Here is a 57671-nt window from a genome sequence, read left to right as displayed (position 1 = left end):
AAAGATTTCAAGGAATTTACAGGGTTTACCCCCAAAGAATTTTACGGAGATACCCTGCAGATGTCTCTTTTATTCTACAGAGAAGATTCCTGATGTCGCATTTTTACAATTTTAAAGCACCTTTTATTTTGAACTTTGCTGAAATAAAATAATTAGGCAATGAAAACAAAATTAATCCTTGCAATAATCGGTCTATCCATTGCAACCAGCTGGACACAACAACAACAAAGTGAAATTAAAAAAATTGAATGGCTTCTCGGCACCTGGGAAACCAAAACCTCCAAAGGAAGCCTCTACGAAACCTGGACCCGGAAAAGTGACACTGAACTTCAGGCAAAAAGCTATTATCTGAAACAAAAAGACACCATCCTTTTTGAATCTGTACGCTTGGTAGAAAAAGATAAAAAACTGCATTACATAGTATCTGTCAAAGGTCAGCATAATGAACAGCCTGTTGATTTTGTCTCAACTTCTATGTCTAAGCCCAACTCACTTATATTTGAGAATCAAGAAAATGACTTTCCCCAAAGAATTACTTACAAAAAGATCCGCAAAGATTCTTTATTTGCTGAAATCTCCGGGATGATGAACGGAAAAATGGCCAGACAGGCATTCCCTATGAATAAGATACAGTAAATAGTGTCCTTTTTATCTTGCTTATCATAACCAGGGGTTTTCATTTATAAAGCTATACAACGTATTGACAGCAACAGACAATTGAAAATAATTTCATCTAATTTATCTTTTTGTTTATACAAAATTATTTATACATTTGCAGTCATTAAACAACACACTCTTTAGTGTGTTAATAAAAAACCAATACCTACCCCAGTGAAAAAGCAGAAAAGTTTCGCCGTTTTTATGGCTGTAATCCATATATTTTTGGACAGACATTTTTGTAGACAAAACAACAAAAACTCCTCCTTACATCTTAAGAGGCGAATGCAATCTTAAGCAGATAAAAAACAGATACTTGTATAATAAAAATTTAAACCATTAAGAATAGATAAGCAATTAAGAATATCTACAGACATTCTTGAAACATACGCTTAACTCAAGTTTATTTGAGTCTTAACTTCACTTAAAATCTTAAGAATCCTTAATGGTAAAAAATAATTTCACGCGAATCAGGATGATATCGCAGATGATTATATTCTAAAAAACGGTGTAATCCAAAATCTACGAGAGATCAATCTCTGCTCCATCAGGCAAATTTACGTACCCATCCTTAGCTCACTGAAAGAAAGAAAATCATATTTTTAAAAATTTACATTTAAATTAAAAAATAACAATTATTATTGATTAATTAGCTTACATATTATTAAAAGATTATAAACAAATTTGATTTCAAAATTAATATTGTCTCAATGCAATATGGTTTAAAAAAAAATACATTTGTCTTGTAACTTTAATACAATCAATGATATGTCAACAGTTCTTAAAACATTTGTAGCTTATCTTAAAAGACCTGCTCTTTATCCTGAACTGGGCAGAAAAATTATTAAAAATACAATAAACAGAAGAAGCCCGTTCAAAGGAAAAGCAAAAACAAATACCTGGGCTGCCTCCATAGCAGTATCTCAAAAAGAAGCGGTTTCCAGGCTTTTCTCTATGGATACTGATCATTTCAGAGAAGTATATGCTGATACTCTGGAAAAAGCAAACTTAAAAGAAAAAGAATGCCCTATTACAATGGGCGGCCCTGGTGCCCTGGAGCTTATTTATTATGCTTGTGAATTTACCAAAGCACAAAATGTTCTTGAAACAGGAGTGGCTTATGGATGGTCTTCTTTAGCCATACTACTTTCAATTAAAAAAAGAAATGGCACGCTATATAGCTCAGATATGCCTTATCTTGCTCAGGATGGTGATCGCTATGTAGGTTATATTGTTCCTGAAAGCCTCAAAAAGTTTTGGAAGTTATTTCGTTTTGCAGATAGAGAATCTTTGCCTAAAATCTTTAAAAAAGTATCCTTTTTTGATGTTTTCCACTATGATTCTGACAAAAGTTACTATGGAAGAATGTGGGCTTATCATCAAATCTATAAAAGATTGAAATCTGGTGCAGTATTTATCAGTGATGATATTGGCGACAATTCTGCCTATCAGGATTTTTGTAATAAGAAAAAGATTAAGACTTCTGTAGTACAATACAGTGGAAAATATATCGGAATTTTTATAAAATAAATAAAATCTGCGCAAAATTAACCATATTCAAATTCTTAAACCATTAAGAACAGATGAAGTTGTTAAGAATAATTAAGAGAATATCTGAAGATATTCATAAAGCAGAATGCTTCATTCAAATTTATTTGAACCTTAACTTTACTTAAAACCTTAAGAACCCTTAATGGTTTAGAAAAAATCTCTCGCGGATCAGGCAGATACCGCAGATTCTTATGTTTACTCTATCTGCGCAATCTCCTAAATCTGCGAGAGATTATCATCCGCTTCTTAGGCAAGTTCACTTGTCCATCCTTAGCCTATTTAAAAATATAAAAGCCTTTATCTTAAAGCTTTGCGTTTAAAAATTCTAATAAAATATTTGAACCATTAAGAATAGATAAGTTGTTAAGAATAATTAAGAGAAGATCTAAAGATATTCAAGAAGCATAACGCTTAACTCAAATTTATTTGAGTCTTAACTTCACTTAAAACCTTAAGTACCCTTAATGGTTAAAAAAAATCTCTCGCTGATCAAACAGATATCGCAGATATTATACTTAAAAAAATCTGCGCAATCTCCTAAATCTGCGTGCAACAATTAAAAAATTTTATCCTTCATAATCTACTCCCCTTTCCAGAACAATCTGGTTTCTACATTGCATTGAAGATATTATTCATAATAGTGACAATAACCATACTTCACTTAGTTACCTTCTTAAAAAAAAATAAATCTTACAGAAGCCGTTAAAATTTAATTGAAACAAAATTAAATATACAATAATGTTAAAAAGCCTACTCCTTCAAACCATAAACTTATCTTAAAATCCTACTCCACAACTACTTATTATCAATATTTTTCATACATTCACGTGATTTTATAAAAGCATATTGAAAACTCTTGTTTACTACTATTTTTAATGAATACATTGAAAATAGATCAATTAACAGTAACAAAACAAGTATAATTTTCAATTAAAAGCACAATCATATATATGTTGAAAAATTTTAAAACCGTTCGTTTTTTACTTCTTCTTCCGCTTACATTTTGTGTGTTCGGTTTTCGTCCTCCCAGCAATGAAGAAGAAAAGATGCAGATCATCATGGTCAATACAAAGAATATTTTGTCTTATCTGCATTACAGCCCAAAACCTATTAATGATGCGTATTCAAAAGAAGTGTATAAACAGTATTTTGAATCTATAGATCCTACAAAAATATATTTCCTCCAATCTGATATGGATGAGTTTCGTAAATATGAAACCAAATTGGATGATTATCTGAATACCGGAGATTTGACTTTTTATAAACTGACAGTCGATAAATTGTATCAAAGGATTGATGAAATTGATAAAATGACCAAAGATATTTTCAGTAAGCCGATCAATCTGGAAGAAGATGAAATACTGACTTTGGAACCTAAGCTGAAAAATGCATCGGCCAACAAACAGCAGCAGTATAATGAATGGAGGAAATATGTGAAATACAATATTCTGCAGGAAATAGAATCCATGAACAGGAAAAGCGAAGAAAAAAAGAAGGCAGATTCTGATAATAAAGAAAACAGCAGTAAGCCCGAAGTACTGAGCCAGGATGAAAAGGTAAAAAAAGCGACAGAAAATGTTAAAGATCTTCTGGAAGAAAAGTTTATCCGATTCAAGAAAAGAAAAAAAATGGATTGGTTTACGGTATATATGAATGCCTATACTCATATTTTTGATCCGCATACAAACTATTATTCACCGCAGGGCAAAGAAGATTTTGATACTGACTTCAAAGGAAAAATAATCGGAATAGGTGCACTAATCCAGGAAAAGAAAGGAAACCTCTTTATCGGTACATTATCCATTGGAGCTCCGGCATGGAAGACCAAGCAACTGACGGAGGGAGATAAAATTTTAAAAATAAAATCTAACCCCAATACAGATCCTGTAAATGTTGCTGATATGCTTTCCAGCGAAGCCATACGATTAATCAGAGGTGAAAAAGGATCGCCAATTACTTTAACGGTAGAGAAAAAAGACGGTACCGTTCAGGATGTAACCATGCTTCGGGAAGAAATAACTCTTGAAGATACTTTTGCCAAAAGTATAATCGTAAATGCATCCGATAAAAAATACGGATTGATCAATTTACCAAAATTCAATGCTGATTTTGAAGATAAAGATGGCAGAAATGCATCTGACGATATTAAAAAAGAAATCATCAAACTTAAGGAGCAAAATATCCAGGGAATTGTTCTTGATCTTAGAGGCAACTCCGGAGGGTCTTTAACGGAAGTTGGAGATATTATGGGTCTTTTCATGGATGCAGGTCCTTATGTGCAGGTGAAGGATGGAAATGGAAAGATTACCACCTTAAAAAATAAAAATGAAGCCCCCATCTGGAACGGCCCACTTGTGATTCTACAAAATGAATTATCTGCTTCTGCGGCAGAAATTTTATCCGGCGTAATGCAGGATTATGGAAGAGCAGTTATCATGGGATCTCCTGTATCATATGGAAAAGGAACCGTTCAGGTGTTTGTAGATTTGAACAGGTTTCTCAATACTCAGGAAGACTTTGGTTCCATAAAACTAACTATTCAGAAATATTATAGAATCACCGGAGAATCTACACAGAGAAAAGGAGTAAGCTCAGATATCCAGATGAAAGATGTCTTTTCTTACGCAGACATAGGTGAAAAATATGATGACTATGCATTAGCTTGGGATAAAATACCGGGAACAAGCTTCACCAAACGAAACTTTCTCAATATTCAGGCTTTGCAGAAAGTAGGTACAGAGAGAATTGCTAAAAACGATAATTATAAATTATTACTTGAATACGCCCAATGGAGAGAAAATCTGGGTAAAGAAAAAACAGTGCCTCTGAGCATGCAAAAATACAGCGACCTGATGAAGGAGAGAAAAGCTCAGGATGATAAATTCAAAGTTTTGCAAACATTAGAAAGCGGTCTTCAATTCACCCTATATCCCAAGGATATTGAAAGAGAGAAAAATGATGCAGCATTCAAAAATAAATCGGAATTATGGGTTAAAAATCTGAAAAAAGATCTCTATCTGCAGGAAGCCATCCATATAGTTGAAGATCTGGAAGTAAGATCTTAAGCGTACTTCTTATTCAAAAATTCAAAATTACAGAGCTCAAAAGTGTATTCCCTACATTTTTGAGCTTTTTTTATTAAAATCAAAAATTTTATATAAAATATTTGCGTAGCTAAATAACTACACATATATTTGTAGTCAAATAACTACACGATGAATTTAAGAAGAGATGTTTTTCAGGCGATTGCAGATCCTACGAGACGATCTATATTAATTTTGGTGGCGGCACAGTCGATGACAGCGGGAGCCATCGCCTCCAATTTTGATACGGCAAGACCTACCGTTTCAAAGCATCTCCAGATCCTCACCGAGTGTGAACTGCTAAGATCTGAACAAAACGGCCGCGAAATTATCTATCACCTCAATCCCAATAAAATGAAAGAAATAGCCGATTTTATAGAACCATTCCGCAAAATGTGGGACGAAAAGTTCAACAAGCTGGAAAGTGTAATGAAAGCGTATCAAAACTTGAAAAAAGGGTAAAAAGAGATAAAAGATGAGAGACGAATAGATCATAGACTTCAAATAGTATCAATTTTCTCCCACTCTAAAACCCTCAAACCCTCCTACTCTAAAACTCTCCAACTCAAGAAAACTCAAAATATGGAACTCAAAACAAAAATCCACGCTGAAGACGGAAAACAGGAAATTTTCATTACCAGAGAATTTGATCTTCCCGTAGAACTCCTTTTCAAAGCCTATACAGAAGCTGAACTTTTCGAGCAATGGATGGGAACCAAAGTCACCAAATTCGAAAACAAACAGCACGGAAGTTACCGCTTCGAAACATCAAACCCTCAGGGTGATGTGGTTTTCAGTGCCAATGGAACTATTCACGACATTGTTCAGAATGAGAAAATTATAAGAACTTTTCAAATGGAAAACACTCCATTTCCTGTTCAGATAGAGTTTTTAGAATTTGAAAAATTAACAGATACAACAAGCAAAATTACCATTCAAACCGTATATAAATCGGTAGATTTCAGAGACCAGCATCTGAAAATGCCTTTTGCACAGGGTATTAATATTGCACACAATCGTTTACAGGAAATAATAGGTGGCAGGTAGCAGATAGTAGGTTTCAGGTTGTCTATCATAGAGATAATCTCATTCCAAAAACCCAATATTCACAACTCTCCCATCCTAATACCCTAATACCCTAATGCCCTAATACCCTCAAACTCTCCAACTCTAATACTCAAGAAACCCTCAAACCCAAAACACATGAATACAAAAGTTGATTTTTTCTTTAATGATGCCAAGCAATGGCAAAAAGAATTTGAAAAATTAAGAACAATTGCCTTAAGCACCGACCTTGTAGAAGATTTAAAATGGGGATGCCCCTGCTATACCTATGAAGGGAAAAATATTTTCCTGATCCACGGTTTTAAAGAATATTGTGCAATTCTCTTCTTTAAAGGAGCTTTGATGAAAGATCCTGATCAGATTTTGATTCAGCAATCTGAAAATGTACAGGCTGCAAGACAGGTTCGTTTTACCGATGTACAACAAATTAATGATCTGGAGAAAGTTCTTCGATCTTATATGTTTCAAGCTGTTGAAATTGAAGAATCAGGCGCTAAAGTTGAATTGAAGAAAACAAAAGAGTTTGAAATAGCTGAAGAGTTTCAAAGTAAACTGGATCAGAATCCGGCACTGCAGGAAGCTTTCAAAGCATTAACTCCGGGAAGACAAAGAGCCTATCTGCTCCAATTTTCCTCCGCAAAACAGTCCAAAACCCGTGAAGCCCGCATTGAAAAATGCATTCCACAAATAATGGACGGAATAGGATTAAACGACTAACTATAAAAAAAACAGATCATGAACACACCACAACAATCACAAAAAAGAACGAAGATTATTTACTGGATATTTACCGTATGGATGGCCCTGGGAATGGTTTCCACGGCCATGGTCCAACTGATGCAAAATAAAGATGAACTGGCCAATTTTACCAACTTAGGCTATCCTGCTTACCTGATGACCATCATTGGAATATGGAAAATTCTGGGTGTCATTGCCATACTTATTCCTAAGCGACCCCTATTAAAAGAATTGGCCTATGCCGGCTTTTTCTTTGTCATGTCAGGAGCTGTAATCTCACATCTTATTGTTGGCGACCCGGCTGGCAGAACTTTTCCGGCAGTATTATTATTGGCCCTGGTTATTATTTCCTGGTATTTCAGACCTGCCGACAGAAAAGTCACTATTATTGATTAATAATTTTAATATTAAAAATCACAAAACCTAACATCTCTCTAAAACGCTAAACCCCAATATAATAATTTCAGAACAATTTTAAAGATAAAGAGTCAGAAATTTTATCACAAGTAAAATCCTTGTGCCTTAAACAAAACCTCATCAGCGAAACTTGCGCTTTTACGATTTCCAACAACACAACACAACACAACACAACAAACTGTAAAACAAAATTTGATATGAAAAAGAAACTAACCCAGGAACAAATCAACGAACTTTTAAAAACACTAAAAGCCCGTTTTGAGAAAAATATGAACCGTCATAAAGACCTGAAATGGGAGAAAATCCAGCAAAAACTGGAAGCCAGCCCGGAAAAATTATGGTCTTTAAACGAAATGGAAACTACAGAAGGCGAACCCGACGTTGTAGATTACAATAAAAAAACAGACGAATACTCCTTAATTGACTGTTCGCCAGAAAGCCCAAAACGCCGAAGTCTCTGCTATGATTATCAGGCGTGGGATTCCAGAAAAGCCAACAAACCTGAAAGCAATGTCATTGATACCGCTTCTGAAATGGGCATCGAGCTTTTGACGGAAGAACAATACCGCCACCTTCAGGAACTGGGAAAATTTGATCTTAAAACCTCAAGCTGGATCAAGACACCTCAGCAAATTCGGGAACTTGGAGGCGCCCTTTTCTGTGACAGAAGATACAACACCGTATTTACGTATCACAACGGTGCAGATTCTTATTATGCAGCGAGAGGATTTCGGGGAAGTTTGAAAGTGTAGATTAGGGTTTGAGAGTTTGAGAGTATTAGGGTGTAAGTGTGCAAAGAAAATCAAGGATTTTCAAAGCTTAGGTGTACTTTACATCCACAAAGTAGGAAACTTTAAATAACTAAAGTGTTTAAAACTTTTGTGACTTTTGTGGTTAAAATAGAATCTAAACATTATAATTTAAAACACTTTAGTACACTTTAGAAAGTGTAATATCCTCCTGCATAAATAAGTTCACTTTAGTAGAAAATCAAAGATTTTTAAAAACTTAGGTGTACTTCATATACACAAAGTAGGAAACTTAAAATAACTAAAGTGTTAAAAATCTTTTGTGACTTTTGTGGTTAAAATAGAATCTAAACATTGCAATTTTAAAACACTTTAGTACACTTTAGAAAGTATAATATCCTCCTGCATAAATAAGTTCACTTCAGTAGAAAATCAGAGGTTTTCAAAAACTTAGGTGTACTTTACATCCACAAATTAGGAAACTTAAAATAACTAAAGTGTTAAAAATCTTTTGTAACTTTTGTGGTTAAAATAGAAATCTAAACATTGTAATTTTAAAACACTTTAGTACACTTTAGAAAGTGTAATATCCTCCTGTGTAAATAAGTTCACTTTAGTAGAAGAAAATCAAGGATTTTCAAAGCTTAGGTGTACTTCATATACACAAAGTAAGAAACTTAAAATAACTAAAGTGTTAAAATCTTTTGTGACTTTTGTGGTTAACCCCCACCTCATTTCCAGTACAATTAGGAACCTTTCAGCCAGGGAGATTCCACGCTCCAGAATATAATTTTCACACCAAGATAATTTTCCGCATACTCTACAAACTCTTTTTTGGTAAAAGGTTTTTTAGTTTTAGGATTTTTATACGTAAGAGTTGGCTCCTGAACCGCCATAGCAACTAAAGGCAGCTTTCCTTTGTATTGATTAAAAAAAGGATAAGAGTTTTTCATCTGCGCTTTTTTATTCGGAACAATATCAGGCCCTCCCAGCCCTATATTATTTTTATATGCAAAATCAAACAGCCTGGACATATACTGGTGATCATTATCCCATTCACAAGGAAAAAAATTAACATATTGTAAGACGTAAGAATCATGGAAAGCACTTCTCGCAAATTTTAGATTTTCCAATTCAGCCTGAAAATAACGATCACAGCTAAAACCTGTTTTATCTGCTTTCATTTCTATATCTATTGATGTTTCCGGAAGATTAATCCCCTGAATCTTTCCATCAAATTTCTTTGCCAGCTCTCCTATCAACTTCTGAAATCTTTCACGGACAGCGGGATTCCATTGCTGAGTCACCCAGCCGCTTCCAACAGGTTTATTCTCACCCGGATTATCATATTGAGGAACCAATCCTCCCGCATACTCTTTATCATTCAAAACATAATCAGGAATATATCTTGCCTGTGGCTCAAAAAACCGGTCCTGAAGCTGGATAAATAGTTTTCTGTTTACGGAAGTTAAATAATCCAGATCTTTCTCAATAACAGAAAAATCATACACATCTTTTGATGTTTCCAAAGCCCTCCAGTTATAGACAATCTGTACTCCTCCAATATCTTTCCTCGTAATCATCTTTTCAATATCATGAAGGTCTCCCGACGAAGTATAAATATAATTTTGAGGAGCCTGTGCCGTCACAAATTGTAACCCTAAAATAAGTAATCCCAACCCTAGCACTTTGGTAATCTTTTTCATTAAAATCAATTTTAAAAGGTAAATCATTTTTCGTGCCTAAAAGCATTTATCATTTTTAATGAGCATTAAAATAGTACTTATTTATCGCCAATATTTTTAATATATAAATAGTATTGCTATTTTTAGAATTCAAAATTTAATTTTAACAATTTTGGGTATGAAAAAAACATTTATTTTTATATCTACACTTCTATCTACAGCATTCTATACACAAAAATGTAACGATGTTCATCAAAGTATAGATGCTTATGGCCAATTTAATATATCTTTTACAGAAAAACTGTTTGATAGTTTCTCTGAAACGATTACCGAAATAATTAATATAGAAGATAATAATCAGGATAATCTTAAGCTATTTCAAAATAAATTCCCGGAAATATATGATGGCAAGTGTTTAAAAATAACAACAAAAAAATATACAGAGTATTTTTTTTGTGACGAAGATCAAAGAGACCAAATTCCCGAAGACCGATATACTACCTTAGGAAAATTTAAACTTATTTCTATAATAGACGACTTTTATTTTTTTAAATATTCCGGGTTTGAAATCAGTGGTTATCTCATGTATAATGCAAAGGACAGCTTATTTTATTCTTTTGTGAGTAAGCCTATAATTTCACAAGACAAAAAATTCCTTTATTCATATAGCACTGATTTTTACGGCTTTAACTTAAATATCTTAACTTTAGATAATTATAGTGAATTAGTCTATCAATTACGCGGAAATTTTGACATAAAAGATCTGAAGCTTACACAATTTAAAAACACTGACCGCTATTCTATCATAATTAATCTAATACAAAAATTTATAACCAGAGATCAGGATTATAATATTATAGGAACAGAGTACTGTGATAGAAAAATAAGGATCAATTAATATTTCTTCTTAAAATTTCTTTTCTTAAATATTAATTTTCATCATAAAATCATTATCTCTTCGTATGTTACTTTCAATATACAAATACAATTGTTATTTTAGCAGATTAGAAATTTGATTCTAACAATTAAGGATATGAAAAAATTAATCTTATTGGGCGCTGTATCAGCTTTTTTAATCAACTGTAATAAGAAAACTGAAACTCCGGCTCCCAAAGTAGAAGCAGACACCATTGCTGTTGCCGAGCCTGTAATAGATACTCTTGGACCAAAATCGTTCTGTTATATCGGAACTACAGGAAAAGACAGTGTTTTGGTTTCTATTGATGACAACTTAGGAACAATCACCGGAAAATTATCTTATAAAAACAGTGAAAAAGACAGCTCAAAAGGAGATGTAACCGGATTCAAATCTGGAGATACCCTGAAGCTGACTTATGAATTCACTTCTGAAGGCAAAAAAAGCAAAGCAGATATTTACTTCCTTCAGAAAGATAATACGTTAACGGAAGGAATTGGTGATCATAAAGAAGAAGATGGACAGTCTAAATATGCTGACGACAAAAAGGTAAGCTATAAAGACGGTCAAAAGCTGAGTACTGCAGATTGTAAAGCAGTCAACAAAGCTTTAAAATAATCCATTATAAACAAAAACAGCCTTATTTCAAGGCTGTTTTTTTATGCTAATTCTGTTCAATAATTTCAATAAAACGATTTACAGCTTCATCTCCCGTACTCCATGAAGTAATAAGACGAATGGCTGAAGAATCTTCATCTATTTTCTTCCAGACATAAAATTCAAAATTTTCGGATAACACCTCAATAAGATGGTTATTCAGGATAGGAAAAATCTGGTTGGTATACGTATCGGAAAGAAATGCAGCTCCTTTTTTCTGTAAAGCCTTCTTAATTTTCATGGCCTGCTGATTGGCATGTCTTGCCAGATCAAAGTACAGATCATCTTTCATCAATTCCAAAAACTGAATTCCCAACAGTCTTCCTTTTGCCAGTAATGCTCCTTTCTGTTTGATATTAAAAGCAAAATCTTCCTGAAGAACAGGATTATTAATCACGATTGCCTCTCCTATTAAAGCTCCGTTTTTGGTTCCTCCAAGATAGAAAATATCGGTAAGAGCAGCTACTTTTTCTAACGTAAGATCACTGATTTCCGCTGTCAGACCATGCCCCAGCCTTGCTCCATCCATAAACAGATACAGTTTATTCTGCTTACAAAATGCTGAAAGCTCTTCCAGTTCTTTTGCCTGATAGATTGTTCCAAGCTCTGTAGAATTGGAAATATACACCAGTTTAGGCATTACCTGATGCGGTACATTACTATGTCCTTCTAAAACCGGGATAATATCTGATGGTCTTATTTTCCCGTCTGCTGTTTCAATGCTCAGTACTTTATGACCTGTAGCTTCAATAGCTCCGGTCTCATTATTCAGAATATGTCCGGGAGCGGCAGAAATAACACACTGATAAGGTTTTAAGATCGCAGAAATAACAATTAAGTTGGCCTGCGTTCCTCCTGAAACTAAAAAGACTTCCGAATCCGGATTGTTGATTTTTTCTTTAATTAATGTTTTAGCGCTTAATGAATACTCATCTTCTCCATAGCCAGCCTGCTGTTCAAAATTATACTGTAAAAGAGCCTGTAAGATATTCGGGTGGCATCCTTCAGAATAATCGTTTTTGAATGAAAATTTCATAGAGTAAAATTAAAAAATAAAAGAAAATTGGTCCTATGAAAAAGCTAAATATTTTTAAAAATTCAATGTCTGTACATATTGAGTTTATTTGACAACATCATTAGGCTGCCCAACCTGGAACCCTTTTTCGGGATTCATATATATTTTATATTTCTTTTTACATTTTTTTTCCAGCGGCTCAATAAAATAAGATATTCCATTCTCCATATAAGCTCCTGTCAGATTGCCGGAGGCGATAGTCAAAGTAATAAGCTTTGTGCCATCTTCGGATTTCCCTTTAAAACTGTATATTTTCTCTTTTCTCAATGCATCGGATGTTCTATCTGTCGTTATATATTTTGTCTCCTTACCATTGATATCATATAAATTAAAAATAATCTCTTTTCCTCCTCCCTTATTCAGTTTATTTTCCTTTATAAATTTTTTAGGATTAAAATTAAATGTAAAGCTTCGGGATTGCCCCGATACATTACAGAACAATGTAAAAAGCAGAAATAATATAATGTTTTTCATCTGAATGGTATTATATTGATACTTATACAAATTCTATACAAAAAAGGAGCTATAATGATATAGCTCCCTTTAAATATATAGTATCGATTATTTTTTGATAACTTTTGATTGATGAATCAGTGTTTTATTATTCAATAATTTTAACATATAAACACCGGTTTCAAATTTAGTAAAGTTAATTACTAAATTATTCAACGTATTACTCTCCATTAATCTTCCTGAGATATCATAAATTTCATAATGAGTGATCTTCTCGTCACTGTATACCTGAAGAAAATCTTTTACCGGATTCGGAACCAGACCAATAGTCTTTTTGGAAAGCTCTTTGGTACTTAATACAGAAGTAATATTTAAAGTAATATTGTTTCTGCTTAATTGGTAACAAACTTTAGCCTGATTAAGTTCAGCAATCGTTTTATTAACTAAGGCACTTTCTGCTCCGGTAAACGAAATACCCTGTACCGTATATGTTCCTATTGGTAAAGTTGTAAAGTTACCTGTTGAACTTGTAGCAATGATTGTATTGGTTGCTGTATTAATAGCTGCATAAGTGAAACTAACGCCCGCAGGTACACTTACAGTATCATAGAATTGCCCAGGTCCATTAATGCTAAGCACAACACTTGATCCTGCAGGAGTACTGCTCAGGTTTCTTGAAGTCATGAAATACTCTGCACCCTTTTCCAGATTTACAGTGAATGTTCTGTAATAAGTAAAGCTGGTACCAGTTCCGGAATACACCGCATTCGAAGTCAGGAAATTAGCAGTACCCGTCTGAGTTCCTTTATATAGAGTAATAGCTACTCCACTTGGAGAAGGATAGCTTAATGTATAACTTCCGGTTTCCGTTGCTTTGAATTTTAAAGGCAGCATACTTGAGCTTGAATTCAACAGATAAGGAGCTGTTTGTGCCTGATTAAATATATACCAGCTATTTGAAACCATATTCGCAGCATCAAAAGTCAATGTTTTAGAATTATAGGTATCATTAGATGGTGTTTGTGGTACCAGATTAAGATTAGATTGTGAGCTTCCCTGTATTGCTGTGATCACCTTCGGGTTTTCTACCATAATGGTTTGGAAGGCATTACAGTTTGAGCTGATAATAAAATTAGTATCAGAAACATCGAAAAATTCTGCATAATCATTGATCACTGCAGTCACCTTAATTCTTGCTTTACTTGTATAAGGAACAAATGGCAAAGTTACAGCAGCTGTTCCATTATTAGGAACATTGGAAGCAAGTACATAAGGGAAAGTATCTCCTCCGTCCGTAGAAAGAAGGACATTTACAGTATTCTTTAGAACGTTGGTCTGGTTTACATCCCATGTTACATTGATGTTTGTTTCAGCATTCACTGTTACATTGGAATTAGGATATGTTACCGCTAAAGGTCCTTGGTTGGTTACCGTCACTACCACCTGATCAGAATCTGCCCCACCAGAAATCACACTGTTGTCTCTTACCGTAAATCTCATTTTCATTGTTCTTGCTACCAAAGGAAGCGCTTCTGCTTCATTAACAGGAGGATTATTCTGGTTATTCAGAACAAATTTCATTTTTGGAAAATATCGTTCTGTAGTCGTTGTACTCTGCTCAGATCTGAACAATGGTGCTGTAGTGCTATTTACTGCAGAGTATCCGCCACTTCCGTTAATCGTACTTCCAAAAGCCCCTTTATCATTAGCCGTAGCAACGTCTACCTGATCCCAGGTATAGGAAAGGTTTGTATCTTCGGCATCACTAGCTATTCCTTTCAGTTTAAAAGGAGTATTTTTTGGAATGCTTATCGCGGTATTCCCTGGATTGGCAGAAGGTGGTGTATTATTTACCGCTACAGTAGTATAGCAGGTAGAAGATACTGCAAGTGTATTTAAAATCTGATCAATACTTTTAGCATGGAAATAATTCAAACCGTTATTTCCTGTGTTCGTTTGATCATTAGGAGTGGTACAGTTATTTTTATAAGCCATAATAGTAGATCCCGAACCTGGCTCTGTAGCTGCAGCAGAGTTCCATCCGGAAGTACAGAATGTAGGGCTTGAAGGAGTTCCTCCTATCGCATTATAAGTATGTCCGGCTCCAAACTGATGCCCCATTTCATGAACGATCAGGTTAGCAGACAAAGATTTTGGCATAGAGAGCGTCCATTGGCTCCAGGCTCTTGCTTTAAGGGATGCCGTACACGGACGAGGACCTGCCTGTCCTTGGGCACTTCCTCCCGCTCCCGGCATAATGTTAAAGGTATGACCAATATCGTAATCTGCGTATGGCAGCGTTCCGTTCGTATTCATAATGTCAAACCCAGATTGTGAATTAGCTGCTGAAGCAAAAGATGGGTCTACTGTAAAAGGATCCGTGGTTCCATCGGTAAAAATCAGGGTTTTATTGGTTGTTTTATCAATTAATGTAAAAGAAATGGATAATTCTGATTCATATATCTGATTGATCAGATTCATCATAGCGACCAATTCTCCAAGAGCAGCATCCTGATTTCCTAAAGCAGTTGTAAATTCACCTGTCGTTGCCACTGCCATTCTGAAAGTTTTCAATGAGCTTCCATAAGGAAATCCTGTCGCCGACTTCTGAACGTTTAGCCCTTTGGCTACGGCCTCCAGACTTTCTTTAAAGTCATTTTCATCAGTTCCGCATATAAATTTCTCACCAAACATTTCAAAAGAGTTATAAATACGATATTCTCCTTTTTTAGTTTTATAAGGTTCTATAATATAATATCCTGTACCGGATTTTACCATTGCAGAGATCTCATTTCCAACCAGGGTAAGTTTTATCTTTTCTTTTCTGTCTTTTGAATATCCGTCAAAAGTAACAATATGATCAAGTTTCCTGTTTAAAAGATTATTTTCAGAAACAATAAATTCTTTTTTAGTACCATCAATAAGTGTTAAAACAATAGATTGACTGCTAATCTTTTCAGATTTTTTTCTATTGGTATTAACATTTCTTTTAAAATCATCAATATTAAGCTTAAAGGTTGTTCCGGGAAGATCATCACTATTTGACACAATGGGGTTTAATATCTGCGCATTCATAAAAAAAGATGCACAGAGTGAAAGAAAAGTAATTTTTAATTTCATTGCTATAATTTTTTGAGAGTTAAGATAAGTAATTAAGCAATAAATCCTTTAAAAATAAAAAACATACACTTTAATTAAGAATACTATTAAAAAAATATAAATATTTTCAACCATTTAAAATAATATTCATTAAAAACAGAATAAATAAAAATATCAAAAACATATAAACTTAGATGTAACACCCTTATTTATAACCAATTTTAATTTTATTCATGTTAATTTACTCATAATCCTATTTTTTTATTAAAAATTTTTCCTGATCATTTTGATTCATAAGCACAATAGGTTTAATATTATTTTGTTAGTTTTGTACTGAAAATCATCTAACATTTTGAAAACAACCCTAACAGAAGAAAATTACCTGAAAGCTTTGTTTCACTTAGTTGACAATGAAGGAAAGGTTACGATTAATGAGCTCAGCAAATTTTTAAATGTAAAAATGCCGAGTGTCAATAACATGATGAAGAAATTTGCAGAAAAGAAGTGGGTCATTTATGAAACCTACAAGCCTTTAATCGTTACTGAGAACGGAAAACGGGAGGCAGCTCTTGTCGTTCGCAAGCACAGACTTACCGAAATGTTCCTGGTAAAAAAAATGAATTTTGGCTGGGAAAACGTTCATGAGATTGCAGAACAGCTAGAGCACGTACATTCTCAAATTTTCTTTGATAAGATGGATGAAATATTGGATTATCCTAAATTTGATCCTCATGGAGAGCCTATTCCTGATAAAGACGGAAACATAATTTCACAGGATCTTCAAAGACTAAGCAGTTGCGAAGCTGGTGAAAATGTAACTTTTGCTTCAGTTACTCTTTCTGATGATGCTTTCCTGACTTACCTTAATGACAGAAAGCTTCTTCTCAACACCAAAGTAAAGATCATTAAAATTGAAAGTTTTGATAAATCGATGGCTATAGAAATTGATGGTAAAACAGAAATTTTAAGCAAAAAAGCCACTGAAAAAATATTGGTTAAAAAGTAATCGATTGCAATGATATTATACAAAAAGGTGACCGCAAAAACTTCGGTCACCTTTTTTATATTCTATATTTAGAAAGGAACGATAAGCTTTAAAGAGATATTTCTTCCCATGTTATAAATATTTCCCAAATATTTTAGCCGGCTAAGATGTGACTGATAGGCACGATCAAATACATTATTGACCTGAAGCTGCAAGACGGCAGAATGATTTTCAGAATAATGAAATTCAACGGATGTCCCAATATTAAATAAGGTATAATCATTCGTTGCCGTTTCTGTATTATCCAATCCCAAATATCTGTTCTGCATTCCTGAGAACTCCACTTCTGCTGTGGGAGTAATTGATGAAACTAGTTTTGACCTCACTCGTATTTTCTGGGATAGGTTCCCGGACAACTTTAACGGAGAAATCAAAGGAAGATATTCTCCCTGGGTTTCTTTATTTTTAAATTTTTTATCGCGGTTGAACCCGTAAATAAGGGATAAACTGGTTTCAAAATTAAATCCTTTCCATTTTTCGGGGTGTAATGACAGCCATGCTTCCATTCCATAAAGCTGAGCAGAAGCCTGCTGGTATTGATAGGTTTTATTTCCCTGCGTATCTACGAGAGGATTTCCCTGTGCATCTACAAGTAATGACAAATAAATATAATTCTGAATATTATTGTTGAACCAGCTTACATCTGCCGAGAAATCTTTGAACCTTGTACTGATTCCAAGATCTTCCTGCAATGAAAACTCAGGATTAAAATCTCTGTTACCTTTATAAATAATATGAGCTCCGGGATCCAATCCGTTCGAACCAATCTCTGTTATATTGGGTGCTCTGTAGCTTCTTCCTATATTAGCTTTTAAACTGATCTGTTTTGTCAATTGAAAAGCAGATCCTATGCTGGCTGATAAACCTCCGAACGTTTTGTTATAGGATGCAAATCCAAGTCTGGTCGTGGAAGATGCCTGAGCAGCCTGTTCTTCAAACTGGGTTATTGGGTTACTCTGGATGTAGAAGTTATCCCAACTGATGTTTCGGATATCATAACGTGCTCCCCCACTGATGTTGAATTTTTTATATTTCCATTTGATATATGTGTAAAGACCTCCTTCATTCAAATCGTAATCGGGAATAGGAAAATCTGTGGCTGATTTATTTTTATTATTTTGAATCATTCCGTTAGCGCCAGCAGAGATTTCAATGGATGAAAACTTGGGAAAATTATAACGGACCCCATAGTTTAGGGTATTAAGCCGTACATACATCCCTGGCTGTGAGGGTACAGTTGGGTGATTGTATTCCCTACGAATATTTTGTTGTAAGGCAAAATGAACATCCAGATCTCCTTTTCCAATCTGCTGACTGTGCTGCGCATAAAGTCTATAATGCTGAATTCTCTGATGCAAAGGAGAAAGAGTGTATGAATTAAGGTCTTTCTCTGAAACAACAGGTCTTTTTTCTGCATCGTCATCATCACCTTCTCCAGTCTGATAGGTAAATTTTCCGGTGCGCGGATCACGGCTCCCATCCGGGATTCCCTGCAGATTGTCGTATAATGTGAAATTAATTTTTGAAAAGCTACTGGTTGTTTTGTACCCTAAGAGAAAAGAAAAGTTTTTTTCTTCAAAATTGGTATTATATACTCTGCCATCTATAGCATTTCTGTAATTTTTTGCCATTCTGTAAGAAGCATTTAACGAGGCTATAAAAGAGTTCTTTTTATAGCCCAATAACATCCCGTTTCCGATAAGGTTATTATTACCCTGATATTCTCCGATTATTTTTCCATGCACAAGACCATCATTCTGAACAGGCATATAGGGAAAAAGGCTCACGACTCCAGCCAATGCATCAGAGCCAAACATTAAACTGGCAGGTCCTTTTATTACTTCTGCATGATCAATGATATAGGGAGCTACTTCTATACCATGTTCATCTCCCCACTGCTGGCCTTCCTGACGTATACCATCATAAAGAGTCAACACTCTATTATAACCTAACCCTCGGATAAAAGGCTTTGAAATATTCGGGCCAGTTTCTACAACGCTTAATCCCGGAGCAGATTTCACCAATGCACTGATAATATTTGTAGCGACAGCCCTTTCGATCTGTTTGGAAGAAATACTGAGGATTGCAACAGGATTTTCTTTAATTAAAGTTTCTTTTGAAACACCCGTTATTGTAATTTCATCAATTCTGCTGCTGCTTCGAGCGAGAAAGATATCAGGAATCACCGTTGTTTTTTTCTCAACAGAGATTCCTTGTTCAGCGTCTTCATATCCTTTAGCTTTCACCAAAAGTCGATAATTTCCAGGAGTGAGATTTTTGATTTTATAATCACCATTTTTATTGACCATTATTTTTGCCGAAGTTTCTTTGAGTATTATTTCAGCTTCCGGACTGGCTCCATTTTCAAAAAGTATCTTACCCACAACTTCTTTATCCTGAGCATTTATCATCGAAATAAGAAAAATAAGAAATACTGACAGCATTAATTTTAATTTCATATACATTAAGATTTTTATTAAGTTCTTTTACACTTTGAAAAATGGTTATTAATAAAAATCAAAAGTAATGAAAAAAATAATTATTGCAACAAAGTTGCGTTATTAATTTTAAATTGATCTTTCGCTTCTGGCTAATTGTTAAAAAACGGTTAAACTCTCTTTCATAAAATAATTGACAATTTAATTTTATTAGGTTTGCAAAACTTTCTATAGCCATTGTCTTTTCTGACAAATACAAATATTTAATCAGTACTTAAAAAAATTATGAAAAAAAGCATTCCGTTTTTTATTATTTCGATGTTGTTAAGCCCTTTTGCAAATGCTCAGGTAAGAGATTTCGTTATTGAACCCCAGATTAAACCCAACTTCTATATTTACAAAACTTTTGGCGTATTCGGAGGGAAGGAATATTCTACCAATGCAGTGTATCTTGTTACTAAAAAAGGAGTGGTTTTATTTGATGTTCCATGGCAGAAAACTCAATACCAAAGTCTGCTGGACACGATCCAAAAGCGCCATAACCTTCCTGTCATTGCGGTATTTGCCACTCACTCTCACGAAGACAGAGCCGGAGATTTAAGCTTTTATAATAAAAAAGGAATTAAAACCTATGCTACAGCAAAAACCAATGAACTGCTAAAGAAAGATGGAAAAGCTACGTCTACAGAACTTATAAAAACCGGAAAACCTTACCGTATTGGTGGAGAAGAATTTACCGTAGATTTTCTTGGTGAAGGGCATACTGCTGATAATGTAGTGGTATGGTTTCCAAAATATAAAATATTAGATGGCGGATGTCTTGTAAAAAGCAAAGCAGCAGTAGATCTGGGCTATACGGGAGAAGCTAATGTTGCACAATGGCCAAAAACGATGGAGAAACTGAAGTCTAAGTATTCCCAGGCTACCCTGATTATTCCGGGACATGATGAATGGAAAGGCGGCGGGCATGTAGAACATACTCTTGATCTTCTGAACAAAAAATAAAATTGAAAAGCCCCGGCATCTGCCGGGGCTTTTTATAATCATTTAAGACGTTATTTTTAACGATGAATATTTTCCAAAAGCCGCGATACTTTTTCAATTTCTTCCATGGTATTGAAATAATGAGGTGATAAGCGGATCGCCTGATCTACATTTTTTGAGGTAAAATCAATTAATGCATTGCTTTTATTACTGACCGTGAAGAATACATTATTCTCCTTCAGGACTTTATGAATTTGTTCAATCTTATTATCCTGTTGACAAAAAGTAACAATACTGCCTAATCTATTTCCTTTATCCAAAACCCTGAAACCGCTATTCTGCAGGTTTATTCTCAACTTTTCTGCCAGTTCCCTGTTATAATTTTGGATATGCATCATTCCAATTGTGTTGGCGTACTTCAAAGCTTCTTTAAATCCAAGCCATGCAGCATTAGGTCTTTCAAAAAGTTCAAACCTTTTGGCGGTATTGTCTAACTGGTAGTTGTCAAATGCTGTCCAGACGGCTCCATTATTATCCAGAAACAAAGGAGCTAAATCATTTTCTAAGACTCTTTCTGAAACATATAAAAACCCTGTTCCTCTTGGTCCTCTCATAAACTTTCTTCCTGTTGCGGTTAAGAAATCACAGTTGATTTCCGCCACATCCACTACCATCTGACCTACAGACTGGCAGGCATCCACCAGATACAGAATGTTGTATTGCCTGCAAAGTTTTCCTACTCCTTCTACATTTTGAATCAAACCGGAACTGGTAGGAATATGAGTTACTGCAATTAACTTTGGGTTGTGTTTCTTAATCAGTCTTTCCATATCTTCAAGATCCAGCTCATGATCCGGCAGATTGGCAACTCTGACAATGTCAATATGATATCTTTTCTGTAAAGAAATAAAAGCAATCTGATTGGAAACATAATCGTCATTGGTTGTAATGATAGAGTCACCCTTTTTAAAATCGATACTGGACAAAGCTTTTGCATACCCATCCGTAGAACTGCTCATAAAAGCAATATTGGAAGATTGGGCATTGATCAGCTTTGCAGCTTCTTTATAAAACTGATGGATCTGTTCCGAGTTTCTATCGGCTGTGGTATAGCCTCCAACCTGTTGTTCTTCATATAAATAGTTTACAATAGTGTCTACCACAATTTTAGGCATTAATGAAGATCCTGCACTGTTTAAGAATATCTTATCCGAACACCCCGGGGTGTCTTGTCTTATTAAATCTAAATTCATTTTCTATAAATCTATAAAGCAAATGTACTTTAAAAGTTGTTTGTTGCGATTAATAAAAAATCCCGAATTTTCATCCGGGACTTGTATTTATTTCAATGCTATTAATCTAAAACACTCCAACCTCTTTTTGGATTCGTGTTCGTTGAAACTTCCTGCTCGTTAACGATAATGTTTTCTTTTCTCTGACCGATGTAATCAAGTTCGCTCAATTTAGAGAAAATCGTTTCAAGGCTTCTCAACATCTGTTGAATGTAAAGCAATGGTTCACCACAGTTATGATGATCATAATTGGTCTCTGCTACAATAGAAAGCTGGTTCAATAAAGTATGAGGAGCAATTTCGCTCCACTCCAGGCTATAGTTCAGCATTTCTTCCAGCTCAGCCGGAACAAGAAGCTGTGTTGAGTTGTATAAATGAAGAGCTAGTCTCGCAAAAGACTCAATCAAAAATACAGGTGGCTGCCAAGGAGTAACATTCCTGAACTGAAAATACATATCTCCAAAGGTATTTACCATGGTCGTACACAAGAACTTAACGTTTTGTGCCAGCGCTGTATTCTGGTTTTTATGAGATGCTTTCTGAATAATTTTAAAAGCATACTGCTGAAGATTTCCGATAGATTTTGCAAAGTTGCTGTAATACTCTACTAAAGCTGGATGACTCTGAACGGAAGCACAAGGCGGAATAAAGTTGGAATCTACCTGAGCAATATTTCCTTTTAAATCTACTTTACCGATGATAAGATAATTTCCTCCTGAGTAGCTGCTGTTCAAAGAAGTGACAGGTAGAAGTTCAATATGATGATTCGGCTGCGCGCTTGGGTGACGCGGCGGAATTTCTTCAGGATCAATATCCCCAAAAGGTACTTTGTCAAAAGGGTTTACAGAGATTAAAATATAATATTCACCGTCTGCCTGCTCTTCGTTCATGGATTTCGCCAATGATTTTACGCTGATTCTTCTGTCCGTCAACTCAATACGATACCCTGCCATAGTAACAGCGCTACAACGCTTAATGACCAGCTGCACATCGTTGGTTGCTGTATTGTGAACGTCAAAAATGGTACGGTCTGTAAATTCAGTGGAAATAGGCAGAAGCCCGTAGTTATATGTAGTAATTCCAAGGGAATTGGAATCTCTGATGGTATCAATTAAGAAATTATCCTGATCATTAAGGTGTCTCTGGGAAACTTTCATCCCATCCACCCAATTGATTGCAAAATGTTTAATAGGTTGTATCATGTTAATACTTTTTAAATTTTGTGTTTATGATTTTTTTGCGACTCCCTCCTCTTCATGCTGAATAACTCTCTTACAAATCACCACTTCATTTTCAGAAATGCTGTTTGAAGTAATGTCGTGGTCGAAATCTATATATTTTCTGAAACTGAAAAATGATTTTTTAGTGTAAAAGATCCAGTAATAAGGCTCATTTCCTTCGTCAGAAAGATGAATAACAGATCCTGGATTTTTGTGGTTGTAATCATCCACCACTCTGTAAAACCAATCTCCGAAAGTAACTCCAGTCGGAAGTGTTTTAGCTTTAATTCTGAAACGGTTGGTGTCTTCTAATTTTTTGCTTAGTTCAACATTCAATACCATTAATCTGTCAAAATCTGCTCCTTCAAAATCTGGCAGTTTCTGATCCGGAGAATACCTCCATGTTTTATAAATATCAAATGGAATACTGATAAACTGGATATAACAGTAATAAAATACCATAGGAACCACAAAGATCACCATACTTGTTGCTGCCATTACTGAATATCCTGTTCCTTTGCTCATCCAGTTAAAGATCAGAGTGAAAAGATACCCGCCTAATACAATACACGTCAAAGAAAGTATAGATTCAAACAGAATGCTCATTGAAAGAGATTCGATGTGTTTTTTGAAATATTTGTGTAATAAATTCACATGAATAATCCCAAAAATAAGATAAATAACCTGTGCTATAAGATACCAGTACGGATTAAAAAGATTTCCGGCAAATCCAAATACGCCCGGGATCGCCAGACATAAACTGCACAGAAGTACGTATACAATAATTACTTTAATTTTGATCGCAGGCTTATTTCTCCTGATTACACCGAGTATAACCATCATAATAATTGCGATTAAAGGCATTAAGATATACCTTAGAAAAATACCTTTTACTGAAGAAATTTCCATTTTTTTCTTTTCGAATTTATACTTTGTTGGTAGTTGTAAATATAATAAAATAAATTAGAGGAAGGTAGAGTATCCAAGGCGGCTGGCGTTTCTTTCATCATCCTCAAGGCTGAATGAGTATTCCTCTTTTTCTGTGACAAAATTCTCTTCCACATCCACGGTTACCGGAAGAAAATAATCATATAATGCCTGAAGCACATTTCTGAACGGACTTCCCGGAATATACTTCTTCATATCTTCATAAGGAATCGGACCAATGTTTACCACCCAGTTTCGTTGCCCGTCCATATGCGGACCACTTGGGATATAGGTTACCCCTAATCTTGAATTTCCCAATAACATCGAATCATTATTTTTCTCAATCTGATCGATAATATTGGGTGAAAAACTTACGTTTACCGGCACCTGCAGAAAAGCGGTCATACATCTTTCAAACCATTTTTTATCTCCTCTGATCTGATGGAAAAAAGGTAAAATATGCATGAAGACATACGCACTCTGCTTATCCAGCATTTTTACCAGAGGCCAAAGCTCACTTACCGTTTCCAGTAAAGAATCTGTATTGCTTGCCATATCAAATTCAGACTCCTTAAGCAAAGCGCTGATCTCCGTAAAAAAGACTTCCAGTTCAAAAGGACGGAAAAACTTACGGGCGTCATCTTCTACCCTTTTCTGTTTCCGGATTTCCCTTACCACAGTATCTACATTCTTTCTGGAAGCTCCAAGAGACGGCGGATGGAACAATCCTTCCGGAAGGTAGTCATAAATGCCTTCCCTATAACTCTCTATGGTAAATACTTCCTCATCAAATCCTAAATAACTGCTTGAGATACTTTTTATGTCCTTCAGATAAGCACGGTCATTCACTCCGACACGCTCGATGAATATATTGCTTACCGCACGGTGGTACTTCAATAGGTTAACCGCCACAGCTTCAGCTTTAAAATCTGTCTGCAGCTTATTGTAATGCATATCTACAATATTATTCTCATACATAGTGTTTCCTCTGATTATGACTTGTAAAGATAATATATCTCATAAGTTTGAAAAAATATTTTTACAATAATTTTATCCTAAAAATAGTAATTTATTAACATTAGATAGAATAAATTCTAACAAATTCCGTAAAAATACGGTAAATACAAGATTTGCTTGTTTTTTAAAAATAAAATTCCTTGTTCAGGATCAGATGTTTATACTTCAATGTTTAAACCACATGGATATTTCAGAGGCTTACTATCTTACTGTACTTTTCTCTCCATTCTTCCCTATCCTTATAGTATACATCTGTTTTTCTTTCTATATTTTTCAAAAAACAACCTTTCAAACCTAGGGTAATTACCTCTTTTATTTAGATTAATTTTTATTAACATCATCTTATAGAATAAATTCAGGATAATGCGTGCTCATTCCGAAAGCGGACCGTATCTTTGCAGACTGAAAATTATTATTCAAAATGAAAAGTATTTATTCTAAAATTCTGATTTTAGCATTCATGGCCTCTTCACTTTATTCTTATGCGTGGGGATTAACGGGACACAGGGTTATTGCAGACATTGCAGAAAACCATCTTTCCCGCAAGGCGAGAAGAGAAATTAAAAAGATGATGGGAAGAGAGCGTCTGGCTTACTGGGCAAACTGGCCGGATTTTATCAAATCTGATACAACAGGTGCATGGAAGCAGGCTTCATCGTGGCATTATGTAAACATTGATCCACAGACTGACTTTAAAGCTTTTGAACAAAACTTAAAAGCACAGGCAGGACCAAGCCTTTATACACAGGTAAACACACTGTCTAGCCAGATTAAAGACAAAAACACGTCTGAAAAAGACAGAAAAATTGCTTTAATCTTCCTTATTCATATTATGGGAGACCTGGCACAGCCTCTACACGTAGGAAGAGCTGAAGATTTGGGTGGAAACAAGATCAATGTTACTTATTTCGGGGAAAAAACCAATTTACACTCAGTTTGGGATGGAAAATTAGTAGACTCTCAAAAATACAGCTACACGGAATACTCTAAGCTTTTAGACATTAAATCTAAAGAAGAAGTAGCACAGATCCAGTCCGGGACATTAGAAGATTGGTTATATGATTCTCATAAAATCGCCAACAAAATCTATGCACAGACTCCTAACGATTCTAAACTATCTTACGACTACCAGTATAAGTTCAATGATACGATGGAAAGACAGCTTCTATACGGAGGGTTGAGACTGGCAAAAGTTTTAAACGAACTTTTTTAGTTGAAAATTATTTTAAAATAATATAAAATAAAAACGGGACTTCGGTTTCGTTTTTTTTGTTTAAAATATGAGTTTTAAAGTCTCGTCATTATAAATACTTGATCTCATCTATAACAAAGTATCGCCAATATTAATTCTTTTATCATTAAAAAACATTTTAACCTTCAATAAAAAATAACACCAACACGCTTATTATCAAATAATTAAAAAGTCTTATAAAAACATTAACACATTTTATGGTGTACATTATACAAAAAAGATTCTACCTCGTGTAACCTTTTTACCTTTTCATACGTATATATTATAGTAACTCTTTTTTTGAGGATAAAATAAATGAGACAATTAAAAATCACTAAGCAGGTTACCAACAGGGAAACTGCTTCATTAGACAAGTATTTGCAGGAAATTGGTAAAGTGGAACTGATCACTGCGGACGAAGAAGTAGAATTGGCACAAAAAATACGTGCTGGCGATAGAGCCGCACTGGAGAAATTAATCAAAGCCAACCTTCGTTTCGTAGTTTCTGTATCTAAGCAATACCAAAATCAAGGTCTTTCTTTACCCGATTTGATCAATGAAGGTAACTTAGGACTCATGAAAGCGGCAAAAAGGTACGATGAAACTAGAGGTTTCAAATTTATCTCTTATGCAGTATGGTGGATCCGTCAATCAATTTTACAGGCATTGGCTGAGCAGTCAAGAATTGTAAGACTACCATTGAACAAAATTGGTTCTATCAACAAAATCAATAAAGCATACGCTCACCTTGAGCAGGAAAATGAAAGACCACCTTCTCCGGAAGAATTGGCTGAAGTTCTTGACATGAGTGAGGAAGATATTAAAGAATCAATGAAAAACTCCGGAAGACACCTGTCTATGGATGCGCCTTTAGTAGAAGGTGAAGATTCTAATCTTTATGATGTATTGCGTTCAGGAGAATCTCCAAGTCCAGATAAAGATCTGATGCTTGAATCTCTACAAATCGAGATCGAAAGAGCATTGAATACTTTGACGCCGAGAGAGGCTGATTTGGTAAGATTATACTTCGGACTGAACGGAAAACACCCAATGACTTTAGAAGAAATTGGTGAGACTTTCGATCTTACAAGAGAGAGAGTTCGTCAGATCAAAGAAAAAGCAATTAAGAGACTAAAACACAATACCAGAAGCAAGATCCTTAAATCTTATCTAGGTAAATAATTTTTAGCGTAAAAAACTTTATAGGCGGAGTCTGTTTTCAGGCTCCGTTTTTTTTATAAATATCCAGATAATACTATTAAAATATTGTATAATGAAGTCATTAATGAAGCCCAAACCAGGTGATCTGTTTTATATTCCTTCTATCAGCCAATCGAATGAAAATGGATTTGTTATTGCCCGTTATATTGAATTTATTAAACCCAACCTAGGTCATCTTATTGAGGTTTTTGACCATTTTTACACCGAGCCTCCAAAAAGCATTTCTGATGTAGATACAAGCAAAAGATTATTCCAGCCCATATTTTGCAGTATGCGCTTCGCAGCAGATATCCCAAGATGGAAAATACTATTCGGTAATCCTGAATATGACAAATCTGAGTCAAATTATAAGGACATTACTTTCGTTTTTGATAGAAGTCTCTGGGTCGGCGGTGAAACGAAAGGAATAGAAACTGATGAAATGCAAAACATTGAGCCTTCTATTTGCTGGCGTATGGACCATATTATATTTAGAGTATTAAACCATTTAAAAGGATTTCTGTCTAACGATGAAGTTATGGACTATGACAAGATACCTATGGAATACAGACAAGATAATGAGATAGCTCAGAAAAGAGTAAACGAGATTGCAGAAATAATGCATGACAAATTTAAAAGCTGGGGATAAAGGGTTGAATAATCTAAACTCTATTCATATGTTTTTGTAACAAACCTAAAAATATTTTCAACTAATACCCTATAATACCTTATTAAAAAAACATGACTATTCTACCATTTGAAAATAAAATTACTCATGACAAAAATATTCTTGTTGTTTTGCAGCATGATAAAGATATCAATCCGGAACTTCAATATTTAATTGATCATTTTTGCGGATCGGTTGTCAATAGATTTTCTGATATAAACAGTAAAAATGTAAGTAGTAAAAAAATCTATATTTGCGGGGATCTCAAGAGCCTTGAAGAAAATACTTTGTATTTATCCGTTATAAAAGAGCTTTCGGTGAATTATGAAAATTATCCTGAGAACCTTTTAAAAACAGTAAGTTTAGGAGAAGTTCCTATTATTATCAGCAATGCCGGAGTTTATTACAGAAAACTCTTTGGTGATGACTACAGTTTTGATACCATTAAATCTCAACACGACTTTCAAGAATTAACAGAATCTAACAAAGAAACTAAAGCTTTCAGAAAAGGAATTTATCTGAGTAAAGTGACCAAAGAAATTACTGAGGAAGGAAAAGAAGCTTTTCATTACAACCTTTTACGATGTTCAAGCAATTTAACAGGCCCTACTGATAATTTCTGCGATGTAGATACTCAGATTATCAATCTTTTGAATGAATGTGTACAGGATACATTTGAGTATAGAACAGACATGAATCATGCTCTTGTACAGATTTATGAAAATAAACAGAAAACAACTGATTCTGACAAGGAAGTAAAAGCCAAAATCAAAGCCCATTCCGACAAGACCAAAGATATGCCTAAAGAAGGGCTTATTGCATTTTGTACGTTTTATGATCAATCAAATATAGAACAATTAAAGCCATCAGCTACTGACAGGTTCGACTGGTGTTATAAACAGACAAGTGCTTTAACAAAACTTCATTTTAGGCTAAAAAAAACAGTTGAGGATGATTCACTGGAAAAAGAATTCACTGTAACTTTATACCCAAATTCTGCATTTTTTATTCCACTTTCTACTAACAGGCTGTATACTCATGAAATCAGACCTTCAGTTTTGGGTGTTAACCAAATCCCGATAAGAATGGGATATGTAGTTCGTTGCTCTAATGTGGAAGCGATGCATACCAATAATCAGACCTACATAAAAGAAAATGGCCACTATATTAAGCTTGAAGAGATGACCCCGGAACTTCGTGAAGAGCTAAGAAGTTCTTATTACGAAGAAAACAGTACTGAAAACATGGTAGAATATGGCAAAGTTCATTTCAGTATGAACTCAGGAGATTATGAAAAACCTATATTTTAATAGAAAGAATGAATAGAACTGAGTTTCAAAAAATACAGCTTCCCTTAGACAGCAATATGTTTATGAATTTATTCCATTCTGTTGATTTTGAGTCAACAGGAAAAGGAAGGCTTGGAAATCATCTGGTAAAAGTAGAAGATAAGTATATCTCAATTGTAAGAACCACTACCCGATATCATATTCCGGCAGCTGCATTTTCGGAAATTCATGAGAAACTTGTTGAACAAATTAATGCGACTCTTTTATCTGAAAATACAGAAATACCTGTACAGTATTTTGACAATGCGTTAATTGAAGTTTATGATTCCACCTACTCCAAGATGAGTTTTCATTCTGACCAGGCTTTAGACCTAGAAAATAATTCTTTTATAGGACTTTTTTCATGTTATGAGCAGCCGGACGAATTAGAAGATTTTGAGTTGAGAAAGCTTATAGTGAAAGATAAAATAACAGATGAAGAATTTGAAATTATTTTACATCATAACTCTGTTGTTTTATTTTCTGTGGAAACCAATAAAAAATTTCAACATAAGATTATCCTGAATTCAACCCCTGATCAAAAAAAGACTGTTAATGATAATAAATGGCTGGGAATTACCTTCCGAAAATCGAAAACATCTATTCAGTTTAATAATGAAAAACCTTATTTTTCTTCCGGAGAAGTATTGACATTAGCTGATAAAGAACAGGAATCAGATTTTTTTAAGCTCAGAGGTCAGGAAAACAGATCATTGGATTTCGTTTATCCCCATCTGTTGTATACAATAAGCCCGGGAGATGTGATTCCTCCTGTTGAGAAAAAATATTAAAAAACAAACACCTATGAAAAAAATACTTTTCGCCTCTGCCCTTGCATTATCTGTACTTTCTTGCAAGGAAAATTCTACCAAAAAACATGCAGCCGTAGAAAATGCTGTTGACAACGCAGAATCTTCAATTTCCAGTTCTATTAAGAAAAATACCCGATCTTATGGAAATCTTGTTCATGAAATATATGATGAACTGTTAAAAAACAATAAAGCTTTACAGGAGCTCGACCAAAAAATAGAGGCTATTAATAAAGAAACTGAAGAGACGATTGCCGAATATGATAATGTAATCGGCAAATCAGAAACTTATTATAATGATGCTGTGGCCCTGTCAAATTCAGTAACTGATTCTCTCACTAAAAAGCAGATTGAGCAAGAGATTAAGGCTAGTTCTGATCGGTATAACCTAAAAACACAGACCATTAAAGATTTAATTGATAAAATCAGAAAAAATAATGCGGCTATTCGTGATCATTATGTCGTATTCAAAATCAGAAAAACTCTTCCGGAAATTGAAAAATACCAGGGTGCTCATCCTTTGAAAACGGATAGCCTCACACAATTCATTAATAAGCAGAATACCCTGCTGGAAGAACTGAAAAAATTAAAATAAATACATTACACCTCATGGAATATACTACAAAATGGCTTACGGACAAAACACGCGTAGCAGAGCTGGTAGACTTTTTTATTACCCATAAAACAGATTCTTACATCTCCCATAGTGAAATCATGTATGGAAGAGCTCTAGATTCTAATCATTGGAATCCTGATGTCAGAGCTGTATTCACAGAGCAGCTTATGAACGATTATGACTATAATGAGGCTTCAAAATTGAATATTTTAATTGCAGAAAATGAAAACGGGGATATTGTAGGGATGCTTGTTTTCAATGTAATCAACAGTCCTTTTAAAAAGTATGCGATTTTAGAGGATATGCTTTTGAACCAGTCTATAAGAGGTCAATCTCTTGGAAGCAAACTTTTGGAGGAAGCCCTTCTGGAGTCCAAAAGCTGGAATATCAGTTTTATCTTGCTGGAAAGTGGAGTCAACAATCATGGAGCTCATAACTTTTTTAGTAAATATGGCTTTAAAAAGGTATCGGAAAGCTATATTTTAACGTTATAAATTAAAATAATAGAGTGAAATTGTATCAAATATCAAAATTTCAGCGTCTTACAGCGGACAACAAAACCCAAATCTTTATGAACACCATTTCAATCATCGGAGCCGGAATCGGAGGGCTTACCCTCGGAAATATACTGAAACAGCATCAGTATGATTTCATGATCTATGAAGCTGCTCCAGAAATAAAACCTGTAGGAGCCGGAATCATGATGGCGATCAATGCGATGCAGGTTTTTGATCAATTGGGTTTAAAAGAGAAGATTGAAAATGCAGGAAATAAAGTTCACAGAATTGTTATCGCCAATGAATCTTTACAACCTATCTCCAAAACGGAAATTCTGGAACTGGAAGCGCAGTACAACTCCTGCAATGTTGCCATTCACCGGGCAGAGCTTCAGAGAATTCTGGCTGAAAACCTATCTCCTGATGCCATTCAGCTCAATCATTCATTACAAAAAATAGAAAAGAGAGAGAACTATATTCTGGATTTTGAAAACGGAAATCATATTGAAAGTCAGATCGTTTTTGGAGCCGATGGTATAAAATCCCCTATCCGGAATCAGATTTTAAAAACCGGAACGATCAGGAATTCGGGGCAGAAATGCTGGCGTGGTCTGCTGGATTTCGATCTGCCTGAAAAACATCATCAGGAAGCTTTTGAAATGTGGGGAAAGGGAAAACGTTTTGGATTTGTGAAAATTTCTGACAAAAAAGTGTATTGGTACGCTTGTGTCAACGAGAAAAGTTTCGGGAGATCTGTTGAAATCGCGGATATTTTTAATGATTTTGATCCTTTAGTTTTACAACTTATTGAAGCTACAGCAAGCGAAAATATTATTTGTAATACAATTTCCGACCTCGCTCCTATTCCCCAATGGTATTCTGAAAACCTATGCCTGATCGGAGATGCCGCCCATGCAACAACTCCCAATATGGGGCAAGGTGCCTGCCAGGCTATTGAAGACGCTTATATTATTGGAAAACTGCTGGAAAAGAGTCAGGATTTCAATACCATTTTTAAAACGTTTCAAAGCATCAGACGAAAAAAAGTAGATTATATTGTCAATACAAGCCGGACTATCGGAAAGGTTTCTCAATGGGAAAGAGGAAATTCTCTGCGTAATTTCCTGATGGGCTTAATTCCGGAAACTATGAATCAAAAAATGGCTAAAAAGATTATAGAACTGGAAATGTAGAGATTACGTTTTTAAGAAAAGATAAAATGTAAAAAATTATATTCAATGTATTAATAACAACTAAATCAAAAAAAACATGAAAAAAATCTTTTATGTATTGCTCTTATTCATAGGAGTTCATACAGCACGAGCACAAGAGGTCCCGGTACTGGACAGAGGTTTATTCTTTGGAAACCCGGAAATTGCCGGTGGACAGCTGAGCCCGGATGGAAAATGGATCTCCTTTACAAAAGAATACGGAGGCATCATGAATATATGGGTAAAAAAAATTGATGAACCTTTTGAAAAAGCCCGTCCATTAACAGACAGTAAACGACCGATGAGCGGATATTTCTGGTCAGAAGACGGGAAATATATTCTTTATGTAAAAGATGGCAATGGGGATGAAAATATGAATATTTTTGCAGTAGATCCCATGGCAAAAGTAACGAGTGGAGTTCCTGAGTCTAGAAATATAACACCTCTTAAAGATGTAACTGCCCAAATCTACATGGTAAGCAGAAAAAATCCTGACTTACTGATGATTGGACTGAATAATCGTGATAAAGCGTGGCATGATTTATATTCATTGAAAATTTCTACAGGCGAGCTGAAAAAGATTTTTGAAAATACAGACCGTATCACAAGTTATGAGTTTGACTGGGATGAAAAATTAAGAGTGCTGTCCAAAACGGATGATAAAGGGACTACTCAGTTTTTTTATAAAGAAGGAGATAAACTTACCCCTATTTATGAGACTTTGGTAACGGAAAGTGCTTATATCTCCAACTGGAATGAAGATAATTCTAAATTCTACCTGGTAACCAACAAAGGGAATCTTGACAAATCTACATTGTTCCTGATGGACCCAAAAACCAAGCAGATCACAAAAATAGAAAGCGATCCCAAAGATAAAGTAGATTTTGGAGGGCTGTCCCTGGACAGAAATACCAGAAAAATGATCTATACCTCTTACACCGGAGATAAAACAGAGTACTACTGGAAAGATAAAACATGGGAAGCCAATTATAAATTTCTGCAAAGTAAATTCCCGGGAAGAGAAGTTAATTTTTCAAGCTCAACCAATGATTATTCTAAATTCTTAGTTGGTGTTGGAGGTGATAAATATGCGTCCGAAGCGTATTTCTTTGATGCAAAAACCAAACAGCTTATTTTTCAGTATACTCCAAGAACAGAATTGAAAAAAGTTGAAAAGTATCTGGCTGCTATGACGCCAATTACTTATAAAAGCAGTGACGGACTTGAAATTCCGGCATACTTGACATTACCTGTGGGATCAACCGGAAAAAATGTTCCTGTAGTGGTTCTGGTTCACGGAGGTCCAAAAGGTCCAAGAGATTACTGGGGATACAACTCAACAGTACAGTTTTTAGCCAACAGAGGATATGCCGTATTACAGCCCAACTTCAGAGCAAGTGGCGGATATGGTAAAAAGTTCCAGAATGGCGGAGATCTTCAGTGGGGGAAACTGATGCAGGATGATATTACATGGGGCGTAAAATACCTTATTGATCAAGGGATTGCAGACAAAAACAAAGTCGTTATCATGGGAGGAAGCTATGGTGGATATGCAACCCTGGCAGGGTTAGCGTTCACGCCTGATATATATGCTGCCGGTGTAGATATCGTAGGACCAAGCAACCTGTTTACTCTATTGGATTCTGTTCCTGCTTACTGGGAAGCTGCACGTGCCTTCCTATATGGTATGGTAGGTGATCCTAAAACTGAAGAAGGTAAAAAACGCATGCATGATGCAAGCCCGTTATTTAGCGTAGATAAAATCAACAAACCTTTGCTGATCGTTCAGGGCGCTAATGATCCAAGGGTAAAACAGGCTGAAGCAGATCAGATTGTGATTGCTCTTCGTGATAAAGGTAAAAAGGTTAATTATATCCTTGCCGATGATGAAGGCCACGGATTCCGTAAACCAGTGAACAGCATGGCGATGTATGCTGAAACGGAGAAATTCCTTTCAGAAGTAATTGGAGGAAGATACCAAAAAGAAATGCCTGAAAATGTAGCAAAACGTTTGAAAGAAATGACTGTTGATATTTCAAAAGTAACTTATACTCCTGCAAAAACTGAAAAGACTGCAGGAGCTTCTAAATAAAGCTTTCTGCATCAATAAAATAACCTTTTTCAGGGTAATAATTTTAATATGAGCAATACACAATCGGAGCCTGGAAATCAGGCTCCGATTGTGTATTTAGATAGTAATTTTTCCTATCTACACTCATTAATTTACTCTTGTAAGCGTTATGGTATAATTTCTTGTTACGTTTGAATTATTTACTACATTTATTGTATTTGCCGCAGGCATTGTCAACGTATAATTAAAAGATGTAGCATTACCTCCATCTGCACATCCTGGTACACCTGACCAGGTTACACCAACACTAGTAGCAACTGTCTGTGTGAAAGTTGGACGATTATTAGTATCAAGAGTAACAAACCCTCCCTGACCATTAAGACCATAATAATTATTAAATGAACTGATATTAACAAGAAATTCTGCTGAAGCAGAAAGTGCACAACCATTACCCGTTACAATAAAAGCCTTGTAAACACCGTTGGATATACTTCCAAGCAATGTTCCTGTGCCACCGCTTGCTACGCTGGCAGTATTCGATCTTATACCTCCATTAGTCGGTGAAGTTGAGGATTTCACAACAACACCTGTATTATCTACATAAAGAGGATATATTTCAGCTGTTCCTACACCTTGATTAACAGTTCTGACTCTTGCAGTCCCATTAACATCTAAAGTATTTGTGGGGGCGGGAGTATTAATCCCAACCTGGGAATATGCCAATGATGAAACCAGCAAAGAACATATTAAAAATTGTTTTTCCATTTTTTTTTATTTGTATTTAAAAATTTTCATAAAAATACAAAAAAACAACATTACATATATACTATATATATATATATATATATATATATATTTAGTATATATATACGCTAGATAAAAAATTATTCTGAATGATTATTATTACTCAATTATAATAAAATATTAAATAGATACTAACATTACTATAGCATAAAAAAACGCCTCATCAATGAGACGTTTTTTAATACAATTTAGTTTTAATTAATACGTTAAAGTAACACCTGCACCCCAGCCCATTTCATTATCATAATTTCCGGAAAGCGAAAACCATTTCTGAACGATATATCGTATTCCGGTAGAAAATTCGCCATCGGAGTTTACACTGAAGTTTCCTCTCAACCTTCTGGAAAGAGGAATATCTTCTCTGCTCAGCTCTAATAGTACTTTTCCGTTTTGGTCGACACTTGCATCAGCGGTAATCAACATGGGTAATACATACTGCATCCCGACCATAAAAGCTAATTTGTTTTTTGACGCTTTCTGTTGTCCAAACCAGGTCTTTTTACCATGAAAATCCGTTCCCATATCTTCAGCCATTTGTCTTTCCATGATTTCATGATTTTTCTGAACTCTGATTCCTGCATAAGGAAGCGCCCATTGGAATTTCCCTAAGAATCGTCCTACTTTTGCACTTCCTTCAAAGTGATCAAAATTCCAGTTGGAATGAAACTCATTCAGGTTGGCCCATCTTGGTCCGAACATCGTCATGGTTTCTGCATGAATCTTATTGCTTGCTACATCCAGCATGGCCATAGAACTGGTCATTTTATTATCCTGTATAAAGTTTTTCCAGGCCAGTTTTCTGTTCGGAAGCTGTGGATTGGGTTTAGAGTTTTCATAACTGAAGATTCTTCCCATTCCCGCCATCATATGGTATAAAATATGACAGTGAAAAAACCAGTCACCATCCTGGTTGGCTGCAAATTCTATTGTTACCGTTTCCATAGGCATGATATCCACTACGTTTTTCAATGGTGAATACTCTCCTTTTGAATTGATTAATCTGAAATCATGACCGTGAAGGTGCATCGGGTGGCGCATCATCGAATTATTATACATTTTAATTCTAAGAACTTCTCCTTTTTTGATCAGAATTTTATCTGTTTCTGTTACGGTTTTATTATCCAGTGTCCACAGATAATGGTTCATATTTCCTTCCAGCGTAAACTTCATTTCTCGAATACTGTCTGTTGGAAGAATTGTTTTCTCAGGAGACTTTAAAATATTGTAAGACAATCTCTTGATCGTTTTTTCCTCTTTCATATCCATTCCGGAATGTTGAGAATGGTCTTCACTTTTATCATCTTTTGTTTTTACTCCCATCATCTCATTGATGTGCTTTGCCGTAGTTTTTCTTTGGTTTTCAGATAATTCCGGGTACATTACTTCGTTCATGTCCATCATCTGATTTCCCATCGTCATATTCATTGGCTTCATATTCCCGCTCATCTCCATCATTCCGTTCATCATTTTCATTCCTTCAAAAAGCATTAATCTTGGAAGATTGGGAGCTTCTACCTTCTCTCCGGAATCCAGCCAAAGGGAGGCATGTCCTATTCTGTCTTCTGAAGTCGCTCGGAATTCAAAGCTTTTATTTTCAGGAATAGTAACTTCAATATCATAGGTTTCGGAAACTCCAACAATCAAACGGTCAACTTCTACCGGAACCACATCATTCCCGTCATTTCCTACTACTTTGATCTTTCCACCTCCATAATTCAGCCAGAAATAAGTGGAGGAACCTCCATTTGCCACTCTTAATCTTACTTTATCCCCAGGTTTTAAATTGGAATAATCTGAACTGGAAGCACCGTTTATCAAAAATTTGTCATAATAGACATCACTCACATCCATGGCTTCCATCCTTTTCCATTCATTCAGGGCTTTTGTCCCGAAGTTTCCAGACTTAATGGCTTCCCAATAACTTTGTACGGCATTTTTCTTTACAGCATACCAGTCTGTATTGGCCATGTGAAGCCTTCTGGCAATCTGCATCGGGTCATCATCACTCCAATCTCCCAGCAATACAGGAATCTCAGCGTTATATTCTGTTTTAGGCTCGCCTTCTCTTTTTTTGAAAACCAGAATCCCATTCATTCCAATCTGTTCCTGAAGTGCTTCATGGGAATGATACCAATACGTTCCGTTTTGGGAAACTCTGAATTTGTATAAGTGGGTTTCTCCCGGCATTACCGGTTTTGTGGTAAGGAACGGAACTCCGTCTTGTTCATTCGGAAGAATTACTCCGTGCCAGTGCAGCCCTGTTTTTTCCTTCAGCATATTGTGCAGGTAAATTTCAGCTGTATCTCCTTCCGTAAAATATAAAGTCGGAGCCTGAAGTTTACCGTTAATCGCTATCGCTCTCCTGTTTTTCCCTGTAAAATTGACAATGGTATCTTTTACATACAGGTCATAGCGAACTTTTTTTCCTCCGAAGGTAATTCTTCCGTTTTCGGAATTTCTTTTTAAAACAGATTTTTCTTCTTTCGGATTTTCAGCTTCTTTTTTCTCACTTTTATCCTTATTTATTTTTGTTTCTGAGAGTTTTGTCTTCGTCTCTGGGTTAGATATAGATTTCGCTTCCGGTTTTAAGGCAACAGTTTTCCCCTCTAGAGTCATTCCGCATTTCGGGCAGTCTCCAGGTTTAGAGGACACCACTTCAGGGTGCATCGGACAGGTATAAAATGTTTTTGTAGTTTGAGCGAAAGTAAATACAGAGAACAAAAGTACCAGAAACATTATCAGCTTTTTCATAATATTTCGAACTTTTTAGAAGTTGCACAGCTTAAAGTTAATTATACATTAAACTATGCAACTTATTATTTTAAAGAATAATACGGTAATTATTTAATTTCCGACTTTACACTTCCACAAGTAAGCATAGACTTCCCGTAATATGGATTAGCAATCTGTTTTTCATCGCTTAACCAACTTCCATCTGCCATTGGACAATATTGAACGTAGACTGGTTTCTCAGAAAGTTTAAACTGCTTAGTCAAAGCAATCATATTGTCCGAAAGATTTAAAAACGTTTCTCTCTGTGCGGCAACATTTCTTGCTTCAGAAATAACAGAAGCATCTTTTCTAAGAACGTTAAGATTGCCCTCAGAAACTACTTTGTAATCGATAACAGACGCTGTTTTAATAAATTCTGTTGCTGCTTTTGAAGTTTTGTCAGCATCATCTGAAGCTAAAGCCGATTTGATCGCGATATAGTTCTGATACAGTTTAGAAACCTGAGCATCCTTTTTAGATTGTGCTGATAGTGAAATAATTGAAAATAAAGAGAAAGCTGCTGTAATGATATATTTTTTCATTGTTTTAAATTTTAGAATTAAGTTTTTTAATAAAGAATGGGTAATGCATCAGAAAATGCATCAGGACATGCCGTTCGCAACAGTATACAATTGATGATACCAGAAACGACTGACGGATTCTAAATTCTAAAGTTACAATGATTGATGTAGATCGGTACCGGCTGATATCCAGGCGGTGCATTGATCTGGATTTGAGTAAACTTGGTGGCCGAAAAAGACTTATCAACAACAGCAAACTGATGGTTCACCGGAATTTCTGAAATCTGACTTAAAAAATCAATTTTCAGGAAATCAGACTTCTGGGAATCATCTACTTTTACTATTTTGATCTCTGTTTTGCAGCATCCCTTTTTCTCTTTAACGCCGCATTTAGCACAGATATCACTTGTTTTCTGGCTCACAGAAACAAGTTCTTTCATGCAATAATGAATGCTAAAAGCCGCTCCGGAAGAAAAACCGAAGTAGAAAATAGAAAACAATATGGCAAGAATCTTTTTCATTGATAGGACAAATTTAAAAATATCTATGACAGCATTGTTATAAAATTTGGTAATGTTGTTATAAAATTCAGGAAAATAAAAAGCTTCCGAATTTTCCGGAAGCTTTCTATTGTATTATTTTATCTCGCAGATTAAGCAAATTAGGCAGATTTTTATGAAAACCTTTGCTTACTTTCAATTCTATAGTCTGAACTCCAGTTTTACATTAAAGAAACGTCCTGTAAGACGTACTGGAACCGGATACATGTAATTACTGTTGTAATCTGTAATCCATTGGTTGGCTACCGTATTGTTGATATTAAATGCATTGAAAACCTGGACCCCTAATGTCAGTTCCTCAAAATTACCCCAGAAACCGGATCTCTTATTTTTCTCTTTCGGATCGATAAATACTTTTGTTAATCCTAAATCTACTCTTTTGTAAGAAGGAAGAGTCTGTTGATAATTATAAGCTGCATTAAAATCAGGCTGTCCATTACTGTTGAACATTACAGGGGCTCCTGTTGGTAATCCCATTGCATATACTAAAGTAAGATTGACACGCATAGATGGGAAGCTCGGCATATAATCCTGATAGAACATGGCAAACCTCAGCCTCTGATCTGTAGGTCTCGGGATATCACCCCTCCCGTCAATATTTTCGTACACTCTGGCATAACTCGCAGACAACCATGAATCTACACCGGGAACAAATTCTCCAAATAATCTGGTATCAATACCATACGCATATCCTTTAGAATTATTCTGCCCGGAATAACGGATCCTCACGTTATCCATATAATACGGAATCAGGTTGTCCATTTTTTTATAGTACAGTTCTGTAGTCAGCTTAAAGGGTCTGTCATACATCTGGAACTCATAATCGTTGGCAAGAATCACCTGAATAGAGCGCTGTGACTTTATATTAGAGTTAAAATTACCATCTAAATCTTTGATCTCTTTATAGAAAGGAGACTGATAATAGATTCCTCCGGAAATCTTGAACAACATATCGCTATCCCAGTCAGGCTTTATCGCAAACTGAACTCTTGGAGAGAATATGGTTTCTTTATTGAAACTCCAGTTGGCAACACGTACTCCAGCATTTACAAATACTTTACTGGCTCCCCAATAGAATTTCTGAGAATACTGTGCATATGCGGAAAGTCTTGTTGGCTCAATATTGTTTTGTCCGGCAATATAATAAGCAAGCTTCAGATCTCCTGTAGTCCCGGTTCTCGGATCAATCACTTCCGGTCTTGGAATGCTGTATCCGGCAGAATCTACAAGTTTCCACTCATTGGTAAAATCCTTAAGGTTTTCTTTCTCATATTTGAATCCAACCTCAATATCAGTATTTACATTGGGAGAGAATTTCGCTCTGAACTGTGTTCCGTATGTTCTTACAAACAAATCGTTTCTTGCATGCTCTATCTGCCCACCCACATCGAAAGATGTCACAGGCTGCTGTGTAACAGGATCAAAGGTCTGCAGTTCGTAAGCCGACTGTATGGTATAATATTCTCTTTCTCTGTTCTGATAAGCAAAGGCATCCAAGGTAAGCTTCCATTTGTCTGTCGGCTTATAGTTCATGGAGAATGTCCCCATCATATTTTTATACTGGTCATTTTCTTTACCTGCATAGCCTATATTTACAGTAATAGGCTGCTGAAGGCTTCCGAAAGTAACGCTTTTTGCCTTAGGAATCATCTCATAGTCATTCTTAGAATAGTACCCAATAAATGACATGGAGAGTTTATCATTAACATGATAATTCAGATAAGACTGGAAATCCCAATACGTTGGATTAAAATCTGTATCTTCCTTTAAGGTATTAAGAACCAGATTGGTATTTCTGTATCTTCCGGAAAATAAGGCAGTAAATTTTTTATTTTTTGAAGCCAAACCAGTTGTCAGTCTGCCTCCAATTAAACTTGCCTCTCCTGAAAGTTCAAATTTTTCAGGTTCACGGTAATAGATATTTAGAGCAGAAGACATTTTATCACCATACTTGGCTTCAAATCCTCCTGCTGAGAAATTCACTGCAGATACCATATCCGGATTGATGATACTCATCCCCTCCTGTTGAGAGTTTCTGATCAGGAAAGGTCTGTAGATCTCAATATCATTGATGTAGATAAGGTTTTCATCATAGTTTCCACCACGAACCATATATTGGGAAGACAGCTCGGTATTGGAGTTTACGGAAGGAAGCGTCTTAAGCAATCCTTCAATCCCACCATTAATAGAAGCTACTGATTTCGCTTCTTTTGCTGAAATTCTCACATTGGTAAGGTCATTGGTTCTTCCTGTTATTTTTTTCTGGAAGACAACTTCCTCTATATCGGTCACTCTAGTGGTCGCCGTATCCTTTTTTCTTTGTTGGGAGAAAATCAGCATAGGGACCATAAGGCTTAGCGGTAAAACTAGTTTTTTCAAAAGAAATGTTTTAGAATTTCTAAAATTAATGTTTTTTTAACAATTACAAAATTGATTCTCTAATTCTTGTCAATTTTTGTAACAAATCTTCTAATAAATCTAATCTTAACATGTTGGCACCATCAGATAAAGCCGTTTCCGGTGTAGGGTGTGTTTCGATGAAAATACCATCTGCGCCTACTGCAATTCCTGCTTTGGCAACAGTTTCAATAAGGTCTGGTCTTCCCCCTGTAACTCCTGAATTTTGGTTAGGCTGCTGTAGAGAGTGTGTAACATCCAGAATAACAGGAGCATATTCTCTCATGGTAGGAATTCCTCTGTAATCTACGATCAGGTCTGTATATCCGAAAGAATTTCCTCTTTCAATAATGGCTACTTTCTGGTTATCAGAATCTGTCACTTTCTGAACGGCAAACTTCATCGCTTCCGGGGAAAGAAACTGACCTTTTTTCAGGGTAACACATTTTCCTGTTTTAGCGGCAGCGATCAATAAATCGGTCTGACGTACAAGGAATGCAGGAATCTGAAGAACATCCACATATTGAGCTGCTAATGCTGCATGCTCATTCTCATGAATATCTGTAGTTGTCGGAATATTGAACGTCTCTCCTACTTTTCTAAGGATTTCAAGAGATTTCTCTTCACCAATGGTTGTGAAAGAGTCTACACGGCTTCTGTTGGCCTTTTTGAAACTCCCTTTGAAAATATAAGGAATATTGTATTTATCTGTAAGGCTGATTACTTTTTCAGCAATTCTCAATGCCATATCTTCTCCTTCAATAATACAAGGTCCGGCAATAAGGAAAAAGTTCTTTGAATCTTTGTGCGAAATATTATCTAAATACTGAATCATTTTGTTGTAATTAAAAAGTTCAGTAAAAATACTGAGAAAGTTTCACAAATGGAAATTATTTGATTGCTTTAACAGGCTATGATTGCATAGTCTTTGAGCCTTTGATTCATTAATTTCCGATTATAAAATTGATAGATGCTTCGACAGGCTCAGCATGACAACCCTAATACTATCTGTTATATTAAAGTGAAGGTTATAATAATATCAGTGTAGTAATCAAAAGACTTTGGAATCTCTGGTTATTAAATTGGTAGATGCTTCGACAGGCTTAGCAGGACAACTCTAATACTATCTGTTATATTAAAGTGAAGATTATAATAATATTAGTGTAGTAATCAAAAGACTTTGGAATCTCTGGTTATTAAATTGGTAAATGCTTCCACAGGCTCAGCATGACAGCTCTAATACTATCTGTTATATTAAAGTGGAGGTTATAATAGCTGATGATTTATCCAAAAAACATCGGGTTCATACTACATTAAAAGTTAATTTATAACGGTGTCATGCTGAGCCCGTCGAAGCATTGCGATGATTTATTTAGAATTTCTTCAGAATCTTCTCAAACGTATTTACATTCCTGCTGGTAAACTGATCTTTAAGACTTTTTTTGCCTAATACCTTTCCAAAAGTAGAATCTAAGGTATTGCCTTTCGGGACCTGCCAGTAAAATATACCATTGATAATTTCTGCCTTTTCGTTTTCTGCCTGGGCAGCTTTTTGAAACTCCTCCATCAGAACTTTCTCCACGCCTGGCATTCCGACAAAACTATAAATATGGAGATTTTTGTTCTTTTCAAAAGGAATACCATTCCAGAAAACCGCTGTCTCTTCCTGAGATTTTACAAACAGAAAAGCTTCATAATAAAAATGCTCTGACATAGCTTTTTCCAGAACTGTTTTTAAATCTTCTGCATTTTTATCTGAAGAAAAAACAATATTTCCTGAAGCTAATATTGAACTCACATCTTTCATTCCGGCATCTTTAAAAACCTGGCAGACATCAGCCATTTTCATATTGGTTCCTTTTACGTTGACACCGCGGAGAAAAGCACAGTATTTCATTTTTTTTAGGTCTTAGTTTTTAGATATTAGGTTGCAGGTTTTAAGTTTGAGGGTTTGAGAGTATTAGAGTTATTTGACCCTTGTTTCTGAACTCTCTGCGATTTTCAATCCTTTAATCAACCCTAATGTACAAATTATAGTCTGTTCCGGAAGGTTTCAGATTATATATTTTTTCTAAAATCTTATTGTCACTTTTCAGGTGGTCTTTCACTCTGAATTCCTTTAAAAGCTTGTAATGGGTTTGGTAATACAAAGAATTGGCATTATTTCCTTCATAGATATTTTGGTAGGAAAGTAGATATTTCGGTTTTCTTGTTTTCACCGTATTGATCCAGTAATTCACTTTGTCCTTTTTAATTTCTTCCTGAATTTGCTTGTCTACCAATCCAACCTCATCAATTGTTTTTAATCCTGAAAAATAAGGAACATACCCAGCCGGTTCCAGTAAGATCCACTGATTTTTGTCTTTCTCATATTGGTTTAAAAATGTTCCAATCGTTCTACGGTAGTTCCATTCTCCGTTTCCTGTTGCAATACAGTGAACAGTCTGGAAAATAAGCATAGGGAAAATATAGAATATAACCAGTAATGACAGCCATAGGTTTCTCCTCTCTTTCTGCTCCAATATAAAAATAAGAATAGGAACGAAAAGTAGCAGCTGTGGTACCCAGTAATACCAGTCGAACAGGCTTTTCTGAGAAAGAAAAATAATCTGTTTTGCCCATCCAAAGATAAAGATCATCCATAAAAAATAGTTTCTCTTTTCTCTTTGTCTGATCAGATAAATGAAGCAAACCAATTCGAAAATCAATACTACAATCGTCAGAGGATTGAAATCTCCCGGAACTTTCAGCATTCCCCAGAAGTTTCCAAAACTTTTAAAGAAATACCCGATATGCTGCTGGATGGTGAAGTTTTCACTGTAAAGCAGTTTTTTTGCGGTAATGGTATTATTCACCAGCTCACCAAAGTAAAACCAGTTGAAAGCAACCGTTAACAAAACGCCCAGAATTCCGCCAAAAATATAATTCCATCTTATTTTTTTGTTCCAGAATAGATCTACAAGAAATACAATTCCCAGGAATATCACAGTATCAATCCTTGTAAACATGATTAAAACCGGAAGAAAGGTTACTACCCATTTCTTTCCTTTATGGAACCCGTAGTACAGGAGCGCCATTTCCAGGAAAAACAGGATTCCGTACTCCATTCCGAGAATTGAAATTTTAATGGCTGGCGGTAAAATACCCACCAAAAATATAAAAATCGCTTTATGCCATGGGTTTTTAAGAACCAAATGAGAAAGCAGTAAAGTTCCTATTGTAAACAGAATGGAATTGAAAATCAAAAGAGGTTCAATAAAATTTTCCTTTCCAAAAACAAGATTGAAAAGGTAAGACACAAAAACATACAGATGAGTGGTAGACGCAGAAATTTTGGTGTCTCCATTGAAACCAATTACCCCATAATCCAATAGATTCTGGGCCACTCTCCAGGTAATAAATGCATCCTCCTGAATATAATGTGTCAATAAAAAAAGAAGCTTAAAAGCAACTGTAGCAATTACAGCATAGATTGGGAACCTGCTATTTTTTGTTTCAGCCATTATGTATTTTTAACTTCACAAATATAACCTTAATATTCAGGATTCCCAATAATAAAAAAACGGGACCGAAGTCCCGTTTTAAAGTATTTTATTTTGTTGCTTTGATAATCGCAGTGGTTATCTGATTTTCTTTTTCTTTTGAATAAGTAGAATCATAAGGTTCCATGACATCAAATAAATACTGATAGAATGGTGTGATCTGCTGAACATTTTCTGATTCTTTCATGGCTTTATCTTTGCCCATTTCCTGAAGATCTTTGATAAATACATTGAACTTTTTATCAATTGGCTCTATGGATTTTACCAGATAAGCATATCCTTTTTCTTTCTGACCGATCTTCGTGTAAGCATCCGTTACTGCAGCTACAACAAGAGAATATTCCATCGGTTTTGTTCTCATTTGTCTTCTCAGGTAGCTTTGGTCTGCTTTGGAAAGGCTTAGATAATAATCATATTCCTCAAAGATTCCTTTTTTAAGAACCTCAGCAAGCTGAAGACCTTTCTGCTCCTGACCTGCGATGATGTATCCTGATACAATGGAGCTTAATGAACGAGGGTCGTTGTATTTCTCAGCAGGAATTTCTTTAGCTGCAAGATCCAGAATTTCCAATGCTTTAGCTTTCTGTCCGCTCAATGCAAGTGCTGATGCAGCTCTGCTCGCTGACATTCTGTAGCTGATGATATTGGAAGTAGCCGTTTCATCAAAGTGAGCATTTAAGTTTTTGAAGTTCCCCCATCTGAAGTTTTTCACTACATTATAAAGAGAATTGGCATCTACTCTACCCATATCTCCATCAGCTGTCGGAGGCGTTTGGATAGGAATTAATCTGTAACTGAATCCGTCAAACTGAAGATAGTCGTTCAGATAGAAAATATTTTCACTGTCATAGATACCTCCTGATGAGAAATTGATTGGACGCTTCCAGTCGAAATTGGCCAAAAGATCCATCAGAATCAGGTTATTCTTATACAATGTATTCCCTTTGTAAGTAATCATAATCTGATTAGCAACATTTGGAAGATCTTCTTTGTTGATGATTCCTGCTTTTAAAGCATTTTCTTTATTTACAGGAAGAATGAATTTGTTTACCGGAAGGATATTGTATTTTTCAAACTTCTCTTCTCCGAAATACATTTTCAACAATTCGTCTTTTTCTGGAGATTTGAATTTAATGAATTCAATAGCTTGTTTTAGCGTTAAAGAATCCTGAGTAAGATACTTTCTGAACGACTGGAATTGTGTTTCCGGAGCTCCCTGTTCTTTCAACATAGAGAAAACACCTTCCCAATCTTCTTTCTTCATCATATAGATCTGATCGTTTACACCATCTCTGTAATCTTCGTGTGTCAACTGGCTAGGGATTCCCATAGCATTGTAAGTTCTTCTTTTTACCTGATCAAGATTCCAGGGAGTTGAAGCAAGAGTAAAGTTAACTACCTTCACATCATCTCTGAATTGTTCTGTTTCCTGGATCGCCCAAACCGGGTAAGTATCATTATCTCCGTACACGAAAAGGATATCGTTTTTCGGTAATGATTTTAAAACTGAATACGCATAATCGTACGCTGTATATCTGTTGCTTCTGTCATGAACATTATAGTTCTGGAAGCCCATCATTAATGGTACTCCTAATAAAACAACTCCTAAAGCAATATTAGCTCCGTTTGATTTTATTTTAGACTGCAGGAACCATAAAATAGCTCCGGCTCCCATACCGATCCAGATCGCAAATGCATAGAATGAACCTACCATTGCATAATCTCTTTCTCTAGGTTCGAAAGGTTTCACTCCTGTATAGAAAACAATACCAACACTTGTTAGAATAAATAATGATAACAGCGCATAGAATCTTCCGAAGTCTCTGTTCAATTGGAAAAAGAATCCAATCAAACCTAAAATTAATGGAAGGAAGAAGAATGTTACTGTACTTTCATTCTTAAATTTAGCAGGCATTTTATCCTGATTTCCTACGTTTACATTATCGATAAAAGGAATACCGGAAATCCAGTTTCCTTTTGTGCTTTCCATGTTTCCTTCAAGGTCATTCTGTCTTCCAACATAGTTCCACATCAGATATCTTACAAAGTAGTATCCGTTCTGGAAAGAAATAAAATAATCCATATTCTGAAGCAATGACGGCTTCTGAACGTTGATCAGGTTATAAGGTTTTACTTTCAGATAATCTGAAGCTGTAATCGACTTATCTTCATATTTCCCTCTCAATTCATCAAAGATCTGCTTAGCCTGTGGATTGTCTGCCACATCTTCATTAGCATAATTGAATGTAAAATCCGGAGCACCATACATTGAAATATAGTTAGCCATTACATCCTTATCCTCATTAAACATTCTTGGCATTAAACTTACCTGAGACTTGTTGAATACATAATTAAAACGGTCTCCGGTTTTTCTATATGTTCCGGTTTTTTCATCTTTTTCGTAGATCTCACCGGTCTTTTGAGTTTTAAAGCTTCCGTCCTCATTCTTCTCAATTCCGTTAGCATCAAGGAATGCCGTGTAATTCTGTCCGTAGATCGTTGGCCAGTCACCGTACTGCTCTCTGTTATAATAATCCAACATCCCAATTGCTGTATCCGGATCATTAAGGTTCATCGGCGGATTAGCATTGGCTCTGATTGGAATAACCATCCAGCAAGAGAATCCGATCATCATGAAAACCACAGATAATGCAGCCGTCTGGTAGATTTTTCTCTTTGCTTTTCTTGCATATTTGATTAAGAAATAGCAGATCGCTACCATCAAAATAAAAGCTACAATTGTCCCAGAGTGGAAAGGAAGTCCAAGACCATTCACGAAGAAAATTTCAAGTCTTCCGAACATGGTCATAATTAAAGGGAAGATAATTTTGAAAACAATAATCAAAATTCCCAGTGTAATAAGGTTTGCCCAGATAAAATTTTTCCAGGTAAACTTATAATTTCTTGCATAATATACCAGACATACTGCAGGGATAGCCAGCATACACATCATATGCACTCCCACAGAAAGTCCTAAAACAAAGAAAATAAGAATAATCCATCTTTCACTGTCTCCCGCCTGATATTCATTCTCCCATTTGGTGATTAACCAGACCAAAAGCGCGATAAACATGGAAGCCATGGAGTAAACCTCTCCCTCTACTGCCGAGAACCAGAATGTATCTGAGAACGTAAAGCAAAGTGCTCCTACCGCTCCGGCAAATAAAATAGAGATTTCCTGATGTTTCGTAATTTCATCAAAATCTTTGTTCAGAAGTCTTCTCACAAAGTGGGTGATCGTCCAAAACAAAAATAAAATAGTCAGCGCACTGAACAATGCAGACATCGCGTTGATCACGATAGAATAATTTTCGCCTTTCCCTAATGCAAAAATGGCTGCCACGGCACCCACTATCTGGAATAAAGCAGCTCCGGGAGCGTGCGTTACTTCAAGTTTTACTGCAGAAGAAATGTACTCGCCACAATCCCAAAAACTGAAATTGGGTTCTATGGTGGACAAGTACGTGAAAAACGCAATGACGAAAATCACCCATCCTGAAACGGTGTTCCATTGCCTAAAAGTCCAATTTTTCATAGTATTAAATCAATTATGCGAAAATAAGGCTTTTATCTTATTTTATGCGGGTTTTAACAAAATTTAAAAATTTTGGCGTAGTATTTGCGAATATAGACCTGTCAAAACTGTAAATACGAAAATAAGTTTTACAAAACTATGCCCTAGAAATCAAACAAAAGTTTAGTAATTATTTATTTTTTTGTATTTTTGCAGTCAGATTTTTATTGAAAATAACAAATAATGAGTAATGTTTACGATAATATTCTTGGCCTAATAGGACATACTCCTATGGTGAAGCTAAATACTGTTACAAAAGATATTCCAGCAACCGTTTATGCCAAGTTAGAATCATATAATCCTGGACATTCCACCAAAGACCGAATCGCACTTCATATTATAGAAAACGCAGAGAAAAAAGGCCTTTTAAAAGAAGATTCTGTAGTTGTAGAAACTACTTCCGGGAATACCGGGTTTTCTATTGCGATGGTATGTATTATTAAGGGATATAAATGTATTCTTGCAGTAAGTGATAAAACAAAACCAGAAAAAATTGCTTATCTGAAAGCATTGGGTGCTGTGGTGTATATATGCCCGGCCAATGTTCCGGCGGATGATCCAAGATCATATTATGAAGTAGCTAAAAGAATCGCTCAGGAAACTCCTAATTCTATTTACATCAATCAATATTTTAACGAGCTTAATATTGATGCCCACTATCAGACTACAGGTCCTGAGATCTGGGAACAGACGGAAGGTAAGATCACTCACCTTTTTGCCTGCACCGGAACTGGAGGTACACTGTCGGGTTCTGCTAAGTTTTTGAAAGAGAAAAATCCGGATATCAAGATCATCGGAGTAGATGCAGATGGCTCTATCCTAAAAAGCTTTCACGAAACAGGAGAAATCCATAAAGAAGATGTACATCCTTATCAGATTGAAGGAATGGGTAAGAACCTCATCCCTGCTGCCCTGCTTTTTGACAAGGTAGATGAATTTGTAAGGGTAAATGATGAAATGTCAGCATACCGAACCCGCGAAATTGCTTTGAAAGAAGCGATCATGGGTGGCTATACTACCGGAGCTGTAACACAGGGATTAATGCAGTATGCAAAATCTCATGAGCTTACAGAGAATGACCTGGTTGTTTTAATCTATCCTGACCACGGTTCCAGATACATCACTAAAGTATACAGTGATCAATGGATGGCCGAACAGGGATTTGTTAACAACTGTGTTCACAATTATGACGAAGTTTTCAAAACGGAGTTTATCAAATAAGAACAAATAAAATCACAATATAAATAAAGCCTTTTGCGTGTTCTACAAAAAAGGCTTTTTACTTAAAAATTACGATACAATGTTGGATATTTTTGAAAGAATAAAAGAAAATCCAGGACCACTTGGACAATTTGCAGATTATGGTGAAGGCTATTTTATTTTCCCAAGATTAGAGGGACCTATTGGCCCTAGAATGCAATTTCAGGGTAGAGAAGTAATTTTCTGGAGTGCCAATGACTATTTAGGATTGTGTAATCATCCTGAAGTAATAGAAGCAGATGCAAAAGCGGCTGCAGAATACGGAATGTTCTATCCAATGGGAGCGAGAGCAATGTCTGGGGAAACAGATCAGCACCTTCAATTGGAAAGAGAACTGGCAGACTTCGTAAAAAAGGAATCAGCATATTTATTGAATTTCGGTTACCAGGGAATGGTTTCTACCATAGATGCTTTGGTAAGCAGAAATGACGTTATTGTTTATGATATGGATTCTCATGCCTGCATCGTGGATGGAGTAAGACTTCATTCTGGTAAAAGATTTACCTACAGGCACAATGATATGGCAAGTCTTGAGAAAAACCTTCAGAGAGCGACTAAGGTAGCTGAAGAAACAGGAGGAGGTATTCTTGTGATTACAGAAGGTGTTTTCGGAATGAGAGGCCAGCAGGGAAAAATCAAAGAAATCTGCGATCTTAAATCAAAATACCAGTTCAGACTATTGGTAGATGATGCACATGGTTTCGGAACCCTTGGGACAACAGGTGCCGGTGTGGGTGAAGAGCAGGACTGTAATGATCAGATCGATGTATATTTCTCTACTTTTGCTAAATCAATGGCTGGTTTTGGAGCATTCCTTGCTGGTGACAAAGAAATCATCAGATATCTGAAATTCAACCTAAGATCACAAATCTTCGCAAAATCTCTTACGATGCCAATGGTTATCGGAGGATTGAAAAGATTGGAGCTATTGAGATCAAAACCTGAGATCAAAGCTAAACTTTGGGAGAATGTTTACAAACTACAAAACGGACTTACAGAAAGAGGCTTTAATATTGGAGACACTAATACTTGTGTAACTCCGGTAATGATGCAGGGAACTCCGGTAGAAGCTACTCTATTGGTGAAAGACTTAAGAGAGAATTACGGTATCTTCACATCAGTTGTGGTATATCCGGTCATTCCAAAGGGAATGATTCTTTTAAGATTAATTCCTACCGCTTCTCATACGGATGCAGAGATCAATGAAACTCTGGCCGCGTTTGAAGCTATTCATGATAAACTAGTAGGTGGCTACTATAAAGATCAGGAGCAAAAATTACTGCAGGAACAAGGATTAAGTTTTAAACCAATTTAATCATAAAAAATAAAAAAAGCCACTGATTGACTCAGTGGCTTTTTTGTTTAAATAACCATAAAAATAAATGAAACTTAGAGGTTACATGCTAGGAATTCTGTCGGCTGTTTCATACGGCCTGATTCCTATTTTTATTCTGCCTATCAAACAGGCGCACTTTTCTATGGACATAACCCTGTTTTACAGGTTTTTCTTTTCTGCCTTAATGGTGGGCGGTTATCTGATGTATTCCAGACAAAATTTCAGGCTCAACAAGAAAGAAGCTTTAATATTAGCTATTCTGGGAATCTGCTATGCCCTTTCTTCAGAGTTCCTATTTTTAGGATATGATTTCCTTACCCCAGGAATTGCTTCCACCGTGTTGTTTATCTATCCGGTCATTGTCGCTTTGATTATGTTTTTCTTTTATAAGGAAAAACTTTCCAGATTATCTGTAGTTTCATTATTGTTTGCTTTTGCTGGGGTCATTGTTTTATGCTTAAAAGGAAACGGGTTGGAAATTAATTTCGCAGGTTTAGGAATCGTGATGCTGAGTTCTCTCTTTTATGCACTTTATATGGTCATTGTGAACAAGGCAAACTTAAAGGTATCGGGATTTAAGCTTACTTTTTTTTCCATGCTTTTTACTTCCCTTTTTTTTATGACTAAGGCATTGATGGGTCATGAATCATTTGCTATTCCTTCCATATCTATCTTTCTGAACTTTCTTGTTTTTGCATTTCTTACTACAGTTATCTCAAGTTTATGTCTGGTATATGCCATTAAACATATTGGTTCTACACCAGTGGCCATTTTAGGAGCTCTAGAACCAGTAGTTGCGGTAATGGTAAGTGTATTGCTATTTCATGAAAAGTTTACAACGAACCTGTTGATAGGAATCACTTTGATCCTTTTTGGAGTTATTCTTAATGTCATTGGAGATCAAAAGAAAATACGTCATGCTTAGAATTTCTATTCATTGACTGATATCAACAATACAAAAGCCGAACTTCTTACTGAGTCCGGCTTTTTGTGTAACTTTATAAAGGTTACTTTACCTTATTGAACATATATCGCGCAATTTTCCATTTTGAATTATCTTTCTCCAATACAAACAATTCACGATTTTCTTCCGGCGTGGTTTTGTTATCTGCATAGAGCAATTGTTTTCCTCTTGACATAGTACGTGCTATGGCATAATTTTCATTGATGATCGTGATTTCCTCAATTTCAAACTTTATATTCAACTTAAGAGTTTTAAATACAAAGTCATAAGATTCTTTAAGCTGTTCTTTGCCTTGAGATGTGGGACCGCCTAACGGCATGAAAATACCTGTTTCACTATATAAAGAAATGGCTTGCTCAGTAGATGAGGCATTCAATGCATTCTGATAGCTATTAAGTAATTCCTCTATATCTTTTTTTACTGTTGTTTCCATATTTTTGTAATCAGATGTTTTAAGTGTTGAATTTTGTTTTTTTGAACAGGATGTTAGTATTAACAATATCTGGATGATGATAAGAATGTTTTTCATCTATTTTTTTTAAAGCTTTGACTTAGCTTCAGAAAGGTTCACCGTTTTTCCAAGCGCTCCAAATTCATGCAGATCTCCAAAAACTTCAATACGAATTGACTGATCAATCCCTCCTACTTTTAAAGGATCAAATCCTGCTTTTTCAATCACTTTCTCAATATCCTTATCAATGGATGTATCATCGGAAGCATAAAACAATACTGCTTTTTCAGGATTTCCATTGGAAGCTCCGGCAAGACTTCCCGCTCCCAGTGTTCCAAATGCTTTTACCAATTGAGCTCCCTGAGGAAGAATCGCTTTATTGAGCTCTCCTGCAGATTCTCTTTCTCCAATGATTTTTTTGAATCCTCCATTTCCATCCGGAGCAATAGGATTTGAGACGTCAACAATAATTTTGTCTTTCAGAATATTTCCATACTCATTAAAGAAGTCTTTAAAGGCACCAAACCATATTGCCGGTATAATAATATCAGCAGTATTAATGGCTGCATCAATATTCATATTTTGAGCTAAACCTCCGGACTGCTTGGCAAAATTATCTGATTCCTCATTATTTCTTGATGCTACAATCACCTGTTGGTTATTCTTGATCAAATCTCCAGCTATTGCTTTCCCAATGTTTCCAAGACCGATAACGGCTACTTTTTTTAATGTTTCCATTTCTTTTGATTTTTATTATTTATCTATGTCAAAATTAGGAGGAAAGACATTCAAAAAAAGACAAACAAGTTTAAGAAATAGCCTTGACATTTGGTAAGGCCAATGATGAAACTAGTTTAATATTAAAAGGAGATATAATCAGCTTTTAATTCTTTTCTGTCGGATTTTACTCAGGAATTGTGGGGTAATTCCGAGATAAGAAGCAATCTGTGTATTGGGAAGACGATTCGCCAGCTGCGGATACTGCCTGATAAAAAATTCATATTTCTCATCTCCGGTAGCGCTTATATTTTGAAGCACTCTATTTTGGAGCTCAATGAATTTTTGTTCAATGATCACTCTGAAGTTCCTGTCAAATTTGGGATAATAAGTATAAAGATACCAAAGGTCATTTTTTTCAATCTGCAGTACTACAGAAGTTTCCAGGGCAACAATATACAGTTTGCTGGGATTTTTATTATGAAAGCTGTCTATATCTACAATCCAGTCATTTTCTGCCGCAAACTGGAGATTATGTTCTTCTCCACTGCCATCTATATTGTACATTTTTAAACAGCCGGAAACAACGAATGTATAATACTGACACACTTCGTTTTCCTGCAGGATAAACTGCTTCCGTTTGATCCTTCTTTCAATGAACCTTTCATTCAATACTTCAATTTCTTTCTTTGAAAGCGGAATATAGCTTTTAAAATATTCGATAAGCGGAGCTGTTTCGTCTGACATTGTGAATGGGTGTAATTTTTATATTGAGTTAAAAAATATTGAGACAATATATTAAAAAATACCGGAACTTATTTTACTAGAATATTTAATGATACAAATAAGATCAACTTACGAAATTTAAAAGAACCTATCTATATCTAACGCTTTTCCAAAGAATTTTTTGAAACCATTCATAGAAACCCATGTTACCATCATTAAATGGATCATTGTGTACGTTAAAAGTAAAGGCCTTACCTCAAAAAATAGTCTTCTAGCCTACCATTTTGAGCAGATATTTGGCTTTTTCCTGTTATCACTAGTTATTAATACTAGTCTTTCTATCATAATATCGACCGTCCCATCACTCCTTTTTCTTAATTATATTGAATTGATTTTGTTTATTTTACGAATATCTAGAGTCATGAATGCCGTGGCTGAACAGAAAAAACGATTCCATTTGTTGGAAAAATTTTCAAAAATAAATTCGGCTTTCTGGTGTAAGAAAATTTATCTGATTATATTGCATCTGTTTGTTTATAGGAGTTCCCCCCTATAGCAGACCATTGTATTTATCATAAAACAGATGAAGGAACTACAAAAACTTACCAAAAAACAATTATATAATAAAATCAGGGAGAAATCAGAGAACCTCTATACCATCACTCATGAAATGCTGGAAAGTAATTTCTTTAATGAAAGTTCTTTAGACGAAGAAAGCCTTGCCGAATTTCTTGAAATGCTGGATGATGAAACCGCAGAAAAAATAAAAGAAGCTTCTCTTCACATCAATAATGAAAATGACACCCCTGAAATTGTCCTCATAGAAAACGAAAGCGATCGTTCTCTTGAACTGATTACCCAAGAGGGAGAAGGATATAAAATTATTCTTATAGAAGAAGATATTCACTTATCCGAAAAACTCTTTGTTGAAGACTATATTGTTCTTATCGCTACAGGGAATATACAAGCAGAGAATATTATCGTCAATGGTTCACTTTACTGTGCGGGGAATGTTACCTGCAAAGTATTATTCGGGGCATCGGGCAACGATAACGAAACCTATATTGGAGGAAGTATTATGAGCTCCCTTATTGCAGAAAACGGACATTATACTGTGGCAGAAGGTAATATATATTCTCGGTATCTGATCAGTTTTCATAATGAAATCATGGGAAAAACCGGGAAATTCATTGAAAATATCAGCTTCGAAAAACCAAGCGAAAGTGGGTTGCTAAATCCTGCAATCCTTGATGAAGACGGATATTTTGATGAAGATTCTTTTTTAAACTTTATTAAGAGTAATACTCCTGATGCGTTGTTTATTAAACCGACAGATTTATTTTGAGATTGTATTGCTATGGAATGATTAAGTGGAGGCATTCTATTGGATAGAAACCCGTTTTCATATAACAGAATTCAGAAGACTTTTCTTCACTGTTTATAATCAGGAGAAAAAATTTTTTTCTAAAAAAACTTTAGAATAACTTTGCAAAAAATTTCTGTTGAAAGACCTGCTTCTTATTACTCCGCCTTTTACCCAACTTAATACCCCTTATCCTGCAACAGCTTATATTAAAGGATTTTTAAATACCAAAAATATTTCAAGCTATCAGGTTGATTTGGGGATTGATGTTATTTTGGAGTTATTTTCAAAGGATGGAATTCAGAAGGTTTTCAGTAAAGAAATTGATCTTCAGAATATCTCAGAAAATTCTCAGAGAATCTATGCGCTGAGAGAAGAATATTTAAAAACCATAGATCAGGTTATTCCTTTTTTACAGGGTAAAACACCTACACTGGCAAGACAGATCTGCAGCATGAATTTTCTTCCCGAAGCTTCCCGTTTCAACCAGTTGGATGATATGGAATTTGCTTTTGGAAATATGGGGCTTCAGGATAAAGCTAAGCATCTTGCAACCTTATATTTAGAAGATATATCAGATTATATTGTAGAAAATGTTGATGCCGATTTTGGTTTCAGCAGATATGCAGAACGTCTCGGAAAAAGTGCCAATTCTTTTGATGAATTATATTCAAAATTATCTGGTGATCCCACATTTATCGATGCATTTACTTTAAAAATTCTTCGTGAAAAAATAGAGAATATCCAGCCCAAACTGGTTTGCTTCTCAGTCCCTTTTCCTGGTAATCTTTATTCCAGTTTCAAATGCGCCCAATGGATCAAAAAACATTATCCTCACATAAAAATTGCTATGGGAGGTGGTTTTCCCAATACAGAATTAAGAGAAGTTAAAGACCCTAGAGTATTTGAATTTTTTGATTTTATTACCTTAGACGATGGAGAAATTCCTTTGGAACTCCTTTATCAAAATCTGGAAATTTCAATTGCGGAAGGTGAGTTTAAAAGAACTTTTCTTGTTGAAAATCAAGAAGTGGTTTATAAGAACAATTCTAAACGACATGATTACAAACAGTCTGAAGTCGGTACTCCGGATTATACCGATTTAAAACTGGATCAATATATTTCCGTTATCGAAATTGCCAATCCGATGCACAGTTTATGGAGTGACGGACGATGGAACAAACTAACAATGGCCCATGGATGCTATTGGGGAAAATGTACCTTCTGTGATATTTCTTTAGACTATATCAAAATCTATGAACCTATTTCTGCTAAAATTCTGGTAGACCGAATTGAAGAATTGATCAGGACAACGGGTGAAACAGGATTCCATTTTGTGGATGAAGCTGCACCGCCAGCTTTGATGAGAGAGGTAGCCCTTGAAATTCTCCGAAGAAATCTGGTGGTAACCTGGTGGACGAATATTCGTTTTGAAAAAAGCTTCACCCGCGACTTATGCTATCTCCTGAAACTTTCGGGATGTGTTGCTGTTTCCGGAGGACTTGAAGTGGCCAGTGACCGATTGTTGAAATTAATTGACAAAGGAGTTTCTGTAGAGCAGGTTGCCAATGTAACCAGAAATTTTACAGAAGCCGGAATTATGGTTCATGCTTATCTCATGTATGGCTACCCTACTCAAACTGTTCAGGAAACAGTTGATTCCCTGGAAATGATTCGTCAGATGTTTGAGATGGGAATTCTTCAAAGTGGTTTTTGGCACCAGTTTGCAATGACTGCTCATTCACCCGTTGGGATGAATCCTGAGGATTTTGGAATTGTTCCGGTAAAGCAGGAAATACTGTTTGCCAATAACGACATAGATTTTAAAGATAAAACCGGAATCGATCACAACAAGTTCAGCTTCGGATTAAAAAAATCTTTATTCAATTATATGCATGGAGTGAATTTTGAACTTTCACTTCAAGAGTGGTTCGACTTTAAAATTCCGAGGACGACCATTCATCCGGATTACATTCATGACTGTCT

The 57671-nt window shown here is 35.4% G+C and carries 48 protein-coding genes (2 of these 48 cut by a window edge); 27 read left to right on the top strand and 21 right to left on the bottom strand.

The annotated features are described in order from the left end of the window. From C1634_RS14315 to C1634_RS14275, 9 genes are all read left to right on the top strand, one after another. Window positions 1-93: the end of a helix-turn-helix domain-containing protein gene (locus C1634_RS14315; RefSeq protein ID WP_103232820.1), read on the top strand. It extends 720 nt beyond the left edge of the window; the window shows 93 of its 813 coding nt (coding positions 721-813); its start codon lies off the left edge, out of view; its stop codon occupies window positions 91-93. Between the two features lie 66 nt (window positions 94-159). After that, a complete protein-coding gene (locus C1634_RS14310) occupies window positions 160-636 on the top strand; it encodes a DUF6265 family protein (protein WP_109738648.1) in 477 nt (158 codons plus the stop codon). A 789-nt stretch (window positions 637-1425) separates the two neighbouring features. After that, window positions 1426-2187, top strand: coding sequence for an O-methyltransferase (locus tag C1634_RS14305; RefSeq protein ID WP_103232822.1), 762 nt, complete (start codon window positions 1426-1428; stop codon window positions 2185-2187). Between the two features lie 971 nt (window positions 2188-3158). Further along, window positions 3159-5273 (top strand): carboxy terminal-processing peptidase, encoded by a 2115-nt coding sequence (locus tag C1634_RS14300; RefSeq protein WP_109738647.1) that lies wholly within the window; start codon window positions 3159-3161, stop codon window positions 5271-5273. A gap of 150 nt (window positions 5274-5423) precedes the next feature. Then, window positions 5424-5753 carry an ArsR/SmtB family transcription factor gene (locus tag C1634_RS14295; protein WP_103232823.1) on the top strand — a complete coding sequence of 110 codons (330 nt, stop codon included), beginning with the start codon at window positions 5424-5426 and terminating at the stop codon, window positions 5751-5753. Window positions 5754-5873: 120 nt separating this feature from the next. Next, on the top strand, window positions 5874-6338 hold the full coding sequence (locus C1634_RS14290) for an SRPBCC domain-containing protein (protein WP_103232824.1): 465 nt from the start codon (window positions 5874-5876) through the stop codon (window positions 6336-6338). Window positions 6339-6494: 156 nt separating this feature from the next. After that, window positions 6495-7073 carry a YdeI/OmpD-associated family protein gene (locus C1634_RS14285; RefSeq protein WP_103232825.1) on the top strand — a complete coding sequence of 193 codons (579 nt, stop codon included), beginning with the start codon at window positions 6495-6497 and terminating at the stop codon, window positions 7071-7073. Between the two features lie 18 nt (window positions 7074-7091). Beyond that, entirely contained in the window at window positions 7092-7490 is a 399-nt protein-coding gene (locus tag C1634_RS14280; RefSeq protein WP_109738646.1) for a DoxX family protein, read from the top strand. A gap of 218 nt (window positions 7491-7708) precedes the next feature. Further along, a complete protein-coding gene (locus C1634_RS14275) occupies window positions 7709-8263 on the top strand; it encodes a DUF4256 domain-containing protein (protein WP_103232827.1) in 555 nt (184 codons plus the stop codon). Between the two features lie 743 nt (window positions 8264-9006). Here C1634_RS14275 and C1634_RS14270 read toward each other — a convergent pair. Next, complete coding sequence (locus tag C1634_RS14270; protein WP_103232834.1) at window positions 9007-9966, bottom strand: hypothetical protein; 960 nt, start codon at window positions 9964-9966, stop codon at window positions 9007-9009. A 157-nt stretch (window positions 9967-10123) separates the two neighbouring features. Here C1634_RS14270 and C1634_RS14265 point away from each other — a divergent pair, with 157 nt between their 5' ends. Both C1634_RS14265 and C1634_RS14260 read left to right on the top strand, forming a co-directional pair. Continuing rightward, entirely contained in the window at window positions 10124-10843 is a 720-nt protein-coding gene (locus tag C1634_RS14265; protein WP_109738645.1) for a hypothetical protein, read from the top strand. Window positions 10844-10978: 135 nt separating this feature from the next. Continuing rightward, complete coding sequence (locus C1634_RS14260; RefSeq protein ID WP_103232830.1) at window positions 10979-11479, top strand: hypothetical protein; 501 nt, start codon at window positions 10979-10981, stop codon at window positions 11477-11479. Between the two features lie 46 nt (window positions 11480-11525). Here C1634_RS14260 and C1634_RS14255 read toward each other — a convergent pair whose 3' ends face one another. The 3 genes from C1634_RS14255 to C1634_RS14245 form a co-directional block, all read right to left on the bottom strand. Further along, window positions 11526-12554, bottom strand: a complete 1029-nt coding sequence (locus C1634_RS14255; RefSeq protein WP_103232831.1) for a threonine aldolase family protein — start codon at window positions 12552-12554, stop codon at window positions 11526-11528. Between the two features lie 84 nt (window positions 12555-12638). Then, window positions 12639-13067, bottom strand: a complete 429-nt coding sequence (locus tag C1634_RS14250) for a hypothetical protein (protein WP_109738644.1) — start codon at window positions 13065-13067, stop codon at window positions 12639-12641. Window positions 13068-13154: 87 nt separating this feature from the next. Continuing rightward, window positions 13155-16166 (bottom strand): zinc-dependent metalloprotease, encoded by a 3012-nt coding sequence (locus C1634_RS14245; RefSeq protein WP_109738643.1) that lies wholly within the window; start codon window positions 16164-16166, stop codon window positions 13155-13157. 331 nt (window positions 16167-16497) lie between these two features. Here C1634_RS14245 and C1634_RS14240 point away from each other — a divergent pair, with 331 nt between their 5' ends. Then, window positions 16498-17151: a metal-dependent transcriptional regulator gene (locus C1634_RS14240; protein ID WP_109738642.1), complete on the top strand. Its 654-nt coding sequence runs from the start codon at window positions 16498-16500 to the stop codon at window positions 17149-17151. 68 nt (window positions 17152-17219) lie between these two features. Here the strand turns inward: C1634_RS14240 and C1634_RS14235 are convergent, their stop codons facing one another. Beyond that, window positions 17220-19649 (bottom strand): TonB-dependent receptor, encoded by a 2430-nt coding sequence (locus C1634_RS14235; RefSeq protein WP_103235520.1) that lies wholly within the window; start codon window positions 19647-19649, stop codon window positions 17220-17222. A 264-nt stretch (window positions 19650-19913) separates the two neighbouring features. Here C1634_RS14235 and blaIND point away from each other — a divergent pair, with 264 nt between their 5' ends. Next, complete coding sequence (gene blaIND / locus C1634_RS14230) at window positions 19914-20633, top strand: IND family subclass B1 metallo-beta-lactamase (protein ID WP_103234201.1); 720 nt, start codon at window positions 19914-19916, stop codon at window positions 20631-20633. 56 nt (window positions 20634-20689) lie between these two features. On the opposite strand, the gene C1634_RS14225 is transcribed toward blaIND, so the two are convergent. The 4 genes from C1634_RS14225 to C1634_RS14210 form a co-directional block, all read right to left on the bottom strand. Next, entirely contained in the window at window positions 20690-21865 is a 1176-nt protein-coding gene (locus C1634_RS14225; protein WP_103234202.1) for an aminotransferase class V-fold PLP-dependent enzyme, read from the bottom strand. Window positions 21866-21966: 101 nt separating this feature from the next. Beyond that, on the bottom strand, window positions 21967-23106 hold the full coding sequence (locus tag C1634_RS14220; protein ID WP_103234203.1) for a hypothetical protein: 1140 nt from the start codon (window positions 23104-23106) through the stop codon (window positions 21967-21969). Between the two features lie 24 nt (window positions 23107-23130). Further along, the gene (locus C1634_RS14215) at window positions 23131-24033 is read right to left on the bottom strand and encodes a TssN family type VI secretion system protein (protein WP_109738641.1); all 903 of its coding nucleotides are present in this window, start codon (window positions 24031-24033) and stop codon (window positions 23131-23133) included. Window positions 24034-24087: 54 nt separating this feature from the next. Beyond that, the gene (locus C1634_RS14210) at window positions 24088-25029 is read right to left on the bottom strand and encodes a type VI secretion system baseplate subunit TssG (protein ID WP_109738640.1); all 942 of its coding nucleotides are present in this window, start codon (window positions 25027-25029) and stop codon (window positions 24088-24090) included. A 460-nt stretch (window positions 25030-25489) separates the two neighbouring features. Between C1634_RS14210 and C1634_RS14205 the strand changes: the two genes are divergently transcribed. The 9 genes from C1634_RS14205 (at window position 25490) to C1634_RS14165 (ending at window position 34719) form a co-directional block, all read left to right on the top strand. Beyond that, a complete protein-coding gene (locus tag C1634_RS14205) occupies window positions 25490-26281 on the top strand; it encodes a S1/P1 nuclease (RefSeq protein WP_103234205.1) in 792 nt (263 codons plus the stop codon). 333 nt (window positions 26282-26614) lie between these two features. Beyond that, window positions 26615-27481 (top strand): sigma-70 family RNA polymerase sigma factor, encoded by an 867-nt coding sequence (locus C1634_RS14200; RefSeq protein WP_099767369.1) that lies wholly within the window; start codon window positions 26615-26617, stop codon window positions 27479-27481. A gap of 91 nt (window positions 27482-27572) precedes the next feature. After that, window positions 27573-28148, top strand: a complete 576-nt coding sequence (locus C1634_RS14195; protein ID WP_103234207.1) for an Imm26 family immunity protein — start codon at window positions 27573-27575, stop codon at window positions 28146-28148. A 92-nt stretch (window positions 28149-28240) separates the two neighbouring features. Further along, window positions 28241-29476: a hypothetical protein gene (locus C1634_RS14190; RefSeq protein ID WP_103234208.1), complete on the top strand. Its 1236-nt coding sequence runs from the start codon at window positions 28241-28243 to the stop codon at window positions 29474-29476. An 8-nt stretch (window positions 29477-29484) separates the two neighbouring features. Further along, complete coding sequence (locus C1634_RS14185) at window positions 29485-30285, top strand: alpha-ketoglutarate-dependent dioxygenase AlkB (protein ID WP_109738639.1); 801 nt, start codon at window positions 29485-29487, stop codon at window positions 30283-30285. Window positions 30286-30298: 13 nt separating this feature from the next. Beyond that, window positions 30299-30898: a hypothetical protein gene (locus C1634_RS14180; RefSeq protein WP_109738672.1), complete on the top strand. Its 600-nt coding sequence runs from the start codon at window positions 30299-30301 to the stop codon at window positions 30896-30898. 14 nt (window positions 30899-30912) lie between these two features. Continuing rightward, window positions 30913-31413: a GNAT family N-acetyltransferase gene (locus C1634_RS14175; RefSeq protein ID WP_103235120.1), complete on the top strand. Its 501-nt coding sequence runs from the start codon at window positions 30913-30915 to the stop codon at window positions 31411-31413. 77 nt (window positions 31414-31490) lie between these two features. After that, window positions 31491-32609, top strand: a complete 1119-nt coding sequence (locus C1634_RS14170; RefSeq protein ID WP_109738671.1) for an FAD-dependent monooxygenase — start codon at window positions 31491-31493, stop codon at window positions 32607-32609. A gap of 76 nt (window positions 32610-32685) precedes the next feature. Further along, window positions 32686-34719, top strand: coding sequence for a S9 family peptidase (locus C1634_RS14165; protein WP_109738638.1), 2034 nt, complete (start codon window positions 32686-32688; stop codon window positions 34717-34719). A 126-nt stretch (window positions 34720-34845) separates the two neighbouring features. Here C1634_RS14165 and C1634_RS14160 read toward each other — a convergent pair whose 3' ends face one another. The 9 genes from C1634_RS14160 to C1634_RS14115 all read right to left on the bottom strand — a co-directional run bounded on the left by C1634_RS14160 (window position 34846) and on the right by C1634_RS14115 (window position 48829). Continuing rightward, window positions 34846-35436 (bottom strand): hypothetical protein, encoded by a 591-nt coding sequence (locus C1634_RS14160; protein ID WP_165835329.1) that lies wholly within the window; start codon window positions 35434-35436, stop codon window positions 34846-34848. A 264-nt stretch (window positions 35437-35700) separates the two neighbouring features. Then, window positions 35701-38238: a multicopper oxidase domain-containing protein gene (locus C1634_RS14150; RefSeq protein ID WP_394337100.1), complete on the bottom strand. Its 2538-nt coding sequence runs from the start codon at window positions 38236-38238 to the stop codon at window positions 35701-35703. Window positions 38239-38342: 104 nt separating this feature from the next. After that, window positions 38343-38816 (bottom strand): DUF3347 domain-containing protein, encoded by a 474-nt coding sequence (locus C1634_RS14145; protein ID WP_109738635.1) that lies wholly within the window; start codon window positions 38814-38816, stop codon window positions 38343-38345. Window positions 38817-38935: 119 nt separating this feature from the next. Further along, window positions 38936-39316, bottom strand: coding sequence for an HYC_CC_PP family protein (locus C1634_RS14140; RefSeq protein ID WP_228410078.1), 381 nt, complete (start codon window positions 39314-39316; stop codon window positions 38936-38938). A gap of 180 nt (window positions 39317-39496) precedes the next feature. Further along, window positions 39497-41734 carry a TonB-dependent receptor plug domain-containing protein gene (locus C1634_RS14135; protein ID WP_109738634.1) on the bottom strand — a complete coding sequence of 746 codons (2238 nt, stop codon included), beginning with the start codon at window positions 41732-41734 and terminating at the stop codon, window positions 39497-39499. 43 nt (window positions 41735-41777) lie between these two features. Then, window positions 41778-42587, bottom strand: coding sequence for a 3-deoxy-8-phosphooctulonate synthase (gene kdsA, locus C1634_RS14130; RefSeq protein WP_103235318.1), 810 nt, complete (start codon window positions 42585-42587; stop codon window positions 41778-41780). A 537-nt stretch (window positions 42588-43124) separates the two neighbouring features. Beyond that, the gene (locus C1634_RS14125) at window positions 43125-43649 is read right to left on the bottom strand and encodes a DUF1697 domain-containing protein (RefSeq protein ID WP_109738633.1); all 525 of its coding nucleotides are present in this window, start codon (window positions 43647-43649) and stop codon (window positions 43125-43127) included. Window positions 43650-43761: 112 nt separating this feature from the next. Next, window positions 43762-45255 (bottom strand): hypothetical protein, encoded by a 1494-nt coding sequence (locus C1634_RS14120; protein WP_109738632.1) that lies wholly within the window; start codon window positions 45253-45255, stop codon window positions 43762-43764. Window positions 45256-45343: 88 nt separating this feature from the next. Then, window positions 45344-48829 (bottom strand): glycosyltransferase family 117 protein, encoded by a 3486-nt coding sequence (locus C1634_RS14115; RefSeq protein ID WP_109738631.1) that lies wholly within the window; start codon window positions 48827-48829, stop codon window positions 45344-45346. 222 nt (window positions 48830-49051) lie between these two features. On the opposite strand from C1634_RS14115, the gene C1634_RS14110 reads away from it, so the two are divergent. The 3 genes from C1634_RS14110 (at window position 49052) to C1634_RS14100 (ending at window position 52389) form a co-directional block, all read left to right on the top strand. Continuing rightward, complete coding sequence (locus tag C1634_RS14110) at window positions 49052-50089, top strand: PLP-dependent cysteine synthase family protein (protein WP_103232288.1); 1038 nt, start codon at window positions 49052-49054, stop codon at window positions 50087-50089. 82 nt (window positions 50090-50171) lie between these two features. Continuing rightward, window positions 50172-51443, top strand: a complete 1272-nt coding sequence (locus C1634_RS14105; RefSeq protein ID WP_185145134.1) for an aminotransferase class I/II-fold pyridoxal phosphate-dependent enzyme — start codon at window positions 50172-50174, stop codon at window positions 51441-51443. 67 nt (window positions 51444-51510) lie between these two features. Next, window positions 51511-52389: a DMT family transporter gene (locus C1634_RS14100; RefSeq protein ID WP_103232286.1), complete on the top strand. Its 879-nt coding sequence runs from the start codon at window positions 51511-51513 to the stop codon at window positions 52387-52389. A gap of 82 nt (window positions 52390-52471) precedes the next feature. Here C1634_RS14100 and C1634_RS14095 read toward each other — a convergent pair whose 3' ends face one another. The 3 genes from C1634_RS14095 to C1634_RS14085 all read right to left on the bottom strand — a co-directional run bounded on the left by C1634_RS14095 (window position 52472) and on the right by C1634_RS14085 (window position 54343). Beyond that, window positions 52472-52861, bottom strand: a complete 390-nt coding sequence (locus tag C1634_RS14095) for a YybH family protein (protein WP_165835328.1) — start codon at window positions 52859-52861, stop codon at window positions 52472-52474. Between the two features lie 105 nt (window positions 52862-52966). Beyond that, entirely contained in the window at window positions 52967-53617 is a 651-nt protein-coding gene (locus C1634_RS14090) for an NADPH-dependent F420 reductase (protein WP_109738630.1), read from the bottom strand. 138 nt (window positions 53618-53755) lie between these two features. Continuing rightward, complete coding sequence (locus tag C1634_RS14085) at window positions 53756-54343, bottom strand: Crp/Fnr family transcriptional regulator (protein ID WP_103232283.1); 588 nt, start codon at window positions 54341-54343, stop codon at window positions 53756-53758. 562 nt (window positions 54344-54905) lie between these two features. On the opposite strand from C1634_RS14085, the gene C1634_RS14080 reads away from it, so the two are divergent. Together C1634_RS14080 and C1634_RS14075 are read left to right on the top strand one after the other, a co-directional pair. Beyond that, window positions 54906-55667, top strand: coding sequence for a hypothetical protein (locus C1634_RS14080; RefSeq protein WP_103232282.1), 762 nt, complete (start codon window positions 54906-54908; stop codon window positions 55665-55667). Window positions 55668-55824: 157 nt separating this feature from the next. Beyond that, window positions 55825-57671, top strand: partial view of a B12-binding domain-containing radical SAM protein gene (locus tag C1634_RS14075; protein WP_109738629.1) — the 5' portion only. Its footprint extends 343 nt past the window's final position; the window shows 1847 of its 2190 coding nt (coding positions 1-1847); the start codon lies at window positions 55825-55827; the stop codon falls past the right edge of the window.

It is taken from the genome of Chryseobacterium viscerum, assembly GCF_002899945.2.
Taxonomy (GTDB): domain Bacteria; phylum Bacteroidota; class Bacteroidia; order Flavobacteriales; family Weeksellaceae; genus Chryseobacterium; species Chryseobacterium viscerum.
Note: the sequence above shows the minus strand (reverse complement) of the source record. Positions and strands in the feature narration are given on the sequence as shown.

Bases quoted from the DNA above. Each gene is read 5' to 3' on its own strand.
- C1634_RS14100 (WP_103232286.1), top strand. From the start codon at position 51,511: ATGAAACTTAGAGGTTACATGCTAGGAATTCTGTCGGCTGTTTCATAC.
- C1634_RS14080 (WP_103232282.1), top strand. From the start codon at position 54,906: ATGAAGGAACTACAAAAACTTACCAAAAAACAATTATATAATAAAATC.
- blaIND (WP_103234201.1), top strand. From the start codon at position 19,914: ATGAAAAAAAGCATTCCGTTTTTTATTATTTCGATGTTGTTAAGCCCT.
- C1634_RS14305 (WP_103232822.1), top strand. From the start codon at position 1,426: ATGTCAACAGTTCTTAAAACATTTGTAGCTTATCTTAAAAGACCTGCT.
- C1634_RS14275 (WP_103232827.1), top strand. From the start codon at position 7,709: ATGAAAAAGAAACTAACCCAGGAACAAATCAACGAACTTTTAAAAACA.
- C1634_RS14245 (WP_109738643.1), bottom strand. From the start codon at position 16,166: ATGAAATTAAAAATTACTTTTCTTTCACTCTGTGCATCTTTTTTTATG.
- C1634_RS14190 (WP_103234208.1), top strand. From the start codon at position 28,241: ATGACTATTCTACCATTTGAAAATAAAATTACTCATGACAAAAATATT.
- C1634_RS14285 (WP_103232825.1), top strand. From the start codon at position 6,495: ATGAATACAAAAGTTGATTTTTTCTTTAATGATGCCAAGCAATGGCAA.
- C1634_RS14095 (WP_165835328.1), bottom strand. From the start codon at position 52,861: ATGGAAACAACAGTAAAAAAAGATATAGAGGAATTACTTAATAGCTAT.
- C1634_RS14125 (WP_109738633.1), bottom strand. From the start codon at position 43,649: ATGAAATACTGTGCTTTTCTCCGCGGTGTCAACGTAAAAGGAACCAAT.
- C1634_RS14235 (WP_103235520.1), bottom strand. From the start codon at position 19,649: ATGAAATTAAAATTAATGCTGTCAGTATTTCTTATTTTTCTTATTTCG.
- C1634_RS14225 (WP_103234202.1), bottom strand. From the start codon at position 21,865: ATGAATTTAGATTTAATAAGACAAGACACCCCGGGGTGTTCGGATAAG.
- C1634_RS14110 (WP_103232288.1), top strand. From the start codon at position 49,052: ATGAGTAATGTTTACGATAATATTCTTGGCCTAATAGGACATACTCCT.
- C1634_RS14220 (WP_103234203.1), bottom strand. From the start codon at position 23,106: ATGATACAACCTATTAAACATTTTGCAATCAATTGGGTGGATGGGATG.
- C1634_RS14205 (WP_103234205.1), top strand. From the start codon at position 25,490: ATGAAAAGTATTTATTCTAAAATTCTGATTTTAGCATTCATGGCCTCT.
- C1634_RS14295 (WP_103232823.1), top strand. From the start codon at position 5,424: ATGAATTTAAGAAGAGATGTTTTTCAGGCGATTGCAGATCCTACGAGA.
- C1634_RS14215 (WP_109738641.1), bottom strand. From the start codon at position 24,033: ATGGAAATTTCTTCAGTAAAAGGTATTTTTCTAAGGTATATCTTAATG.
- C1634_RS14265 (WP_109738645.1), top strand. From the start codon at position 10,124: ATGAAAAAAACATTTATTTTTATATCTACACTTCTATCTACAGCATTC.
- C1634_RS14200 (WP_099767369.1), top strand. From the start codon at position 26,615: ATGAGACAATTAAAAATCACTAAGCAGGTTACCAACAGGGAAACTGCT.
- C1634_RS14085 (WP_103232283.1), bottom strand. From the start codon at position 54,343: ATGTCAGACGAAACAGCTCCGCTTATCGAATATTTTAAAAGCTATATT.
- C1634_RS14250 (WP_109738644.1), bottom strand. From the start codon at position 13,067: ATGAAAAACATTATATTATTTCTGCTTTTTACATTGTTCTGTAATGTA.
- C1634_RS14280 (WP_109738646.1), top strand. From the start codon at position 7,092: ATGAACACACCACAACAATCACAAAAAAGAACGAAGATTATTTACTGG.
- C1634_RS14260 (WP_103232830.1), top strand. From the start codon at position 10,979: ATGAAAAAATTAATCTTATTGGGCGCTGTATCAGCTTTTTTAATCAAC.
- C1634_RS14300 (WP_109738647.1), top strand. From the start codon at position 3,159: ATGTTGAAAAATTTTAAAACCGTTCGTTTTTTACTTCTTCTTCCGCTT.
- C1634_RS14290 (WP_103232824.1), top strand. From the start codon at position 5,874: ATGGAACTCAAAACAAAAATCCACGCTGAAGACGGAAAACAGGAAATT.
- C1634_RS14115 (WP_109738631.1), bottom strand. From the start codon at position 48,829: ATGAAAAATTGGACTTTTAGGCAATGGAACACCGTTTCAGGATGGGTG.
- C1634_RS14165 (WP_109738638.1), top strand. From the start codon at position 32,686: ATGAAAAAAATCTTTTATGTATTGCTCTTATTCATAGGAGTTCATACA.
- C1634_RS14195 (WP_103234207.1), top strand. From the start codon at position 27,573: ATGAAGTCATTAATGAAGCCCAAACCAGGTGATCTGTTTTATATTCCT.
- C1634_RS14270 (WP_103232834.1), bottom strand. From the start codon at position 9,966: ATGAAAAAGATTACCAAAGTGCTAGGGTTGGGATTACTTATTTTAGGG.
- C1634_RS14150 (WP_394337100.1), bottom strand. From the start codon at position 38,238: ATGTTTCTGGTACTTTTGTTCTCTGTATTTACTTTCGCTCAAACTACA.
- C1634_RS14120 (WP_109738632.1), bottom strand. From the start codon at position 45,255: ATGGCTGAAACAAAAAATAGCAGGTTCCCAATCTATGCTGTAATTGCT.
- C1634_RS14310 (WP_109738648.1), top strand. From the start codon at position 160: ATGAAAACAAAATTAATCCTTGCAATAATCGGTCTATCCATTGCAACC.
- C1634_RS14090 (WP_109738630.1), bottom strand. From the start codon at position 53,617: ATGGAAACATTAAAAAAAGTAGCCGTTATCGGTCTTGGAAACATTGGG.
- C1634_RS14180 (WP_109738672.1), top strand. From the start codon at position 30,299: ATGAAAAAAATACTTTTCGCCTCTGCCCTTGCATTATCTGTACTTTCT.
- C1634_RS14145 (WP_109738635.1), bottom strand. From the start codon at position 38,816: ATGAAAAAATATATCATTACAGCAGCTTTCTCTTTATTTTCAATTATT.
- C1634_RS14185 (WP_109738639.1), top strand. From the start codon at position 29,485: ATGAATAGAACTGAGTTTCAAAAAATACAGCTTCCCTTAGACAGCAAT.
- C1634_RS14255 (WP_103232831.1), bottom strand. From the start codon at position 12,554: ATGAAATTTTCATTCAAAAACGATTATTCTGAAGGATGCCACCCGAAT.
- C1634_RS14175 (WP_103235120.1), top strand. From the start codon at position 30,913: ATGGAATATACTACAAAATGGCTTACGGACAAAACACGCGTAGCAGAG.
- C1634_RS14170 (WP_109738671.1), top strand. From the start codon at position 31,491: ATGAACACCATTTCAATCATCGGAGCCGGAATCGGAGGGCTTACCCTC.
- C1634_RS14140 (WP_228410078.1), bottom strand. From the start codon at position 39,316: ATGAAAAAGATTCTTGCCATATTGTTTTCTATTTTCTACTTCGGTTTT.
- kdsA (WP_103235318.1), bottom strand. From the start codon at position 42,587: ATGATTCAGTATTTAGATAATATTTCGCACAAAGATTCAAAGAACTTT.
- C1634_RS14210 (WP_109738640.1), bottom strand. From the start codon at position 25,029: ATGTATGAGAATAATATTGTAGATATGCATTACAATAAGCTGCAGACA.